At 64.6% G+C, this 43,056-nt stretch carries 36 protein-coding genes and 2 pseudogenes; 10 read left to right on the top strand and 28 right to left on the bottom strand.

Features of this window, described 5'->3' with window-relative positions; genetic code table 11:
- Positions 1–48: 48 nt before the first annotated feature.
- The 11 genes from hisB to rho all read right to left on the bottom strand — a co-directional run bounded on the left by hisB (position 49) and on the right by rho (position 10,272).
- Positions 49–636 (bottom strand): imidazoleglycerol-phosphate dehydratase HisB, encoded by a 588-nt coding sequence (hisB, locus tag M6689_RS05755; protein ID WP_298268941.1) that lies wholly within the window; start codon positions 634–636, stop codon positions 49–51.
- Positions 637–650: 14 nt separating this feature from the next.
- Positions 651–1,703, bottom strand: coding sequence for a histidinol-phosphate transaminase (hisC, locus tag M6689_RS05750; RefSeq protein WP_298268939.1), 1,053 nt, complete (start codon positions 1,701–1,703; stop codon positions 651–653).
- On the bottom strand, positions 1,700–3,010 hold the full coding sequence (gene hisD / locus M6689_RS05745; protein WP_298268938.1) for a histidinol dehydrogenase: 1,311 nt from the start codon (positions 3,008–3,010) through the stop codon (positions 1,700–1,702). The genes hisC and hisD overlap by 4 nt, the downstream gene beginning before the upstream one ends.
- Positions 3,007–3,645 (bottom strand): ATP phosphoribosyltransferase, encoded by a 639-nt coding sequence (gene hisG / locus M6689_RS05740; protein ID WP_298268936.1) that lies wholly within the window; start codon positions 3,643–3,645, stop codon positions 3,007–3,009. Before hisG ends, hisD begins: the two co-directional genes overlap by 4 nt.
- Positions 3,642–4,898: a UDP-N-acetylglucosamine 1-carboxyvinyltransferase gene (gene murA / locus M6689_RS05735; RefSeq protein WP_298268934.1), complete on the bottom strand. Its 1,257-nt coding sequence runs from the start codon at positions 4,896–4,898 to the stop codon at positions 3,642–3,644. Before murA ends, hisG begins: the two co-directional genes overlap by 4 nt.
- 73 nt (positions 4,899–4,971) lie before the next feature.
- A complete protein-coding gene (gene prmC, locus M6689_RS05730) occupies positions 4,972–5,817 on the bottom strand; it encodes a peptide chain release factor N(5)-glutamine methyltransferase (protein ID WP_298268931.1) in 846 nt (281 codons plus the stop codon).
- Complete coding sequence (gene prfA / locus M6689_RS05725; RefSeq protein WP_298268928.1) at positions 5,814–6,881, bottom strand: peptide chain release factor 1; 1,068 nt, start codon at positions 6,879–6,881, stop codon at positions 5,814–5,816. Before prfA ends, prmC begins: the two co-directional genes overlap by 4 nt.
- Positions 6,882–6,966: 85 nt before the next feature.
- Entirely contained in the window at positions 6,967–7,827 is an 861-nt protein-coding gene (locus M6689_RS05720; RefSeq protein WP_366949728.1) for a DUF1385 domain-containing protein, read from the bottom strand.
- An 86-nt stretch (positions 7,828–7,913) separates the two neighbouring features.
- Positions 7,914–8,609 (bottom strand): FAD-dependent thymidylate synthase, encoded by a 696-nt coding sequence (gene thyX / locus M6689_RS05715; protein WP_298268923.1) that lies wholly within the window; start codon positions 8,607–8,609, stop codon positions 7,914–7,916.
- 106 nt (positions 8,610–8,715) lie between these two features.
- Positions 8,716–8,913 carry a 50S ribosomal protein L31 gene (rpmE, locus tag M6689_RS05710; protein WP_298268920.1) on the bottom strand — a complete coding sequence of 66 codons (198 nt, stop codon included), beginning with the start codon at positions 8,911–8,913 and terminating at the stop codon, positions 8,716–8,718.
- 111 nt (positions 8,914–9,024) lie between these two features.
- Positions 9,025–10,272, bottom strand: a complete 1,248-nt coding sequence (gene rho / locus M6689_RS05705) for a transcription termination factor Rho (protein WP_298268917.1) — start codon at positions 10,270–10,272, stop codon at positions 9,025–9,027.
- A gap of 494 nt (positions 10,273–10,766) precedes the next feature.
- Between rho and M6689_RS05700 the strand changes: the two genes are divergently transcribed.
- Entirely contained in the window at positions 10,767–11,564 is a 798-nt protein-coding gene (locus M6689_RS05700; RefSeq protein ID WP_298268914.1) for an IclR family transcriptional regulator, read from the top strand.
- 16 nt (positions 11,565–11,580) lie between these two features.
- On the opposite strand, the gene M6689_RS05695 is transcribed toward M6689_RS05700, so the two are convergent.
- From M6689_RS05695 to M6689_RS05665, 7 genes and pseudogenes are all read right to left on the bottom strand, one after another.
- Entirely contained in the window at positions 11,581–13,626 is a 2,046-nt protein-coding gene (locus M6689_RS05695) for a PocR ligand-binding domain-containing protein (RefSeq protein WP_298268912.1), read from the bottom strand.
- A gap of 166 nt (positions 13,627–13,792) precedes the next feature.
- Positions 13,793–14,077 (bottom strand): hypothetical protein, encoded by a 285-nt coding sequence (locus M6689_RS05690; protein WP_298268909.1) that lies wholly within the window; start codon positions 14,075–14,077, stop codon positions 13,793–13,795.
- Positions 14,078–14,170: 93 nt separating this feature from the next.
- Positions 14,171–16,462, bottom strand: a complete 2,292-nt coding sequence (locus M6689_RS05685; RefSeq protein ID WP_298268907.1) for a DNA translocase FtsK — start codon at positions 16,460–16,462, stop codon at positions 14,171–14,173.
- A 70-nt stretch (positions 16,463–16,532) separates the two neighbouring features.
- Positions 16,533–18,212, bottom strand: a pseudogene (locus M6689_RS05680) (ribonuclease J).
- Positions 18,213–18,220: 8 nt separating this feature from the next.
- The gene (locus M6689_RS05675; RefSeq protein ID WP_298268905.1) at positions 18,221–18,637 is read right to left on the bottom strand and encodes a hypothetical protein; all 417 of its coding nucleotides are present in this window, start codon (positions 18,635–18,637) and stop codon (positions 18,221–18,223) included.
- Positions 18,638–18,640: 3 nt separating this feature from the next.
- Complete coding sequence (locus M6689_RS05670) at positions 18,641–18,820, bottom strand: hypothetical protein (RefSeq protein ID WP_298268902.1); 180 nt, start codon at positions 18,818–18,820, stop codon at positions 18,641–18,643.
- Position 18,821: 1 nt separating this feature from the next.
- Positions 18,822–19,526 (bottom strand): 1-acyl-sn-glycerol-3-phosphate acyltransferase, encoded by a 705-nt coding sequence (locus tag M6689_RS05665; protein WP_298268899.1) that lies wholly within the window; start codon positions 19,524–19,526, stop codon positions 18,822–18,824.
- A 142-nt stretch (positions 19,527–19,668) separates the two neighbouring features.
- Between M6689_RS05665 and M6689_RS05660 the strand changes: the two genes are divergently transcribed.
- Together M6689_RS05660 and M6689_RS05655 are read left to right on the top strand one after the other, a co-directional pair.
- Entirely contained in the window at positions 19,669–20,109 is a 441-nt protein-coding gene (locus tag M6689_RS05660) for a single-stranded DNA-binding protein (RefSeq protein WP_298268897.1), read from the top strand.
- 186 nt (positions 20,110–20,295) lie between these two features.
- Positions 20,296–20,553 carry a GSU3128 family (seleno)protein gene (locus M6689_RS05655; RefSeq protein ID WP_298268894.1) on the top strand — a complete coding sequence of 86 codons (258 nt, stop codon included), beginning with the start codon at positions 20,296–20,298 and terminating at the stop codon, positions 20,551–20,553.
- Between the two features lie 314 nt (positions 20,554–20,867).
- Here the strand turns inward: M6689_RS05655 and M6689_RS05650 are convergent, their stop codons facing one another.
- The 4 genes from M6689_RS05650 to M6689_RS05635 all read right to left on the bottom strand — a co-directional run bounded on the left by M6689_RS05650 (position 20,868) and on the right by M6689_RS05635 (position 28,278).
- Positions 20,868–21,530: a DUF1318 domain-containing protein gene (locus M6689_RS05650; protein ID WP_298268891.1), complete on the bottom strand. Its 663-nt coding sequence runs from the start codon at positions 21,528–21,530 to the stop codon at positions 20,868–20,870.
- Between the two features lie 61 nt (positions 21,531–21,591).
- Positions 21,592–25,068: a hypothetical protein gene (locus M6689_RS05645; protein ID WP_298268888.1), complete on the bottom strand. Its 3,477-nt coding sequence runs from the start codon at positions 25,066–25,068 to the stop codon at positions 21,592–21,594.
- Between the two features lie 253 nt (positions 25,069–25,321).
- Entirely contained in the window at positions 25,322–25,606 is a 285-nt protein-coding gene (locus M6689_RS05640) for an HU family DNA-binding protein (protein WP_298268885.1), read from the bottom strand.
- A 200-nt stretch (positions 25,607–25,806) separates the two neighbouring features.
- Complete coding sequence (locus M6689_RS05635; protein ID WP_298268882.1) at positions 25,807–28,278, bottom strand: penicillin-binding protein 1A; 2,472 nt, start codon at positions 28,276–28,278, stop codon at positions 25,807–25,809.
- 145 nt (positions 28,279–28,423) lie between these two features.
- Here M6689_RS05635 and M6689_RS05630 point away from each other — a divergent pair, with 145 nt between their 5' ends.
- Positions 28,424–29,464, top strand: a complete 1,041-nt coding sequence (locus M6689_RS05630; protein WP_298268879.1) for a DUF3187 family protein — start codon at positions 28,424–28,426, stop codon at positions 29,462–29,464.
- Positions 29,465–29,563: 99 nt separating this feature from the next.
- Here M6689_RS05630 and lspA read toward each other — a convergent pair whose 3' ends face one another.
- Together lspA and ileS are read right to left on the bottom strand one after the other, a co-directional pair.
- Positions 29,564–30,052 carry a signal peptidase II gene (lspA, locus tag M6689_RS05625; RefSeq protein ID WP_298268877.1) on the bottom strand — a complete coding sequence of 163 codons (489 nt, stop codon included), beginning with the start codon at positions 30,050–30,052 and terminating at the stop codon, positions 29,564–29,566.
- A gap of 4 nt (positions 30,053–30,056) precedes the next feature.
- A complete protein-coding gene (ileS, locus tag M6689_RS05620; protein ID WP_298268875.1) occupies positions 30,057–32,828 on the bottom strand; it encodes an isoleucine--tRNA ligase in 2,772 nt (923 codons plus the stop codon).
- 260 nt (positions 32,829–33,088) lie between these two features.
- Between ileS and M6689_RS05615 the strand changes: the two genes are divergently transcribed.
- Positions 33,089–34,552: an ATP-binding protein gene (locus M6689_RS05615; RefSeq protein WP_298268873.1), complete on the top strand. Its 1,464-nt coding sequence runs from the start codon at positions 33,089–33,091 to the stop codon at positions 34,550–34,552.
- A gap of 12 nt (positions 34,553–34,564) precedes the next feature.
- Here the strand turns inward: M6689_RS05615 and M6689_RS05610 are convergent, their stop codons facing one another.
- The 4 genes from M6689_RS05610 to aroF form a co-directional block, all read right to left on the bottom strand.
- Positions 34,565–35,407 (bottom strand): ChaN family lipoprotein, encoded by an 843-nt coding sequence (locus M6689_RS05610; protein WP_298268871.1) that lies wholly within the window; start codon positions 35,405–35,407, stop codon positions 34,565–34,567.
- Positions 35,404–37,485 carry a M1 family aminopeptidase gene (locus M6689_RS05605; protein WP_298268868.1) on the bottom strand — a complete coding sequence of 694 codons (2,082 nt, stop codon included), beginning with the start codon at positions 37,483–37,485 and terminating at the stop codon, positions 35,404–35,406. The genes M6689_RS05610 and M6689_RS05605 overlap by 4 nt, the downstream gene beginning before the upstream one ends.
- A gap of 70 nt (positions 37,486–37,555) precedes the next feature.
- Positions 37,556–38,044, bottom strand: a complete 489-nt coding sequence (locus M6689_RS05600) for a hypothetical protein (RefSeq protein ID WP_298268865.1) — start codon at positions 38,042–38,044, stop codon at positions 37,556–37,558.
- A 71-nt stretch (positions 38,045–38,115) separates the two neighbouring features.
- Positions 38,116–39,135 carry a 3-deoxy-7-phosphoheptulonate synthase gene (aroF, locus tag M6689_RS05595; RefSeq protein ID WP_298268863.1) on the bottom strand — a complete coding sequence of 340 codons (1,020 nt, stop codon included), beginning with the start codon at positions 39,133–39,135 and terminating at the stop codon, positions 38,116–38,118.
- 429 nt (positions 39,136–39,564) lie between these two features.
- On the opposite strand from aroF, the gene M6689_RS05590 reads away from it, so the two are divergent.
- From M6689_RS05590 to M6689_RS05570, 5 genes and pseudogenes are all read left to right on the top strand, one after another.
- Positions 39,565–39,825, top strand: a complete 261-nt coding sequence (locus M6689_RS05590; protein ID WP_298268860.1) for a hypothetical protein — start codon at positions 39,565–39,567, stop codon at positions 39,823–39,825.
- A 10-nt stretch (positions 39,826–39,835) separates the two neighbouring features.
- Entirely contained in the window at positions 39,836–40,831 is a 996-nt protein-coding gene (locus M6689_RS05585) for a sulfite exporter TauE/SafE family protein (protein ID WP_298268858.1), read from the top strand.
- A gap of 14 nt (positions 40,832–40,845) precedes the next feature.
- Positions 40,846–41,751: a universal stress protein gene (locus M6689_RS05580; protein WP_298268856.1), complete on the top strand. Its 906-nt coding sequence runs from the start codon at positions 40,846–40,848 to the stop codon at positions 41,749–41,751.
- A 65-nt stretch (positions 41,752–41,816) separates the two neighbouring features.
- The gene (locus M6689_RS05575; RefSeq protein WP_298268854.1) at positions 41,817–42,287 is read left to right on the top strand and encodes an NUDIX domain-containing protein; all 471 of its coding nucleotides are present in this window, start codon (positions 41,817–41,819) and stop codon (positions 42,285–42,287) included.
- A gap of 695 nt (positions 42,288–42,982) precedes the next feature.
- Positions 42,983–43,056: pseudogene (locus tag M6689_RS05570) on the top strand (IS3 family transposase); the annotation flags it as partial.

Raw genomic sequence — 43,056 nt, 5'->3', positions numbered from 1 at the left:
TGGACCGCCCCTTTCTCGTTCTCCCGAGGAAAAACCGAACAAGCCCGCCTACAAAAGCCCCTTGGTGGACATGACCCCCTCCACCCGGGGGTCGAGCTGGGTTGCCGCATCCATGGCGCGGGCAAAGGCCTTGAAGCAGGCCTCGATGATGTGGTGCACGTTGCAGCCGTACATCACGTTGATGTGCAGGTTCAGGCCGCAATGGTTGGTAAACGCCTGGAAGAACTCCCGCGCCAGTTCCACATCAAACTCGCCGATCTTCACCTTGGGCAGGTTGACGTTGTACACCAGGTACGGCCGGCCGGAGATGTCCACGCTGACGCTAGCCAGGGTTTCGTCCATGGGTACCGTGGCCTGGCCGTAGCGCCGGATGCCTTTCTTATCTCCCAGGGACTGTTTGAATGCCTCACCCAAGACGATCCCGATATCCTCCACCGTGTGGTGAAAATCGATATCGATGTCGCCTGCGGCCTCGACCTCCAGGTCAAACAGGCCATGGCGGGCGAACAGGTTGAGCATGTGGTCGAGAAACGGCACCGAGGTGCAGATCGTGGCTTGGCCTGTGCCGTCCACATCCAGCGAAAGCTTGATCCTGGTCTCCTTGGTAATGCGTTCAATCGTGGCGGTCCGTGACATGACGCCTCCTTTGATCAGCCAATTTCAGTTATTGCCGCCAAGGTCCGCTCCATCTCCCCCCGCGTACCGATGGAGATGCGCAGGCCATGGGCCAGCAGCGGGTCGGAAAGCAGACGCACCAGGATCTTGCGGGCATACAGGCCTTCGTAGACCCGCTTGCCGTGGCGGTCCGGCGGTGCGGCAAAGACGAAGTTCCCCTGGGAGGGGATGACGTTGTAGCCGATGCCGCGTAACTCGTGCGTGAACCACTCCCGTGTCTCGCATATGCGGCGGCAACAGTCGGCAAAATACGCCTGGTCCTTGAGCGCCGCAATGCAGGCGGCCTGGGCCAGCCGGTCCAGGTTGTAGTGGTCGCGGATCTTGTCCAGGGCCGCGATCACCTCCGGACGGGCAATGGCAAGGCCGAGACGCATGCCTGCCAGGGAATAACTCTTGGAAAGGGTGCGCGTCACCACCACGTTCTCATGCTTTCTCACCAGCTCCAACGCACTGGATTCGGCAAATTCGGCATAGGTCTCGTCCAGCACCAGCATGCCTGCGCAACGCCGTGCCAGTTCGTCGATGTAGTCGAGCGGGAAACTGGGGCCCAGCGGGGCATTGGGAGTCGTGAGGAAGAAAATCTTCCCTTCGTAGCGCTCGGGAAAACCGGCGATCCGGAAATCGTCGGTCAGTCCGAATGTACGTACCACGGCCCCCTGGACCTCAGCCAGGGTACCGTAGTAGGAGTATGAAGGGTTAACGTAGCCGACTTCCTCCCCTTCAGCGGCAAAGGCCCGGATCAGATTATTCAGAACCTCATCGGAGCCGTTAGCCATAATGATCCACGAGGGATCAAACCCGTAAAGCTCCCCGGCCACCTCGCGCAGCTTCTGGCTGGAGGCGCTGGGGTAAATACGCAGGCCGGCCCCGTCCGGCCCCAGTTCCTCAAGAATGGCCTTCACCACCTCCGGCGACGGCGGATACGGGTTCTCGTTAGTGTTCAGCTTGATCCAGGAGGCGATATCGGGCGGCTGGTAGCCGGGAACGTACCCCTTCATGGCGGCGATGTTCGGTCGAAGCGGAATCATTGCCGTACCTCTCCTTCCCCTTTCAGTCTCACGCTCACCGACCTGCCGTGGGCCTCCAGCCCCTCCAGCTCGGCGATCCGGACGATGTCGCCGCCGAGGCGGTTAAGCCCCCCCTCGCTGAAGTAGACGATGGAGGACTTCTTCACGAAATCATCCACCGACAGGGGGGAGAAGAAACGGGCCGTGCCGCCGGTGGGAAGGGTGTGGTTCGGACCGGCCAGGTAGTCGCCGGCCGCCTCGGGGGTGAAGTGGCCGAGGAAGATGGCTCCGGCGTTCCTGATCCGCGGCAGGATGTCAAAGGGGTTCGCCACGGCCAGTTCCAGGTGCTCGGGGGCGATCCGGTTCGAGAAGGCGATGGCATCGTCGAGGCTTCCGGCCACGATGACCGCGCCGTAGGTTTCCCACGACTTGCGGGCGATCTGCTCCCGGGAGAGCTCCGCCAGCTGCCGCTCCACCTCCGCGGCCACCCGCTCGCCAAAGCCTCGGTCGGTGGTGATGAGGATGGAGGAGGCTAGTTCGTCGTGCTCCGCCTGGGAGAGGAGGTCGGCGGCAATGTGGGCCGGGGTGCCGCTCCCGTCGTTGATGACGAGGATCTCGCTGGGGCCGGCGATCATGTCGATCCCCACAGCGCCAAAGACCAGCTTCTTGGCGGTGGCCACGTAGATGTTCCCCGGGCCCGTGATCTTGTCGACCTTGGGCACCGTTGCGGTCCCGTAGGCCAGGGCCGCCACCGCCTGGGCGCCCCCCATCCGGAAAATCCGATCGACGCCGGAGAGCCGCGCCGCCACCAGGACGTGGGGATTGATATCGCCGCCGGGGGTCGGGGCCACCATGACGATCTCACCGACGCCGGCAACCCGGGCCGGGACCGCGTTCATGATGACGCTGGATGGATAGCTCGCCTTGCCGCCGGGTACGTAGATCCCGACCCGCTCCAGCGGCGTCACCATCTGGCCGAGAAGGACGTCGGGCTCGTTGGTGGAGAGCCAGGTCTCCTGCTTCTGCTTCTCGTGGAAGCGGGCCACCCGCTCCACCGCCAGCTTCAGGGCCGCAATCTCCTCGTCCTTCACCCGGGCGAAGGCGTACTCGATCTCATCATCGGTCACCTGGAGGGCGGTAACGGAATCGGCCTCCAGCCGGTCGAAGCGGCGGGTGTAGTCGAGAAGCGCCTCGTCCCCCCGCCCCCGCACATCGGCGATGATATCGAGGACCACCTGCTCCACCTCGCGGCCGGTCTCTTCACCCCGGGCGAGGATGGCGGCGAATTCCGTATCGAAGTTCGCATCCCGTATGTCGAGGAATTTCATACGTGCTTCTCCAGCCCTTCGATGATCTCGGTGATCCGGGGGTGCTTGGTCTTCAGGCTCGCCCGGTTGACGATGAGGCGCGTGGTGATCTCGGCGATGGTCTCCACCTCCACGAGGCCGTTCTGCCGCAGGGTCTCGCCGGTGGAGACCAAGTCCACGATCCGCTCGGAGAGCCCCACCAGAGGGGCCAGCTCGATGGAGCCGTAGAGTTTGATGATCTCCACCTGCACCCCCTTCTTGGCGAAGTACTTCTCGGTCACGTTGGGGTACTTGGTGGCGATGCGGATGTTGCTCCAACTGGAAGGATCGTCGTCCCGGGCAAGCCCCACCGGCTCCGCCACCATCATCCGGCAGTAGCCGAACTTCAGATCCAGAGGCTCGTACAGGTCCTTCTCCTGCTCCATGAGGGTGTCCTTGCCGACGATACCGAGGTCGGCGCAGCCGTACTCCACGTAGGTGGGGACGTCGGTGGCCCGGACGATCATGTACCGCATCCGCTGCTCGTGGTTCTCGAAGATGAGCTTGCGGGTGTTGGAGAGAAGCTCGTCGCAGTTGATCCCGATCTTGCCGAAGAGGGCGACGGACTCCTTCAGGATGCGCCCCTTGGGGATGGCGATGGTGATGTAGTCGGTCATGACTCTTTCACTCTCTTGATGTCGGCGCCGAGGCCGGCCAGCTTCTTCTCGATGGAGTCGTACCCCCGGTCCAGGTGGTAGATGCGGGAGATCTCGGTGGTGTTGTCGGCGGCGAGCCCGGCGAGGATCAGCGAGGCCGAGGCCCGGAGGTCCGTGGCCATGACCGGCGCGCCGGAGAGCTTCTTCACTCCCTTCACCGTGGCGGTGTTCCCCTCAATCGTGATGTCGGCGCCGAAGCGCAGGAGCTCCGAGACGTGCATGAAGCGGTTCTCGAAGATGTTCTCGCTGATGACGCTCGCTCCATCGGCCACGCACATGAGGGCCATGAATTGTGCCTGCATGTCGGTGGGGAAACCGGGATAGGGGCGAGTCTTGATATTGATGGCCCTGGGGCGCCGGGGCCCCTTCACCCGCACCACATTGTCGCGGTTGGTGATCTCAACGCCGGCGTCCTGGAGCTTGAAGACGAGAGCGTCCAGATGCTCCAACTTCATGTTCCTGATCTTTATGTCGCCGCCGGTTATGGCCGCGGCCACCATGAAGGTGCCGGCCTCGATCCGGTCGGGCATGACGTCGTGGGTGACCGGCGCCAGTTCCTTCACCCCCGTGATCCGGATGGTGTCGGTGCCGGCCCCCTCGATCTTCGCCCCCATCCTGTTCAGGATGTCGGCCAGGTCGATGATCTCCGGCTCCCGGGCGGCGTTCTCCAGGACCGTCTCACCCTTGGCCAGGGCCGCCGCCATCATGAGCTGCTCGGTCCCCCCGACGGTGGCGATGTCGAAATTGATCCGCGCCCCCTTGAGCCGCTTCGCCTTGGCCTCCACGTAGCCGTGCTCCAGCCGGATGTCGGCCCCCAGGGCCGCGAGCCCCTTGAGATGCAGGTTGATGGGACGGGCGCCGATGGCGCAGCCGCCGGGGAGCGACACCCGTGCCCGGCCATGTCGCGCCAGAAGCGGCCCCAGGACGAGGACCGAGGCGCGCATGGTCTTCACCAGGTCGTAGGTCGCCTCTACGTTGTTCACGTGGGTCGTATCGATCCGGACGATGTTGCCGTTCCCCTCGACGACGGCGCCGAGGGACTCCAGGACCTTGATGGTGGTGTTGATGTCGCGCAGGAACGGAACGTTGCGGATTTCGTTTAGCCCCGGCGCGAGGATGGTGGAGATGAAGATGGGGAGGGCCGCGTTCTTGGAGCCGCTGACCGATACCTCTCCGGTCAGTTTCTTTCCCCCTTTGATGATCAGCTTGTCCAAAAGAATGCCTCTGAAATTGGTGTAGGGGCAAACCTTGTGTTTGCCCGATTTTGGGCGATCACAAGGATCGCCCCTACGGAATCCGTCCACCGACCACCCGGTCGATGCCGTTGGGGTCCCTGGCCGTAAAGCAGTCGCCGAAACCGGCCCGGCCGAACATCCCGAGCACCGCCTCCGCCTGGCCTATGCCGAGCTCGACGAGCAGCCACCCACCGGGGTTCAGGTGCTCCGGGGCGGCCGGGATGATGATCCGGTAGAAATCGAGGCCGTCGGCTCCGCCGTCGAGGGCGGCGCGGGGCTCGTATTCCCGCACCTCTGGCTGGAGTGTCTCCAGGTCGGCGGTGGGGATGTAGGGAGGATTGGAGACGATCAGGTCGAACCGCTGATCCCCGAAGGGCTCGAAGAGCGACCCCTCGAAGAGGGTCACCCGCACGCCGTGCCGCTCGACGTTTCGCTGGGCCAGGGCGAGGGCGGCGGGCGACTGTTCCACCCCCCAGACCCGGGCATCGGGGAGGTTCTTTGCCAGAGCCACGGCAATGCAGCCGCTCCCCGCGCCGATATCGAGGATGCTTCCGGCAGCCGGTGCCCGCTTCAGCGCCTCCTCCACCACGGCCTCGGTATCGTGGCGGGGAATCAGCACCGCCGGGGTCACCTCGAAATCGAGCCCGAAAAACTCCTGGCTTCCGAGGATGTACTGGAGCGGTTCACGCTTGGCCCGTCGCGCCACGAGTCCCCGGATCGCCCCGAGCTCGTTCTGGTTGAGGGGCTTGTCGAAGTTTACGTAGAGTCCCACCCGGTCCAGCCCCAAGGCGGCACCCAGGAGCCACTCGGTCTCCAGCCGCGCGTTCCCGACCCCTTTCTCCGCCAGGTACTCCCTGGTCCAGTCGAGCACCCTGCGGATGGTCCAGACCTCGCTCACGCCGCCTCGCTCTGCGCCTTCAGCGCCTCCATCTGGTAATGGGCGCGCAGGGCGTCCACGATCTCGGCGATGTCTCCCAGCATGATCGTCTCGAGCCGGTAGAGGGTGAGGCCGATACGGTGATCGGTCATCCGCCCCTGGGGAAAGTTGTAGGTTCGAATCCGCTCGCTCCGGTCGCCGCTTCCCACCTGCTGCTTCCGGTCGGCGGCGATGCGGGCGTTCTGCTCCTGCTGGAGGCCGTCGAGGATCCTGGTCTTGAGGACTTTCATCGCCTTCGCCCGGTTCTTGATCTGACTCCGCTCGTCCTGGCACTCCACCACGATCCCGGTGGGGAGGTGGGTAATCCGGACCGCCGACTCGGTCTTGTTGACGTGCTGCCCCCCCGCCCCGGAGGCACGGTAGACGTCGATCTTGAGATCAACAGGATTGATGTCCACCTCGATGTCATCGGCCTCGGGGAGGACCGCCACGGTGCAGGCGCTGGTATGGATCCGCCCCTGGGCCTCGGTCTCCGGCACCCGCTGCACCCGGTGGGTTCCCGATTCGTATTTTAGCTTAGAGTAGGCCCCCTGCCCCTCGATGGAGGCGATCACCTCCTTGAAGCCCCCCCGCTCGGACTCCGACGCGGAGATGACCTCCACCTTCCACCGGTTGCGCTCGGCAAAGCGGGAGTACATCCGGAAGAGATCCCCGGCGAAGAGGGCCGATTCGTCACCGCCGGTGCCGGCACGGATCTCGAGAATCACGTTCCGGTCGTCGTTGGGGTCCTTCGGCAGGAGGAGGATCTTGATCTCTCCCTCCAGCTCCTCGCGGCGCCGCTCCAGCTCCGGCAGTTCCGCCTCGGCCATCTCCTTCATCTCGGGGTCGGCCAGAAGTTCCCGGTTCCCCTCGATCTCGTCGAGAACCTTCCGGTAGGTGCGGTACGCCTCCACCAGGGGGGTGAGGTCGTTGTGCTCGCGGGAGAGCCGGCGAAACTCCGGCTGGTTCCCGATCACTGCCGGGTCCGCCAGGAGCGCTTCCAGCTCCTGGTGGCGTACTTCCAGTTCGGCTATCTTGTCAAACATTCTGCAAATCCTTGCACGTCGGCCCCGCGGATACGGGGAGGCGGACAGACCCCGCTTCTCCCACTCGTGGAGCGGATTTTATGAGTTATACGACCAACCGGTCGTCGCGGTAGCCGCCGTTCACGTCCAGCGCCTCTTCCATCGACCGGATCGCCACCTCCATCTGGCTTTCGTCCGGCTCCCGGGTGGTGAGCCGCTGCAGCGCCAGCCCCGGCGTGATGATCATACGCACGAGGGGGGACGTATCGTGTTTGGCGCTCCACTTGAGGAACTCGTAGGAAATCCCGGCGATGAGCGGCAGGAGCACCACCCGGGAACCGGCTTTCAGATAGAAGGGCCAGAGTTTCGGGATGAGCGAGAAAACCAGGATGCTCACCAGCATGACGATGAGGAGAAAGCTCGTGCCGCAACGGGGGTGGAGCCGGCTGTGCCGGGCCACGTTGGCCACCGCCAGATCTTCCCCCGCCTCGAAGGCGAAGATGGTCTTGTGCTCGGCACCGTGGTACTGGAACACCCGCTGGATATCCTTCATCCGGGAGATGGAGACGATGTACAGGAGAAAGACCGCCACCCGGATGATGCCGTCCACCAGGTTGAAGACGATGTTGGAGCTGCCGATGAGCGGAGTGAGAAGCTTGGTCAGGTAGAGGGGGAAGACGAAGAAAAGGAGGACGCCGAAGCCGAGCGCCACCGCCATGGTCCCCCCGAGGGCCCAGGACGAGAGTTCCTCCTTCTCCTCCTCTTCGGCCATCGCCTCGTTGGCGGAGAAATTGAGCGCCTTGAGCCCCATGACGAGGGAGGAGAAGAGCGCCACCGCACCGCGGACGATGGGAAGCTTGACGATCGGAAAGCGCTCGGAGAGGGGGGGAACCTCCTCCCGCTTCACCGAGATCTCGCCGGTGGGGCGCCGGACCGCGATCGCCATGGAGCGGGGAGCCCGCATCATCACCCCTTCGAGGACCGCCTGGCCGCCGACGTTGATCCGTTCCGCCAGAAAGAACAGCTGCACCAGTACCGAGCTGAACCACTTTATCACGATGACATCTCCTTGAATCTCTCCCTGACCGCGACGATCCTGCCGCAGGTCATGGTTCCTTCCGGACAGGGGCCGGAGAGACACCCCGGGCCGGCATCCCGGAAGATAGTGGGGGCGACCGCTTTCACGAGCCGCAGCATCTCCACCGCCATGGACCGGATCTCCCACTGGGCCCGCTCGCAGCAGCGAAGCTCGAAGAAGTGGAGGAGTTCGCGGCCGTTCATGGTGACGATGATCTTGGTCTCGGCCGCGTTGGGAAGAATGTAGCGGGCATCCTCCGCCGGGATCCCCGCCGCCACCAGCGCCGCGTAGGTTTCGTGAAGCGCCTGGAGCTGTTCCTCGAAGCGCGCGGCCAGTTCCGGCCGTTCCGCAATGGTCGGCGGCACCACGGCGGAAAATCGCTCGACATGGGTGACATAACGCTGGGACTGCTGGGAGTAGGAGGCGAGCCGGTGCCGGACGAGCTGATGGCTCGTGGCCCGCGAAATCCCCTCGATGCCGAAGGTGAAGGAGGCGTGCTCCAGCACCGACTGGTGCCCCAGCGACATGATCTTGTCGAGGAACGCGGCGATGTCCGATTTCGAGAGTTTTTCGCGCAGCGCCTCGATGCCGACGGGCGAGTAGCAGAGCCGGGCAGCGAGGGCAACGGCGGTTTCAGGGTCGGGGGTGTGCTGGAGAAGCGTAACCTTCATGCAATCCCTTGGTGAAGCGAGAAAGTGTGCGTCATCAGAAACAGATAAGGGGATTTCGCCATGGACAAAATCCCCTCCACTAATCCGAAAGGCCGAGGGCCCGATCTTACAGGCCGTATCTCTTCTTGAAGCGCTCGACGCGGCCGGCGGTGTCCAGGATCTTCTGCTTGCCGGTGAAGAACGGATGGCAGGCGGAGCAGACTTCGGTATTGATCTCGGAAGTGGTGGAGCGGCTCTGGAAGCTGTTGCCGCAGGCGCACTTGATCGTCACTTCGGTGTACTTGGGATGAATTCCCTCTTTCATATGTGTCCTCCTTGCAGGGGCTCCCTGCGGTAATATGCAGTCGCTGGAAAGTTTTATAATTAGCACCACCAGCTTATTTTTTCAAGAGTTTTTTCCGGCGCTCCCCACGGATTACTTGCTCATGGAATCGAGGAAATCCTGGTTCGATTTCGTCTCGGAGAGCTTGTCCAGGAGAAACTCCATGCTGTCCACCACATTCATCGGGTGGAGCACCTTGCGGAGAATCCAGATCCGGTTGAGGGAGCTCTTCTCTATGAGGAGTTCCTCTTTCCGGGTCCCGGACTTGTTGATGTCGATGGCCGGGAAGGTCCGCTTCTCCACGAGCTTGCGATCGAGGTGGACCTCCATGTTGCCGGTCCCTTTGAACTCCTCGAAGATAACCTCATCCATCTTGCTCCCGGTGTCGATCAGCGCCGTGGCGATGATGGTGAGGGAGCCCCCCTCCTCGATGTTGCGGGCGGCGCCGAAGAAGCGCTTCGGCTTGTGAAGGGCGTTGGAGTCGACCCCGCCGGAGAGGATCTTGCCGGAGGGGGGGATGACGGTGTTGTAGGCCCGGGCGAGCCGCGTGATGGAGTCCAGAAGGATCACCACGTCCCGCTTGTGCTCCACGAGCCGCTTCGCCTTCTCGATCACCATCTCGGCCACCTGCACGTGGCGGGTGGCGGGCTCGTCGAAGGTGGAGGAGACCACCTCCCCCTTCACCGAGCGCTGCATGTCAGTCACCTCTTCGGGACGCTCGTCGATCAGCAGCACGATCAGGTAAACCTCCGGATGGTTCTCAGCGATGGAGTTGGCGATGTTCTGGATGAGCATCGTCTTGCCGGTGCGGGGAGGGGCGACGATGAGCCCCCGCTGCCCCTTGCCGATGGGAGAGACCAGCTCCATGACCCGCATCGGCATGTTGTCGGGGGCGGTCTCCAGCCTGATCTTTTCGTCGGGATAGAGGGGGGTAAGGTTGTCGAAGAGGATCTTGTCCCTGGCCACTTCGGGGGGCTCGAAGTTGACCGTCTCAACCTTCAGGAGCGCAAAATAGCGCTCCCCTTCTTTCGGGGGCCGAATCTGGCCTGAGACGGTGTCGCCGGTATGCAGGTTGAAGCGGCGGATCTGGGAGGGGGAAACGTAGATGTCGTCGGGGCCCGGCAGGTAGTTGTAATCGGGCGCCCGAAGAAAACCGAATCCGTCGGGAAGGCATTCCAGGACCCCCTCGCCGAAAATCATCCCGTTCTTTTCGGTCTGGGCGTTGAGGATGGCGAAGATCAGATCCTGCTTGCGCAGGCTCGATGCCCCCTCGATGTTGAGCCCCTTGGCTATCGCCGTAAGCTCGTTGATCTTCTTCCCTTTCAGTTCTTGCAGGTTCATCGGTTCTCCTGGTCGGAGCGCTCGACGGCGACGGCAGCAGGAAGCTGCGGCCGGTTCGGGCGCACGGGGTATGGACATATTTATGCGGATACGCTAGCGTGAGGGGAATTGATACCCTGGGTTATGTGTCTGTAATGGATGACTGTTGCTGTGATGAGGTGTCGTGCAACTGAGCAGTTCGGCTGAAGCGCCGGAGGCAAAACTGGAGTCGAATTGAGGATATTTTGTTTATAAACCCCATCCCCTCGGCTTGTCAACATTAATTATCCTTTCCGGCAGCCGCCGGAAACCCTGCCATCCAGACGCCCCCTTCGACCGGTGAGGAGGAATTCTCCCGCGTCACGGGCGGATTTAGCAGTTGACACGTCGCGGCGCCTGGCACTATAGTCCCAGCAGTCAGACCACAAAGCCTGTCGGGGACTTTTTCACCTCGGGGCGACCCTTCTCGAAGAGCCCCGCCCGACAGCACATCACGCCCGACAGAGGCATCCACCGTGCAGAAAAAAGACAAGTCCGACTACATGATCCTCGCCGTTTCCCACGCCCTCGACCTCCTGGAGCAGTTCCACGGGGAAGATGCGTCCGAGCTGGGCGTCACCGAACTGGCCCGGCGGCTCAAGCTCCACAAGAACAACGTGTTCCGCCTTCTCGCCACCCTGGAGGCCCGCGGCTACGTTGAGCAGAACCGCATAACCGGCAACTACCGCCTCGGCCTCAAGACCCTTGAGATCAGCCAGACCATGATCAGACAGATGGCGCTCCTGCCGTACTCCAAACCGGCGCTGGAGGAACTCGTCCGCGAATGCGACGAAACCGCCTATGTTGCCGTTCTCAAAGAACATCTGAGCACATATCTTTACGGCGTAGAGAGCCATGCCACGGTGCGGGTCGTCTCCCGCCTCGGTTCGCGACTTCCCGCCTACTGCACCGCCGCTGGCAAGGTCCAGCTCGCGTTTCTGCCCCCCGAGGAGCTGGAACGGTACCTGGCCCGCGCCGAGCTCGCCCGGTTCACCCCCCACACCCTCACCGACCGGCAACAGCTCTGCGACCACCTCCGCGAGGTGGCCACCCGGGGGTACGCCGTCGACAATGAGGAACTGGAGATCGGGGTCCGCGGGGTGGCGGCACCGATCTTCGACTACCGCACCGCCGTCGTTGGCGCCGTGATCATTTCAGGCCCGTCGATCCGCTTCTCGGACGAACGGATCCGGAATACCCTTGCCCCCCTCGCCCAGAAGACGGCCCAAGCGATATCGGTCAAGCTCGGCCACGTAGCCCCCACCCCCGAATAGGGAAACGGTACCCCGCTCATCCCCTTCCCCCAGGGAGAGTGAAAAAGAAGGCGGCCCCTCTCCCGGGCTCCGCTTCGGCCCAGATCCTGCCGCCGTGCCGCTGGACGACCCGCCGGACGGTGGCCAGGCCGATGCCCGTCCCCTCGAACTCTTCATTCCGGTGGAGCCGGCGAAACGGCTGAAAAAGCTCTCCCGCCTCCCGCATGTCGAACCCCGCCCCGTTGTCCCGCACACAAAAGACCCGTTCTCCGTTTCGCGTGGTCGCCGAAATCCCGACTGTGGCGCCACTGGTCTTTCGGGTGTATTTCCAGGCATTGCCGATCAGGTTCTCCAGTGCGATGCGCAGCATCTGCGGATCACCCTTCACCACGAGGCCGGGTGACGATTCGAACTCGACCGACCGCTCCGGCTCGACCATCCGGAGCCCCAGGATTATCTCCCCCGCCAGCACGCCGAGATCGACCTCTTTGTTGCGCATCTCGCTCTGGGTAACGCGGGAAAGAACGAGCATCGCCTCCACGAGCTCGATTATCCGCTCCGTGGCATCGTAAATGGTGTCCGCCAGGAGGAGTCGGGTTTCCCGGCGGCACTCGCCGCCGTTGTTTTCCCTGAGCAGCTGGGCCGAAAGGCTGATCTGCCCCACGAGGGAGCGCAGATCGTGGGAGAGCGAATAGCTGAACGCCTCAAGCTCCCCGTTGGCAACCTCCAGTTCGGCCGCCCGGGCCGCCAGATGCGAATTGAGGATCTCGATCCGCTCCGCCACCCGCTTGCGGTCGGTAATGTCCACCACCATGTTGATCAGGCAGGGGACGCCGTCGAGCTCCAGCATCTCCGCCGAGTAGAGACCGGTAAAGGTCCGCCCCGACCGGTCCCGGAACGTCACCTCCTGCTCCCGGACCGCCCCCTCCGCACGGATGAGCCCCACTATCCACTCCCTCTCCGCCGGACTCTGCCAGATGTTCAGCTCCAGGGAAGTCCGCCCCACCACATCGCTGCGCCGATAGCCGAAGGTCCGCTTGAAGGCCTCGTTGACCTCGATGAACCGCCCCTCCGCCAGCGTCGTGATCCCGAGCATCACCAGCGATGTCCGAAAGGCCTTGGAAAATTTCTCTTCCGACGCCGCGAGAGCCTTTTCGGCCCGCCGCCGTTCGGTGATATCCAGAAACGTGACCACCGCCCCCACCAGGGTTTCCTCCCGTCGCACGGGATAAGCCCAGTACTCCACCGGGAAGGGAGAGCCGTCGGCCCGCCAGAACACCTCGTCGGCGTAGTGGATGCATTCGCCTTCCCGAAACGCCCGCACCACGGCGCACTCTTCCAAAGTGTACGGCGTGCCGTCCGCCCGGGTGTGGCAGAGCACCTCGTGCATCTGCCGCCCGAGCAGCTCCCCCTCGTCACTGTAGCCGAGCACCTGCAGGCAGGCCGGATTGCAGAAGACGCACCGCCCTTCCCGGTCGAGCCCGTAGATCGCCTCGGCGGTGGAGCTCAAGATCAGCCGCAGCTGCGACTCCTGCTCCCGCAGCGCCAACTCGGCCTCCCGCTGACGCAGGGTAGCGAGCCCCATATCGACGACAAAGCTGACGAAACTCTCGCAGTAGCGCATGATCCGGTCGACCTGGTCCCGGCTGAAGACCGGGATCGAGGCAAGGGCCGCCAGGTAATCCGTTTCGTTGAACCCGAATTCGCCGGCCTGCCGCCGGAAGAACTCGATGTCGGGGCTCTCCCCCTCGAAGAAGAACTGACCGAGAAACAGGGTCGCCACGTGCTCTCCGGCTATGATTATCGGGACGCCGACATCCCACAGGCCGTTCAGGCACTTGTAAGGGACGTAGGCTCCCTCGGTCAGGTGGGAATTGATGTAGGCGTTGCTCTGGCGACACCGCTCACGGGTAGTGCGGTTGACGCGGTGATACTTCGTACAGATTTCCTGCCAGCCGGTGGCGACCAGGATCCGCCCCTCGGCATCGACGATGCCGACCGGAACGCCGGTCATGGCCTGAAACTGCTCCATCAGACCCTGAAGCCGGGGAACGTCGATCAGCTCCGAAAAGTGATACATCATGAATAAAACCCCTTCCCGGCACTTGAAGGCGCGCGCCCCGCGGCGCGTCGTCTCGACCGGAACAGCGAACGGAAGCAGCGTTTTTTAATTCAAGTATACAAATTCTGCGGCAAAAGCCAAGGGAGCCATTCGCTAAAAACGAGGGGTAATGGCGAAGGGATGCGGGTCAGTTGGTGTTGTGGTACAGCAGGACATCAAGCAGGCGTTCGTACTCTTCGAGCTTGTTCTGGAGCTTCTTAAGTTCCGCGGGGGTATAGACCTCGGTCCCACGGGCGATCTCGTGTTTGAGCTTCGCGATCAGCTCGACGATGTCGTCCTTGCGGTCGGGGCAGTTCTCGTCGTTGAGGAGACAGAGGTCCTTCCCTTTCGGGAGAGGCTGATCGGCGGCAAAGGCCGGCAGCGTTGCCGCAGTAATGAGGAGGGCGGCGAGGATGGAGATGATGGTCTTCATGGGTCAACCTTCCCGGTGCAAAGATTATGTTGGTTCCATGATATCACAAATCAGCCCGGAGACGCCCGCCGCCGGCCGTTCCCGGGCCGACGGCTAAATCTTGTTGATGAAAACCTCCCGCGGCTTGCTGGTCCCGTCGGAGGGGCCGACGATCCCCTCCTGCTCCATCCGCTCGATGATGCGGGCGGCGCGGTTGTAGCCGATCCGCAGCCGCCGCTGGACCATGGAGATGGAGGCCTGGCGCGTCTCGGCCACCAGGGCCACCGCGTCGTCGTACCGCTCGTCGATCAGGTCCTCGTCGTCCCCGCCGCCAGCGCCGCTGTCTTCTTTCATCTCCAGGATCGACTTGTCGTAGACCGGCTTCCCCTGCTTCTTGAGGAAATCCACCACCCGCTGCACCTCTGCGTCGGAGACGAAGGCGCCGTGGACCCGCTGCATCTTGGCGGTGCCGGGGGGGAGGAAGAGCATGTCGCCGGCACCCAGGAGCGACTCGGCGCCGTTGGTGTCGAGGATGGTCCGGGAGTCGATCTTGGAGGAGACCTGGAAGGAAATCCGGGCCGGGAAGTTCGCCTTGATAAGGCCGGTGATGACATCCACCGACGGCCGCTGGGTGGCGAGGATCAGATGGATGCCGGCGGCCCGGGCCATCTGGGCCAGCCGCGCGATGGACTCCTCGATCTCCCGGCCGGCAACCATCATGAGGTCGGCCAGCTCGTCCACAATGACGACGATATACGGCAGGTGCCCGTGCTCCAGCTCCTCCTGCTTGGCCAGAAACTCCTGAATCGCCTCCTCGTCGTCCGCGGGCTCGTCCACCACCTCGTCCAGCACCACGGTCCCCTGGGCCTTGAGCTCTTCGGCCTCCTTTTCCTCTTTTTCGAGACACTGGTTGTAGGAGCCGATGTTCCGCACCCCCTTGTCGGCCATGAGGCGGTAGCGGCGCCCCATCTCCTCCACGGCCCACTTGAGGGCGAGGGAGGCCTTCTTGGGGTTGGTGACCACGGGGAGGAGGAGGTGGGGAATCCCCTCGTAGATGGAGAGCTCCAGCATCTTCGGGTCCACCATGATCACCCGCACGTCCCTGGGGGTGGCGGTGTAGAGGAGCGACAGGATCATGGTGTTGATGGAGACCGACTTCCCCGAGCCGGTGGCGCCGGCCACGAGCAGATGGGGCATCTTGGCGAGATCGGCCACCACCGGGGCGCCGGCGATGTCCTTCCCCAGGGCCAGGGGGAGCTTCATCTTGCTGCCATGGAACTCCTCGCCGTTGAAGATCTCCTTGAGAAAGACCGTCTCCCGCTCCCGGTTCGGGATCTCGATCCCCACCACCCCCTTGCCGGGGATGGGGGCCACGATCCGGATCGACATGGACTGGAGTGCCATGGAGAGGTCATCGGAAAGGGAGGCGATCCGGCTCACCTTGATGCCGGGGCCGGGGGCGAACTCGTACATGGTGATGACCGGGCCGGGGCAGATCTCCACCACCTCGCCGTCGATGCCGAAGTCCTTGAACTTCTTCTCCAGGAGCCGGGCGTTCATGGTGAGGATGTCCCGGTCGAGGCGCTTCTCGGTGGCCGGGGGGGCATCGAGGAGCGACAGCGGCGGGGTGCGGTGATCCCCCTCGCTCTTGATGAAATCGAAGGCCTCCTGAAGGGGGGCGCTCTTCGCCTCCTCCTTTTTCTTCTCCTTCTTGCGGACCGGCTCCGGCGCCGGGATAGCCACGTGGACCGGCCTGATCTCCGGCGCCTTTTTCTTCTCGGGCTTCTCCCCCGCATCCAGGAGCTGGCGGTTAAGCGCCTGCCGCTCCCTGCGGCGCGCCCAGCGCTCCTTCAGGTTCGTGAACCACCAGTCGGCGAAGAGGACGAAGGAGAAGCGCGACAGCACCATGGCCGAGGCGGCCAGGAGCGGGAGAATGATCAGGATCGCACCGGTGATGCCGAAGTAGGTCTTGAGAAACGATGCCGTCTTGTAGCCGACGGCGCCGCCGGTCAGGACCGGCTGACCGAGGAAGACGGTCTTTTCCAGGTTGAAGGCGAAGAGGGCGGCAAGGGAGACCAGGAGCGTCGCGAACGCGATCCCCTTGTACGACTTCCAGCGCAGCTCCTTGAAGCGGAGGAGCTTGTAGGAGAGGTAGAGGAGGCCGACGGGAAGGGCGTAGGAGGCGAGCCCGAAGAGCTGCAGCAGCAGATCCGACAGGTCGGCGCCGAGCCGGCCGCCGAAATTGTGGAGCTTCCCCTCGGAGGAGTAAGTGTTGAACGACTGGTCCCCCGCGCTGAACGAGACCAGGGCAATGAGAATGAAGAGCCCCACCGCCCCCAGGGCCATCCCCTGGATCTCCTTCTTCAGCTTTTCTTTCCTGTCGATCTGGCTGTCTGTTTCTGTCATGGGTATTTCGTAGGGGCGATCCTTGTGATCGCCCGATCTTTCGGGATCAGGGCGAATACCAGATTCGCCCCTACATCTCAAGGATCAGCGGCAGGATCACCGGCCGCCGTTCGATCGTCTTGTTGAAGAAGCGCCGCAGAATGCGCCGCACCTCCTGCTTCACCTCACCCCAGTCGGCCCGGGCCTCGGTGGTCATGCCGGCCAGGGTGTCGAGGACAATCTTCTTCGTCTCGTCGAGATACTCCTGGCTTTCGTCCTCGAAGACGAAGCCGCGGGAGACGATGTCGGGGCCGTAGATCACCTCGCCGGAATGCTGGCTGATGGCGATGATCACCACCACCATCCCGTCCTCCGAGAGATGCCGGCGGTCCTTGAGGACCACCTCCCCCACGTCGCCGATCCCCTTGCCGTCGATGAAGACCCGTCCCGTGTCCACCCGGTCGGCGATTGCTCCCCGCTCGTCGCGAAACGAGATCACGTCACCGTTGACGGCGAGAAGACAGCGCTCCGCCGGCACCCCCACCATCTGGGCCAGCCGCCCGTGCTTCACGAGATGGCGGTACTCGCCGTGGACCGGGATGAAGAAGCGGGGCTTCACCAGGTTGAGCATGAGCTTCAGCTCCTCCTGGGAGGCGTGCCCCGAGACGTGCACCTCGGAGACCTTCTCGTGGTAGACCTCGGCCCCCCGGCGGTAGAGGTGGTTGATGAGGTCGGAGATGGTCTTCTCATTTCCCGGGATGAAGCGGGAGGAGAGGATCACCGTATCCCCGGGCTCCAGCCTGATCTGCTTGTGGTCGTCCATGGCGATCCGGGCCAGGGCACTCATCGGCTCCCCCTGGGAGCCGGTGGTGATCATGCAGACCTCCTCCTTCGGGAGGCGGGGAAGCTCCTTGAGGTCGATGAGGATCCCCTCGGGGATCCGCAGATACCCCAGCTGCCGCGCGATCCCCACGTTGGCCACCATGGAGCGGCCGTTCAGAAGCACCTTGCGGCCGCAGCGGGCCGCGGCGTCCACCGCCTGCTGGACCCGCTGGATGTTGCTGGAGAAGGCGGCGACGATGATCCGTCCCGGGCAGCGGGGAAAGATCTCGTTGAACGCCTCTCCCACCACCCGTTCCGAGAGGGTGAACCCTTCCCGCTCCACGTTGGTGGAATCGGCCATGAGCGCCAGGACCCCCTCGCTCCCGTACCGGGCGAAGGTGGCGAGATCGGTCAGCTAGCCATCCACGGGGGTGTGGTCGATCTTGAAGTCCCCCGTATGGATCACCACCCCCTCGGGGGTGCGGATCGCCAGGGCGCAGCCGTCGACGATGGAGTGGGAGACCCGGATGAACTCCACCTCAAAGCACCCCGCGGCGACCTTCTCCCGCGGCTTCACCACCTCCAGGTCCACCAGTCCGTCGAGATCGAACTCCTTCAGCTTTTCTCTGACGAAGCCGAGGGTGAGGGCCGTGCCGTAGAGGGGGGGTGAGAGCTCCTGCAGGACGAAGGGGAGGGCGCCGATGTGGTCCTCGTGGCCGTGGGTGAGAAAGATCCCCCGCACCTTTTCGGCCCGCTCCCGCAGATAGGCGATGTCGGGGATCACCAGATCGATGCCGAGCATGTGGGGCTCGGGGAACATGAGGCCGAAGTCAACGACGATGATATCGTCGCCGTACTCGAAGAGCGCCATGTTGAGCCCGATCTCTCCCAGCCCCCCGAGGGGGATGATCCTGAGACCGGCCGGAGTGCTGACGATATCCTGATCCATAATCGATTTCACCTGGCGGGGAGCGCCGCGTACCCCTGTCGCTGGAGAAGCTCGGCGATCTTCCGGTCGCAACGGGCGATCCACTCCTCCCCCGGCTGCAGGAGCCACTTGGCCGCGTAGAAAGAGCTCCGCAGCGCCCGGTAAGCGATCAGTGCCCGCTCCGTGTCACCCGCCCGTTCGAAGAGCTCCCCGATCTCCCACAGCCGCCGGGCTGCCGCCTCCACCGTGGCACTGCCGGGGGTGTACATGTGGATCGACGCCTCGTAGCCGGCAATGGCCGCCATGTAATCCTGCTTCGCCAGGGCCGCCTCGCCCCGCTGGAACTGAGTCCGCTGGCGCCACCAGGTGTTTCCGCCGATGAGGACGAGGGAGATGACGGCAATGACCGCCACGTTGACGACGATGGTTTTGGTCCGTTCGATCATCTGTTATCCGAAAAACCCGGGAACGAATGCCAGGAGCACGCCGACAAGGGTCGACGTCAGGCCGAGGAGAAAAATAAGCGCTGCGGCGATATCCCACGGCCGCGCCAGGCGATGGGCGGCCGGAAGCCCCCAGGCCACGGCGGCCCCCCCCCCCAGAATGAGAGCAATGGAGAGCACCGTCACGCTACCCCTCCAGCCCCGCCTCGATGGCGCTCCGCACCCGCTCCATGAGGGGAGCCCCCTTGAGAGCGCCGTCGCCGGAGGTGGGGATCGGCGCACCGAACCGGACAACAATCCCGGCCCCGCGCACAAGCTTCACGGTATTCCGCGGATTTACCCGCAGGCTCCCGTTGATGGTGAACGGAACAATCGGCACCCCGGCCCGCTCGGCGAGGACGAATCCCCCCTTCTTGAACGGGAGGAGGGAGCCGTCGGCGGTGCGGGTCCCCTCGGGAAAGACGATGACGCTCGCCCCGGCCTTGATCCGCTTCGCCGCCGCATCGAGGCTGCGCAGGGCCTTGCGGCCGTCGCTCCGGTCGATGGGGATGTAGCCGGCGCGCCGCATGGCGGGACCGAACAGGGGGATGCGGAAGAGCTCCTCCTTCGCCAGCCACGAAAAGCGGCGCGGAATCGCGCGGGAGAGGACGAGGATATCGAAGTTTCCCTGGTGGTTCCCCATGAAGATGACCGGCTCGCCGGCTGGCACGTTCTCCGAGCCGACGACCTCCAGGCGCACACCAGCCATCATGAGGCCGACGCGGCTCCAGAAAAGGGCGCAGCGATGGGCAAAGGCCCCGCTGGAATCCACGAGGCTGCCGACCACGGCCAAAAGGCTGCAGATGCCGGTGAGCGGCACAAAAAACACCAAATAAATCAAGCCATTAAGCATCCAGAACTCCGGTTACAAATCCGATTTACCTTACTGTTTTTTCCCTGGCTAGTCAAACCAAATATCGCTTGCCAGAAGGGCCTGAATCCTCTAAACTGCAACGGTTTTCGGTATACTACATCACCCCGGAAAAGGAGGCCCCATGGCCAGCCTCAATAAAGTCATGCTGATCGGCAACCTCGGCAAAGACCCCGAAGTCCGCTACACCCCCGCCGGCACCGCGGTGGCCAGTTTCTCCCTTGCCACAAGCGAACGGTTCAAGAACAAGAACGGCGAGTGGGAGGAAAAGACCGAGTGGCACAACGTGGTCCTCTGGGGACGTCAGGCCGAAGTGGCCGGCGAGTACCTCTCCAAGGGAAAGACCGTCTACATCGAGGGGCGGCTCCAGACCCGCAAGTGGCAGGACAAGGACGGCCGCGACCGGTGGACCACCGAGGTCGTCGGCGAGAAGATGCAGATGCTCGGCGCCCGCGGCGAGGGGGGAGGCCGCCCCGCCGGCCGTGGCGGTCAGGAGAACGGCTTCGGCGGTGCCCCCGGCTTCGACGAGCCGGCCTTCAACCCGGACGACGATATTCCGTTCTAAATTTTTTTTCGGGAAAAATCCAGCCTGCAGCACCGGGAGGCAACCACACGGTTGCCTCTCTGCGTTTCAGTGGTGAGAGCGGATCCCGGATACAAAAAACGCTTGCAAATCACCCTTTCCCGCCCCATAGTTTTCGGACCGGGACCCGCGACCGCCGGGCGTTCCCGGGGAAAGGAGAGGCTGCCGATGAAGATCAGGAAGAAGATTCTCGATTTCGAGTATGAAGAGGTGCTCGACCCCCGGACCCGGGAGTTGATCCGGGTCGGCTGCGCCGCGGCGGTGGGGTGCCCCACCTGACTGAAGAAGCACTTCGCGGGCGCGAAGGAAGCCGGCGCTACGGACGCCGAACTGAAGGAAGCCCTCGCCTACGGCATCATCGCGCCGTCGGGGCGGGCCAAGAATTTCGTGATGAATCTTGCCGGGGAGCTGGAGCTCGGCGACTGACCGGGAGGCGTGGGGACGCCGGCGGGACCTGCACGCGGTGGTCATCTAAACGTGAAAACGGCAGTTGCCGGAAGATCTGCTCCGCTCAGACGGCGTATTTCGTTGCTGCTCTTGGCGAAACGGAGCATAAACAGCCGATCCTGTCCGAAGCCGCAGGCTGAGTTGATCGGCTGTTGCGAGTGAGCCTTAGAGCAGCAGAAATAGGCCGTCTGAGCGGAGCAGGGCTTCCGGCAACTGCCGAATATAGGCTAAACGTGAAAAGGCGGGGATCTCTCCCCGCCTTTTCCGTCCAAAACCTGCCGCAGTCTGTGTCGCTACTTCTGCACCCAGCGGCCGTTCTGCAGCTGCACCCACCATCCCGGCTTCGCCTCCTCGCGCTTGATCTCCGCGTAGGTCGCCGCCGCCTTGGGGAGCACCTGGTTGATGGCCGCCCTGCTCTCCTTCTGCTTGTTGAGCTTGAGGATCGCCTTCGCCATGCCGGTGACGACGACCTTGCGGCTTGCATTCTCCGCCTTGATAAGGGCCTCGTCCGGGGGGGCCACCTTCCCCTTGTCCCGCGCCTCGATGAGCCCCTGGCTGTTCACCCCGATCGCCCCGGCGTCGAAGAGGGCGCGCAGCCGCGGCAACCGGGAGCTCATTTCGTCGTAGGCCTTGAGGACGTCGGGCATGCTGGAGAGCTCCACCGCCAGGTCGTCGGCGTAATTTTCGGCGGCCCAGGCCTCCGAAACCAGCGACACTCGCGGGAGTTGCTCGAAAAGCCTGCTCTGGGGCCTGGCCTCCTCACCCTTCGGTTCCTCGGCCGGCTTCGGCTCTGCGGCCGGCTTCTCCTCCCCCTTTTTCAGGAGCATCTCGTCGAGGGACTTGTAGGCCTCCTTCACCGCCTTTTCGGGAAAGTAGACGTTAACCGTAATGATGGCGCAGGCGGCGAGCAACCCGCACAGGCCGGTGGCACTCCATTTCAGGACACTTCGCGTCATGGTCTCCTCCTCGGGTATCTGTTCTCCAGCACTATACCACATCGGCCGGGCAATGGAAGTTTTACTCCTGCCACTGGAACTCGGTCTGGGGCGTGGGGGCCTCCGCAGGCTTCTCGCCGGCCCGCACCGCCTTCCCCCGGGCCGCCGCCTCCCTGATGGCGCCGAAGAGGTGATCCAGGGCGATCCGGTTCTGAAGCGGCGCCACCGACACGCTCAGATCCCGTATCCCCAGGAAATTGGTGTGGGAGATATCGAGGGTGGTGAAGGTTAGGTATCCCTTCTCCAGGTAGGCGCTCACCTCCCCCGTGTCATAGGGGCGGTCGTCGCGGAAAAAGAAGCCGCGAAGCTTCTTGCCGGCCAGCCGCTGGAGGAACTCCTTGGAGAGGAGCATCTTCTCCCCCCTGGACTCCCGGGCCCAGAGGTCGGTGAAGCCGACGAGCCCCTCCTCCCTCTTTCCCTCACCGTAGAGGCTCACGACGCCGTCGATACGCCCCGAGGCGTAGCCACGGATCTTCGGAATGGCGTTGCAGAGGCGGCGAAGGCTCAGGTCGTTCACCAGGATATCGGCACCGTAGGAGAGTCCCCCCTGTACCGCCACGAACCCCTTGCCCAAGAGCGCCCCCCCGTACAGCGACGAGCGGAGCGCCGCGAGCTCCGTGACGCCACGGGCGGCCCGCAGGTGGAGGACCGTCTCCCCCAGCTCCAGGGGACCGAACCGGACGGCACCGATGGTGAGCACCTCACCCCCGGCCGGGGTTTTCCGCAGCGACTCCAGAAGCTGGGGATAGTTCTCCTTCGTGAAGCGGTGCGCCTCGGGGGGGCGGCGCGGCACACCGCCGGGACCAAGGAGAAGGGAAAACGGGACCGTCCCCCCCACACCGCTTATGGTGAGCTTCTGGGACGCCACATCGAGGGAGACGCCGTCGAGCAGGACGGCACCTTCGGCGAGGGCGGACTTTCCCTTGAGCGCCAGGGTGGCGCGGGCCGTCACCGCTCCGCCGACCGTAGCCTCCTGGAGGAGACGGGGGAGGGCGTTGGCCAGGGGATCGACGATGCCGGCAACGGGAGTGCGGGAGAGAGAGAGAGAAAGCTCCCCCTGCCGCCGGGGGGACCAGGCGTGGTCCACCTCTCCCCGGATCCGGAGCGCAACCCCCGGCCCCGGCAGGATGGCGGCATCCCGGATGGTCGCCTTTTCCCCGGTGATGGCGGCGAAAAGTCTTGCGCCACCCCCGTGGAGGATGCTCTTACCACCTTCCCTGGCCAGCGCGACTTCCCGGGCCTCTCCCTCCACGCGACAGGTAACGCCGGTGCCCGGGACGAATGTTCCCTCGGCGGCGATGGTCACCCATCCGCCGGAGGGGACAACGGCCGGCCGGCGGGGGAAAAGGGGGGGAAGCGTCGCCAGGTCCCCATCGCGAAGAGTGACGGTAAAGGTTACCCCCCTGGCGGTGGCACGGGGATCGAACGCAAGGCGGCCGCCCAGGGCTCCGCCGGCGACGGTCCCGCCAAGCTCGACCGTTGCCGCCTCGCGCCCGAGAGCGAACCGGACCGAAGGCGCCCCGAGGGGGGCACCGCGCAGCATCGCCCCGCCGGTGGTCACGACACCGTTTCCTTCCAGCCACCTCACCGGTGGCGTCCTCCGGAAATCTCCGTGAAACGCGGCCGCCAAGCCGGCAACCTCTCCCCACGCCCCCCGGATCCTCCCCCCCGCCAGGGTGATGGAGACGGGATAGCGCCCTGCGGCGGGGCTCCCCTCGGCGGCACCGACCGTCAGCGACAGGGGCCCCGGCTCCATCGTTGTCCCGGCAAAGCGGAAGAGGGCATCTTTCAGCGTGACGGTCCGGTCGGTCAGGCGCCAGCCGAACCTGGCCTCCGCGGCACGGCCGTCGATGAGCACGCCGTCGAACCGGCACTCCCCGGCGGCGTTGCCCCTCCCCCCCCTCCGCTCGAAGGCGGTCCGCAGCACTCCCTTTCGCAGCGAAACCTTCCGCCCCTTGATCTCCCCCGTGACGGCATCCCCGCTCAGGGAGAATTCCCCCCCCATCTCCCCTGTCCCGCGCCCCGCCACGTGGAGCGCAAGGGCGGCGGCCCCCCCCGTCAGCCGGATGCCGAGAGGGGCGAGCCGGGGAGCAAGCACCGTCAGTGGAGTGGGGGGAGTCGAGAGGGAGAGGGAAAGGGGGGGCGAATCGGCAGGACGGAAGGACGCACCTCCGTTGACCGCAATCCCGGACACCCGCGCCGTAAGCGGGGCGGCCTCTACCCGGCGCAGGGCGAACCGCTCCGTCATGGCAAGCGTGAAGGGGAGGTCGAGGCGTTCCAGGGGAAAGGTCCCCCCCTGGGAGGGAAGGGTGAGCTTTCCGTGCACCACAAATCCGCCGTCGCCCCGTCCGAGGGTGGCAGTTCCGGCGAGTCCCCGGAAAAAGGTCCTCCCCCCGCGGGAGGCCGACCCGTCGCGGAGCCGGACCCCGCCACTCAGGAGCGTGATCCACCGCGCGTTTCCTGCAAGACGGAACCGTCCCCCGCCGAGGGTGCCGCCGACGGCGGTGTCGCGCCGCATCGCCGCTGGCAGAAGCCGGGAGAGCCGTCCGAGATCGAGATCATCCACCTCCAGCTCGGCGGCAAACCGCCGCTCGGCGCGCAGACGGCTTACCTCCCCCTTCGCCCGCAGCCGGAAGGTGTCGGCCAGATCCACCCGGACCGACTCGGCCCACGCCTTGTCCCGCGCCGGCTCGTAACCAACCGCCAGAGTGATCCTGCCGGTCAGGGGGGAGAGCCGCCCGGCGCCGGTGTCGATGAGCACCCCGCGGGCCTCGGCGCGCCCCTCGGTACGGAGGAGACCGCCGGCATATCTCACCGTCAGCTGCAGGCTTCCCGTCCCTCCCCCGATGGAGAAAGCCCGCGTCCCGAGCATCTTTCCGTAGGGCGCCAGTGAGACGCTCGGGGCCGTGAGGGTCAGGTCGAGGCCGGGGGTGGGACCGGGACGGATATTCCCTGCCAGCCGGAACCGGCTTCCCCCCATATCGGAAAAGGCCAGCTCCAGGCGCGAATCGGCGCTCCCCCGGGTCGAAAGGTCCCGCAGCCGGAGGGCAATCCCCTCTGCGGCGTATCGTTCCGCCGTCACCGCACCGCCACGGACCACGAGCTCCCCGATCCGGAGCTCCGGCGCCGGCTTTCGCCCCGGCTTCCTTATTACGAGGTGGGCGACGTTCCACTTCCCCTCGCGGTTCCGTGCAAGCGACACCCGTACCCCGTCGAGCTCGACGCGCCGGAAATCCCGCTCCCCGCGGAGAAGTGCCAGCCAGCGGGGGATGATGGTGACCGCCTCGGCCGTCGCCAGGGGGGCGGCCGGAAACCCTGGAGGGTTACCGATGCGCAAGCCGCGGATCACCACCCCCCCCAGACGGGGTTCAATGGAGGATACTGACACCGGAACATGGAGGAGACGGGTGAGGAAACGGGAGAGCTGGCCGGCGGCCGATGGCGAGGGGAGATACCGGAACAGGAAGGTGCTCCCGCCGAGAACCAGGAACGCACCCATAGCCAGCCACCACACCGTGCGGCGGCGGATACGTGGGGATGATGTCGGTGCGGGGACCGGGGTTTGTGACATCGGCCTGGTTCTCCCGGAAACGAATCCTTCTGCAAGGAGACTTTAACCGGACAGGGGGATGTTGGCAAGGGGGCGGAAACGGTGGCACGCGGGGCGCCGGAAAACGAAAGAAGCCCCGTCCGGACGGGGCTTCTTTCACTGCAAAAACCGTGTTCCGCCAGAAGACAGCGGCAGAAGGAAGCTACTTCTTCTTGCCGGCAACGGCGTCCTTGAGAGCCTTGCCCGGACGGAACTTGGGAACCTTGGCGGCAGCGATCTTGATCTCTTTGCCGGTCTGGGGATTACGGCCGGTACGGGCCTTGCGGGTGGATACCTCGAAGCTGCCGAAGCCGACGAGGGTCACCTTGTCCCCCTTTTTGAGCGCGTCGCTAACAGCACCGATGAACGCACCAACAGCCTTGTCGGCTGCGGCCTTGGTCAGATTGGCGGATTTCGCAACGGCATCCACAAGTTCTGCTTTGGTCATGGTAAACCCTCCTTTATTAGGTAATTCTGGCGAATACTATAGACAGAAATTTCCACTTTGCAAGGGATTATTTGCGGGAAACCAAATTTTTTCACCGCCGGAAACCGTTGTCCCACAAGGGTTTATCCTCCAGGGGGTGGGCAACCCCCCCGTCGGACGGCCATTCAGGCCCGATCGCACAGCGTAACATGCCGTAATGACTAGGGTTGCTGCAGCTCGGGGAGGTACTCCCCCGCCTCCCCGTCGTAGCTCTTCGGTTCGGTACCGGCGATGAAGCATTCGGCGATCGCTCCCTCGCTCCCCTCATGGGCAAGCTTTCCGGTGCGGGGGTTGATGATGGCGAAGGTGACATCCGGCGGCGCTGGGAAGTTCTGGGCCGGCAGCCCCGCCACGGCCCGCTGCATGAACTCGGTCCAGATGGGGGCCGCCGCCTGTCCCCCCGACCCTCCGGCCCCGAGGGAGCGCTCCTGGTCGTAGCCGACCCAGACCCCGGCCACGAGCTGGGGGATATAGCCGATGAACCAGGCATCCTTCATGTCGTTGGTGGTGCCGGTCTTGCCGGCCACGGGGCGGCCGAGGGCCCGGGCCCTTTGTCCGGTACCGCTCTGCACGACGCCTTCCAGCAGGTTGGTCATGATGAAGGAGGTTTCGGGGGAGATGACCGGCACCGCGGCGGGGCCACCGGCGCCACCTCCGGGGGGTGCTGGCTTGGCCTCCCCGTCGAGGGGGGGCGGCGCCGACGACTGGTTGGTGAAGACCGGCACGGTCGGCTCCTTCGTCTCCTCCAGGACTTTGCCGTCGCTGTCTTCGACCTTCGTGATGAAGTACGGCGTGGTCCGGTACCCACCCGAGGCGAATACGGCATAAACGGAGGTGAGCTCCAGGGGGGTGACGCTCGACGAACCGAGGGCGAGGGTCAGGTTGGCCGCCAGTGGCGAGGTGATCCCGAGTTTCTTGGCGTACTCGATGGCGTAGTCGACCCCGATCTGTTCCAGGATCTTCACGCTCACCACGTTGATGGAGTTGGTGAGGGCCTCGCGCATGGTGACCGGTCCCCGGTAGACGTTGTCATAGTTCTTGGGCTTCCACGCCTTCTCCCGGCCACTCTCGTACTCCACCTGCGAATCGTCGATGATGGTGGCGGCGGTGAGCCCCTTGTCGAGGGCGGCGGCGTAGATGAGCGGCTTGAAGGCGGAACCGGGGTTGCGGCGGGCCTGGACCGCCCGGTTGAACTGGCTCTTGCGGAAATCATACCCGCCAACCATCGCCCTCACGGCACCGCTGCGGGGGTCGATCGCCACCACCGCCGCCTGGGCCTCGGGCTCCTGGTCGAGGGCGAACACCGCCCCCTGTTTGTTGGCGTCGGGGCTCTGCACCGACACGAGGATCACGCTCCCGAGGGGGAGCGACTTCCCCTTCTCTTCCTGCTTCCCCCAGGCGTTCACTAGCCTCACCTTGCCGGCCCAGGCCATGTTCCGGCGGGAAAGGATCCCGGCCCGGTCCCCCACCCGCACCGTCACATCCCCCTTCGCCGGGTCCACGGCGGTGACGACCCCCTGGTAGGTGGTCCCCTGTTTGAGGGAGGCCGTATCGATCCCGTCCTCCACCTTCCGGCAGAGGTCGTCCACCTCCGTTTCGGCGAGGTACTTCAGCGCTCCGCGGAATCCCTGCCGCTTGTCGACGGCCTTCAGACCGTTCACCACCGCCTCGTAGGCCCCCTTCTGCATCTCGGCGTTCATCGTGGTGTAGATCTTCAGCCCTTCCTTGTAGAGCTTGTCCTCCCCGTACCTCTCTTCGAGCTGGATCCGGATCTGCTCCAGGAAGTAGGCCGACTGGTCGCCGTTCACCTTCTTCATCGACCTGATGACGATGGGGGTCGCCCGGGCGTGGTCGGCCTCGGCCTGGGTGATGTACCCCTCCTTCACCATCCGCTCCAGGACGTAGGCCTGCCGCTCCCGCGCCCGGTCCAGGTGCTTGATGGGGGAATAGCTGTTGGGGGCCTTGGGGAGCCCCGCCAGCATCGCCATCTCGGCCAGATTGAGCTGGTCCACGTTCTTGCCGAAGTAGGTTTCCGCCGCCACCTGGACGCCGTAGGAGCCGGCCCCGAGGTAGATCTGGTTCAGGTAGATGTAGAGGATCTCGTCCTTGGAGAGCTGCTCCTCCATCCGCTTGGCGAGGATCGCCTCCTTGAACTTGCGGGAGAATTTCTTCTCCGGCGTGAGGAGCATCGACTTCGCCACCTGCTGGGTGATGGTGGACGCCCCCTCCTTCTTCCGCATGGAGAGGAGGTTTTTCACCGCGGCCCGGGCAATGCCGGGATAGTCGAGCCCCTTGTGCTGGTAGAAGTTCGAGTCCTCCGCCGCCACGAACGCCTGGATCAGCTTGCGCGGGATCTTATCCACCGGCACCACAACCCGGCGCTCCAGGTAGAACTCCCCCACGAGACTGCCGTCGTCGCCGAAGACCTGGGAGACGATGGGGGGGTGGTAGTCAGCGAGGCGGTCGACCCGGGGCAGGGAGTGATAGAGGTAGAAGAGGTACCCGGAAAGGGCCAGAAGTCCCGCCAGGGCGATAACGGCAAGGGAAACAACAACAATTTTTAATGGACTTTTCCCCTGCCGCCGGTTTATGTTCCGGGAGGGGGGGGTCTGACGGCCGCCGGTGAGCGTCATGAAAGGATCTCCGAACCTGCTGAACTTCGCGTGGTTAGCAACAAAGAGGAAGCTTAGCGCAGATGAACGGCACAGTTCAAGATGTTTATCGACGGGGAACGGGACCGCTGGCGGCCACCATCCCCGCAGAAGGAGGTGCAGCGCGGTGAGAGTGAACAGGTGGGGACATCGGGCGAGAAATCTCTGCCTCGGGGGGGGAGCGGTGGCCCTTTGGGTCGTGGTCGCGCTGACACCCCCGGCGCAGGGGGCGGAGATCACCCCCTTCAGGACCGTCAACCTGAGCCCCGTCGTCCAGATCTTCGGGCTGCCGGCCATCGGGACCGCGACGGTGCTGCCGAAAGGGGGAGGCGAGGCGAGCCTCGTCTTCGACGCCGCCAACAACTTCGCCATCGACGAGACCCCGCGGGAGCAAATCGTGCTGGACGGCGAGACCTACCGGCTCGCCCTCGGACTGCGCTACGGCATTGCCCGGGGGATCGAGGGGGGGATCGAGGTCCCCTTCGTCTTTCACAGCGGCGGCGAACTCGACGGCTTCGTCGAGTGGTTCCACGACTCCTTCGGTTTCGGCACCGGCGGCCGGGACCAGGCCCCGGAGGGGCGCCTCCTCTATGCCTACACCCGGGACGGCGTACAGCAGTTCCGGGTCGACCACCCCAACGGCGGCATCGGCGACATCCGCCTGACCGGCGGCATCCGGCTCTACGACGACGAGAGCGCCGCGCCGCGGGCGCTGGCCCTGCGGGCCGCCCTGAAGCTTCCCACCGGCAACAGCGCAAAGCTGCGCGGAAGCGGCAGCGTCGACGGCTCCCTCTGGCTCACGGGAAGCGACGACTACCGGCTCGGGGGGTGGGGGCACGCGACCCTCTTCGCCGCCGCCGGCGCAACGGTGATGAGCAAGGGGGATGTGCTGGAGGGGCAGCAGAAAAACGTGGCGGCATTCGGCTCCCTCGGTGCCGGCTGGAGCCCCTTCGACTGGCTCGTCCTGAAGGTCCAGACGAACTGGCACTCGGCCCTCTACCGGGGGAGCTCGCTGCGGGAGCTCGACGCCGACACCCTGCAGATCATCGGCGGGGGGACCATCGCCTTCACCAGGAGCACCGCCCTCGACCTGGGGGTTTCGGAAGACCTGAACGTCAAGACCTCCCCCGACGTGGCGTTCCACTTGGCCCTAACCCAGCGGTTCTGAGCCGACCGTTTCCGCCTCAGCGAAAAAAAGCGGGCCCCTGCGTTCGGATAGAACGCGAGGGGCCCGTTCTCTTTTGCGGCTCCGATGGCGGCGACGCGCCTACTTCACATCCTTTTTCCGCCGCTCGTCCCGCAGGGCATCCAGGGCAAGGAGCGCCACCCCGACGCAGATGGCGGAATCGGCCACGTTGAAGGCGGGCCAGTGGTGCCCCTTCCAGTAGACGTCCAGAAAGTCGATCACCTCGCCGAGGCGGAGCCGGTCGATGAGGTTGCCGATGGCCCCGGCAAAGATCAGGGCGAAGGAGGCCGCGGCGAGCCGCTGGTCGTCCCGGAGCCGGCGGAAGGTGAAGGCAATCGCCGCGATGGCCACCAGCGACACGGCGATGAAGAAGGGGAGGCGGTAGCTGAAGTTGGCGAGAAAGCTGAACGCCGCCCCCTTGTTCCGCATGTAGGTGATGTTGAAGAGGCCGTCGATGACCGGAATCGACTGGTAGAGCTCCATGGTCCGGTCGATGAGGATCTTGGTGGCCTGGTCGGCGACGAGGACGACGGCCGTCACGCCAAGGAGGATGCGGTAGTTCGGTCTCATCGCCCTACTTCACCGCCGCCACGCACTTCGGGCAGAGGGTCGGGTGGTCACTGTCGGCGCCGATCTCCTCGTCATAGTGCCAGCAGCGCTCGCACTTCTCTCCCGGAGCGGCGGCCACCCCGATCTTAAGCCCCTTCACCCCTTCAGCCTCGGTGAACCCGCCGGCCGGCTCCGCCACCAGCTCCACCCTGGAGACGATGAAGACGGTGGCCAGCTCACCGGCGTACTCCTTCAGGAACGCCAGGAGCTGCGGCTCCGCCGCAAGCGTCACCGCCGCGTCGAGGGAGTGGCCGATCACTTTCTGCACCCGGGCCTGCTCCAGGGCCTTGGAGACCTCTCCCCGCACCCTGATGATCTGCTCCCACCGCTCCACCAGCGCCTCGTTCTTCCACTCGGGGTGGAGTTCGGGGAAGCCGGCCAGGTGCACGCTCGCCTCGGCCCGCTTCGGCATGTACCGCCAGACCTCGTCGGTGGTGAAGGATAGGACCGGCGCCATGAGCTTCACGAGGGATTCGAGCACAAGGTACATGACGGTCTGGGCGCTGCGGCGCTCCGGGGCGTCCTTGCGGCTAGTGTAGCGCTCCTTGATGATATCGAGGTAGAAGGCGCTCATCTCCACGGTACAGAAGCCGTTCACGGCGTGGTAGAGGATGTGGAACTCGTACTCGTCGTAGGCGGCAAACACCTTCTCCTTGAGCACTTCCAGCTGGTGCAGGGCCCAGCGGTCCAGCTCCGTCATCCCCTCGAAGGGGACCCTGTCGGTGGCCGGGTCAAAGTCGTAGAGGTTCCCCAGGAGGTAGCGGCAGGTGTTGCGGATGCGGCGGTAGGCCTCGGCAAGCCGCGTCAGGATCTCCTGGGAGATCCGGACGTCGTCCCGGTAGTCCTGGGCCGCCACCCAGAGGCGGAGGATCTCGGCGCCGTACTTCTTGATCACCTCTTCGGGGGAGACCACGTTCCCCACCGACTTGCTCATCTTCCGGCCGGCGCCGTCGACGACGAAGCCGTGGGTGAGGACCTCCTTGTACGGCGCGGTGCCGCGGGTGCCGACGGAGGCGAGGAGCGAGGAGTGGAACCACCCGCGGTGCTGGTCGCTCCCCTCAAGATACATGCTGGCCGGCGAGCCGAGCTCCGGGCGGTTTTCGAGGACCGCAGCGTGGGAGACCCCGGAGTCGAACCAGACGTCCAGGATATCCATCTCCTTCTCGAAGGAGTGCTTCCCGCACTTGGGGCAGACGGTGCCGGGAGGAAGGAGCTCGGCGGCCGCCCTCTCGTACCAGAGGTCGGCCCCCCCTTCCATGAAGAGGTCGGCCACATGGTGCATGGTCTTGCCGTCGGCGAGGATTTCGCCGCACTCGGTGCAGTAGAAGGCGGTGATCGGGACCCCCCAGGAGCGCTGGCGGGAGATGCACCAGTCGGGGCGGTTCTCGATCATGCCGTGGATCCGCTCGCGTCCCCACTTCGGCACCCAGGAGACCCGGTCGATTTCCTCCAGCGCCTTCCGCCGCAGGTCGTTCTTCTCCATGGAGATGAACCACTGCTCCGTGGCCCGGAAGATGATCGGCTTCTTGCAGCGCCAGCAGTGGGGATAGGAGTGCTCCACCGTCCCCTGCCCCACGAGCGCCCCCACCTCCTGCAGCTTCTCGATGACGCTGGCGTTGGCGTCGAAGACGAACTGGCCGCCGAAGAACTCCAGGCTCTGGATGTAGCGCCCCCGGTTGTCCACCGGGTTGTAGATGTCGAGCCCCTCCTTGAGGCCCAGCTCGTAGTCCTCCTGGCCGTGACCCGGCGCGGTGTGGACGCAGCCGGTACCGGCGTCGAGCGTTACGTGCTCCCCCAGGAGGACGACGGAGTCCCGGTCGTAGAAGGGGTGCCGGCACCGCTTCCGGTAGAGGATGTCGGCCCGGAAGGTGGCGACGACGCTCCCCTCAAGGCCTGTGGCGGCCATGAAGGCGTCTTTGAGCCCCTCGGCCACCACGAGAACCTCGCCCCCTGTCTCCAGGGCCGCGTACTCCAGCTCCGGGTGGAGGGCTACGGCCAGGTTGGCGGGGATGGTCCAGGGGGTGGTGGTCCAGATGACCAGCGACACCTTCTTCCCGGCCAAGGGGGGGACCGAGGCAGAGATGTCGTCCTGGAGGAGGAACTTCACGTAGATGGAGGGGGAGGTCTTGTCGGCGTACTCCACCTCGGCTTCCGCCAGGGCGGTGACGCAGGAGGAGCACCAGTGGACCGGCTTCTTCCCCTTGTAGAGGCCGCCGTTGTCGGCGAAGCGGGCCAGCTCCCGGGCGGTGATCCCCTCGTAGTCGGCGGTCATGGTGAGATAGGGGCGGTCCCAGTCGCCGAGGACGCCGAGGCGCTCGAACTCCTCCCGCTGGATCTTCACGAACTTCTCGGCGTACTCCCGGCACTGCTTGCGCATCTGGAGCTTGGTGGTCTCATGCTTCTTCGACCCCAGGTTCTTCTCCACCTGGAGCTCGATCGGGAGGCCGTGGCAGTCCCACCCCGGGACGTAGGGGGCGCCGAACCCCTGCATCCGCTTGCTCTTGAGGATGATGTCCTTGAGGATCTTGTTGAGGGCATGGCCGATGTGGATGTGGCCGTTGGCGTAAGGGGGACCGTCGTGGAGGACGTAGCGCGGCTTGCCCTCTCCCGCCGCGGCAAGGGCGCCGTAAAGGTCGGCTTTCCGCCACCCTTCCAGGATCTCCAGCTCCTTCTGGGGAAGGTTGGCCTTCATCGGAAAATCGGTGACCGGCAGGTTGAGGGTGTTTTTGTATTCCATGAACGTCCTCCGCAACGGATGGGGATCGGCCGCGCAGGCGGGAGGCGGCGCGGGCCGGGGAAACGCTTAACGCTACTGACATTCCGCTGAAAAGTCAAGGTCAAAGGGGATGCGGAAGGGGTGTTGCCAACCCGTTGCCAACGTTTGACCGGCGCGGTGAATGACGATACAATCGTCTTTGGCAGACGCCGCTTTAGCCGCGTCCCGCAGGCCGTCGCCCAACCATTTCCCCCCCTCTCCGGGGAGACAGGATCCACCCCATGAACCAGCAGATTCGACTCCTGATACTCGAAGACTCGGAGGACGACCTTCTCCTCATGCTCCACGAGCTTCGCCGCGGCGGCATCGCCCCGGAATACGAGCGTGTCGACAGCGCCGCAGGGATGCGCGCCGCCCTTGACCGCCAGAACTGGGACGCCATCATCTCCGACTACAACATCCCGGGATTCGGCGCCCTGGCGGCCCTCGACCTCGTCAGGGAGCGCAACCTCGACATCCCGTTCATCATCGTCTCCGGCAAGATCGGTGAGGACACCGCCGTTGCCGCCATGAAGGCCGGCGCCCACGACTACCTGATGAAGGAAAACCTCTCCCGGCTCGTCCCGGCCATCGAGCGCGAGCTCCGCGAAGCGGACGGACGGCGGCGGCGCCACCAGGCCGAAGAGGCGATCCGGACCCAGTTCGTCCAGATCAGCACCATCTTCGACTCCCTCAACGCCCTGGTCTACGTGGTCGACCTCGCGGACTTCCGGCTCCTCTACCTGAACCGTTACGGCATGCAGCTCTTCGGCGAGGAGTGGGAGGGGCGCCCCTGCTACGAGATAATCCAGGGGGGGAAGACGGTGCCGTGCGATTTCTGCACCAACGAAAAGCTCCTGCTGGACGGTCGGCCGCTCCCCCCCTACATCTGGGAGTACCAGAACGCCGTCAGCGGCCGCTGGTACCAGTGCATCGACAAGGCGATCCGCTGGACCGACGGGCGGCTCGTCCGGATGGAGATCGCCATCGACATCACCGAGCGCAAAGAGATGGAGCGGATGAAGGACGAGATGATCTCCGCCGTGAGCCACGAGATGCACACCCCGCTTACCGCCATGATGGGATTCACAGAGTTTCTCCTGGAAAACGAGGTGGACCGCGAACAGCAGAAGAACTGCCTCCGGACCATCTACAAGGAGACCGAACGGCTCAGCGAGCTGATCAGCAACTTCCTCCAGCTGCAGCGCCTCAGGGCGAGCATGGTCAAGTTCCGGATCAGGCCGGTGCCGGTGGGGCTTCTTCTGGCCGACGCCGCGGCGCTCTACGCGGCGGCATCGAAGAACCACCGGGTGGTGGTGGAGTGCCCGCCGGATATCGGCGAGGTCCGGGGAAACGAGGAGCAGCTCTACCAGGTCCTCTCCAACCTCATCTCCAACGCCATCAAGTACTCGCCAGACGGAGGGGATGTGGTCCTCGGCGCCCGGGCGGGGGAGGAAAACATCACCATCTGGGTGAAGGACCAGGGGATCGGGATCCCCCCCGAGTTCCAGGAAAGGATCTTCGAGCGCTTCTTCCGGGTCGACAACACCGACCGCCGCAAGATGGGGGGGGCCGGGCTGGGACTCACCCTCGTCCGCGAGATCGTCGCCGCCCACGGCGGGAGGGTCTGGGTGGAGAGCAAGCAGGGGGGAGGAAGCACGTTCTACGTGTCGCTTCCGGTCATGCGCCAGAGCGAGGCGGCGTGAGAGGCGGCGGGATCAGTGGGAGATCCAGAGGTAGTCGGCGTCGGCGAGGGTAATCGTGTCAAGGGGCATGGCCGGGTCGGGGAGAACGATCACCCCCTTGAGCGCCGGCTCCTCCTTTTCCACCTCGGTCGGCATCCCGCCGCGCATGGCGTGCCCTCCCCCCGTGATCACCACCACCGTCCTCCGGGGGTTCTTCTGCAGAAACGCCACCAGGTGATACGCCATCGCCTTGTTCCAGAGCATCTGGGCCTCGCAGAAATTCCTGAAGCTGCGCTGGCCGGCGTCGTGGTTGGCGTAGGAGCGCCGGATCATCGCCAGGTAGGCGTCGCTGACGTCGCAGGCGATGGAGGGAGGGAGCGCGCGCCGCTCTTCGGGGGTGAGGGAGTCGAACCCCGTCGTCGCCACCTTCCGGGCAATCTTCCGGAGGACGTTGAGACCGACGAGCGGAATCCGGTGGTCCCGGGCGAAGAGGAGAATGTCACCGTAGAGGGACCACGGCAGTGTCCAGCTCCTGAGGTAAAACTTCTGGAACTGCGTGAGGCCGACCCGCCCTTCCACCCAGCGGTCGAGCTCCCGCTGGTCCGCCGCCGTGAACATCTCCATCCCGATGGCAAGGGGGACTCCCGCCCCGTGGAGGTCCCGGATGATCCGGAGCTGGAGGAGATGATGCGCCGGCTCGTCGTGGTTCTCTCCCACGTAGACGACCCGGGCCTTTTTCAGATCCGTCATCATCTCGCCGAAGGTGACTTCCCGGCGGTCTTTCACCCGCACGATCAGGTCATGACCGACACAGCTTTGGGCCACGAAGATCCCTGCCAGCAGCACCGAAACTCCTATCGCCGTCCCCCGTCTCACCGTCTCACTCCCTGCGGGATCACCACTCCTTCTCCCCCCGCCGGTGGAGGGGTGCCCTTCACCCGGTTCTCCCCGCCGCTGAAGACGAGGAGGCCGTAGCGACCGTAATGGGTTATCTTCAGGGCCGCCTTATCCGCCGCCGATGCCGACAGCGGCAGCAGGAGGGCCGCCACCCTGCCCGGGGAGCCGGGGCGCACCCCCATCGCCAGCAGGAGGTCTTCCTCCCCGCCGTATCGTTTCCCCCCCACCGCAAAGCCGTCCGCCGCAACCGAAACCCCCTCGGGGAGCTCCGGCAGAAGCTCCCGGTGCGCCGGCATACCGCAGACGAGGAGGTCCCGCCCGGCGAGGGCCGCGGGGTCCGCATTCTCTTCCGGCAGCAGCTTCGCCCCCTCCTGCCCCAGGGAGCGGAGCAGGAGCGACAGGGTCCCGCCGCCAGCGGCGCAGCGCCGCGTCACCACAACCGTCAACTCCCGGCTCCCCTTGATCCGGTTGACCGTGGCGGGAAGCTCCGCCGGCGCCAGGAGCCGAAAAACGTCGACCTCGGGGTCGAGTATGACCCGCGCCGGCCGCCAAACCGTGGCGACAGCAAACGGGGTCCGCCCGCCGGCAAGCCGCAGCGCCGTATCGGACCGGTTCGCCTTCCCCTCCACCCGGACCGTGACGGTTAGCGGATACGCTCCCCTTTCCTCCGTCACCTTCCCCCGCACCTGCCAGCGCCTCCCCTGCCGCCTTGCCGCAACCTCGGCAAGGGCCAGGCGCGGCCCCCCCGGCAGGTCGAGCCATGGCTTCACGAAGGAAGAGAGCTCCTCCCCCGCCGCCGTGGAGAAGGCCTGGACGAGATCGTCCCAGGAGACGGCCGTGAAGCACCGTTTCCGGAAGAGCTCCCGCAGGGCGCCGAAAAACGCCCGGTCGCCGATCCGCATCCGGATCATGTGGAAGAGCATGGCGGCCTTGCCGTAGCCGATGGCGCGGGAGGCGGGGTCGGTCCGCCCGACGAAGAGCCGGAGCGGAAAATCCTCTACCGGCCCCACGAGGGAGGCGTAGTCGGCAAGTATCCGGAAGCGGTAATCGCGCCCCGCCGCGGCCGACTTCCGCTCCTCCTGCAGGTAGTCGGCGAGATAGGTCACGAGCCCCTCGCACCAGTTCCCCTCCCGGTAATCGACCAGCACTCCGTTGCCCCACCAGGAGTGGGCGATCTCGTGGGGAAGGCTCGTGGTGACGATGAAGGGGAGGCGAATCACCGTTGCGCCGATCAGGGTGTAGGAGGGAAAGCCGTAGCCGGTAGGGAAGAAATTCTCCACCACGGCGAACTTCTCGAAGGGGTAGGGGCCGAACTGCGCAGCGTAGAAGCGGAGGTAGCCGGCGGCCGCCTCCAGATAGCGGGGGGCGAGGTGCGCATCCTCCGGATGGAAGTAGGCGTAGAGGGGAATGCCGGCCGCGTCCCGCTCCTCGATCACGTAGGGACCGGCCGAAAGCGATACCCCCCCTGTCGGGTGGGCCTCCTCCCAGACGGAGCGGGTGATCCTCCCTTCTGTCTTTCGCATCACGCGCCTGCCGGCGGTGATCGCCTCGATCCCGGCAGGGGCGCTGACGGCTATGGTTCGCCGGGTGGGGCCGGCGGCCGGGGCGGGGTACCAGCCGGCATCGCTTCCGAGGTAGCTCCCCCGCGAGGTGATGGCCCCCTTCACCCCGTAGGAGGGGTCTTCGGTCACGGCGGGGCGCTCGGGGGCCGGATCGTTGAAGACGCAGCGGTACCGTACGGTCACCCGGAGCGCCGCCCCTTCTTCCGTCCGCGGCAGATCAACCTGCATCCGTCCGTCTCCGCGGCGAAACGGGGCACCCCTTCCGGCCGCCGCCACCGTCTCGATCTCCGCCGCCGGGTTCAGGGAGAGGGTAAGGGTGCCGACCGCGCCGGGGGCGAGCTCCAGGACGCTCTCCCCCTCCAGGAGATGGCGCTCGGGGAGGAGGCGGACCCGGATCTCCTGGCGGACGACCCGCGCCTCGATCGGCATCGCGCAAGCCACAGGGGAGAGACCGAGAAAGAGGATGAAAACGGTGAGATGAAGAAAGGACTTCATGGGGTACAACTATACCACCGAATCATCGGGGCGACAGAAAGAGGAGGGAAAGGAAGAGGGAAGAGCGCGGCTACCGGCCGCCGCGCTCCGTGTAGGTCTTACGGGAATGTCGATGCCGTTTCTTCTTCGCCCCGGCGAGGGCGAGGAGGTCGGCTTGGGCGACCCGCCATCCACCCTCCTCCCGGACGAGGCGGACGGAGCGGGTGGAGTACTCGGTCTCCCCCGGCCCCTCCAGCCCGAAGCGGGCCCGGATGGTGACGGCATCGCCGCTGCCGGCGGTGACCCGCACCTCCTGCATCTTCTCCCAGCAGCAGGCCGGGCGCCGGGAGGCGTTGGCAAGCTTGCGCGCAAACGCCTCCCGGCTCTCCCGTCCCGAGACCGAGGTCCGGTCATAGACCCCTTCGTAGTTCCCCGCGCGCCAGAGGTCGAGGATCCCGTCCAGGCTCTGGCGCGCCTCGGCCGCCACCGCCGGGTCCGCCGGCTCCCCCCTGCGGGCTTGCGCCGGCAGGGCGAGGGCGGCGAGAAGCAGGGTCGACAGCACAATCAGCAACGATTTCATGGTTTCCTCCCGGAACGGTTAAGTCCCGCTCATAATAGGGAAGCAAACCCGAAAGGGCAAGCGGTTTCCAGTCACACCCGCCGCTCCACCGCCCCGGCCACCAGCCTGAGCCGTGCCATGAGGGCATCGAACTTCTTCGGCTTCAGGGACTGGGGGCCGTCGGAGGAGGCCCGCTCCGGATCGGGATGGACCTCGATCATGAGGCCGTCGGCCCCGCCGGCCACGGCGGCGAGCGCCATGGGGGCCACGTAGTGGTAGTTGCCGGTGCCGTGGGACGGGTCGGCCACCACCGGGAGATGGGTCATCTGCTTGAGGACCGGGATCGCCGAGAGATCGAGGGTGTTGCGGGTGGCGGTCTCGAAGGTGCGGATGCCGCGCTCGCAGAGGATCACCTGCTGGTTCCCCTCACTCATGACGTACTCGGCGCTCATGAGAAACTCCTGGATCGTCATCGACATCCCGCGTTTCAGGAGCACCGGCCGGCTGAGCTGCCCCACCTTCTTGAGGAGCGCGAAGTTCTGGGCGTTACGGGCGCCGATCTGGAGGATGTCGGCGTACTCCGCCACGAGCTCCGCCGTCTCCGGGTTCACCACCTCGGTCACGATGGGGAGCCCCGTCACCTCCCGGGCCTTGGCCAGGAGCTTCAGCCCCTCCTCCTCCAGCCCCTGGAACGAGTAGGGGGAGGTCCGCGGCTTGAACGCCCCGCCGCGGAGCACCTGGGCCCCGGCCGCCTTCACCGCCTTCGCCGTCTCGATGATCTGTTCCTCACCTTCCACCGAGCAGGGGCCGGCCATGACAATGATCTCCGGGCCGCCGATCGCCACCGTGTCGCTGATCCGGATGACGCTCGGCTCCCCTTTCACCTCTCTGGAGGCAAGCTTGTACGGCTTCAGGATCGGCACCACGCTTTCCACCCCGTGCATCGACTCGATCGACTGCAGCACCAGTTTCCCCCGCTCGTCCCCCACGGCGCCGATCACGTCCCGCGTCGTGCCGTGGATCACGTGGGATTTGTAACCGAGTTCCCTGATCCGCTTGAGCACCTCGTCCCGATCCTTCTTCGCCGCTCCCGACTTCATTACGATGATCATCCTTTCCTCCCTGGTTTTCCCGGAAACGCGACAGGCCGGAGGATTTCTCCCCCGGCCTGTCGTGCTTGCTGCTCCTGAAACGAAAAAGCCGGGGGTAGTTTCCTGTCCACCCTCGGCTTCCGGTTTAGTGTATGGTCTGTTCAGCTTCCCCTACGATAAACCTCAACCCCGGGCAGACGGCCTAAAATAAAAGCCGTACCAGAAGTAAAAGCTAAAGTAGGAAACGAAGCCTTTGTTGAACATGGGGGCTATAGTTGCCCAGCGAGCCGGAGATTGTCAAGCATTAACTTGCGAACCGAGAGAACAACTCCGGCATCTGGACCCTCGACATCGGCAATGGAGGCCACAAACGAGGCTCAGCGCCTCGGTTCTCCGGGCATTCCTGTAGTATACTCTGAAAAAACGGAACCTGCGAAACGGAGAAATCGGGTGAGAAACCGAGTAGAGAGACTCTCACAAAAGATCGCATCGCTCAGGTGGTTCCTGGTGGAACTGGTGGTGTATGCCATCTTCGTGGTGGGGTACTTCTTTCTGGTCTTGCACCTTCTGGGGGACTGGCTGAAGCAGGTTTTCGACGAGAACAAAAACTTCTACGCGCTCGTGGCGCTGGCGTTGATCATCGTGCAGGGGGTTACCCTGGAGGTGGTGACCAGCGCGCTGTTGCGCATGATTCGCCGCAAGGTGAGGTGAGGGCAACGCCATGGACTTCCCGATCTCCGGCACCCATATCCATCCCCTCTACCTGATGGGAATCGGCTTTGTCGTCGGGATTCTGGGCGGTTTCTTCGGCGTCGGGGGAAGTTTCCTGGCCGGTCCGGCGCTCTTTGCGGCGGGGGTGCCGATGAATTTTGTGGTCGGCACCGATCTGGCGCACATCGTCGGCAAATCCATCGTGGCGGCCAAGAAACACCGGGTGCTCGGCAACGTGGACATCAAGCTCGGCATGATCATGGTCAGCGGCACCATCGCCGGCGTGGAAACCGGCGCCCAGCTCATTCAGTACCTGAAACGCCAGGCCAACGTGGATGCCGTGGTGGGGATCGGCTTCATCTGCGTGCTCGTCTCGATCTCCGCGTTCATCGGCTGGGAGAGCTGGCAGACGCTGAAGATGGAAAAAAAACGCGACACCAGGAAGTCGTCCACAGGCTTAACCAGGCCACAGCCGGTCCCGTCCCGGTTCCGCCGTTATCTGAAATCGAGCCGTGACGCAGCGGTACGGGTCAAGAGGGACGAGTCGATCATCGCGCATATCCCGCAACGGATCCACCACCTCCAGTTGCCGCCGATGGTCCGCCTCCCCAACTCGGGTATCGCGCGGATCTCGCTCTGGACGATTCTGGGCGTGGCGTTTGTAGGTGGGGTGTTCAGCGGCTTTCTCGGCGGCGGTGCGGGGTACATCCGAATGCCGTCGATGGTCTATCTGCTCGGGGTCCCCACCCACGTGGCGGTGGGGACGGATCTGTTCGAGATCGTCATCTCCGCCAGCTACGGAACACTCACCCATGCGGTCAAAGGGAACGTGGACATTCTGCTGGCGCTGGTCATGCATACCGGCGCGGCCATCGGCGCCCAGATCGGCGCTACCCTGACCGAATACTTCCACGGCACGCGCATCAGGCTGGCGTTTGTCCCTCTGCCGCTCATCGGCGCAGGGGTGGTGATTTACAGTTTGGTGACGGGACACCATTTCAAGTAACGGGTGGCAAGGCGATGAAGATTCTGTTTTGCAGCGATGGTTCGAGCCAGGCGGAAAAGGCGGTCCGCTTCGGCGCGCCGTTCGCCGCCGCCTGCGGGGCGGAAACCTCGATCCTCGGCATTGCGGAAAAACCGGGGCACGAAGATCCACTCCTTGAGGCCCTCAGGCGGGCACGGGAGATTCTCAGAGAACACAGCCTCAACGCCGAATTGATCACCAAGGCGGGCCGTCCCGTGCACGAAATCGTCAAACGGACCCGGGAGAGCACCTATGACCTGGTGGTGATCGGCGCCGAGCGCAAAGGGACGCACGGCCCTGTGTGGATGTCTGCGCTGGCCTATGAGATCATCGAGTCCGTCGAGCCGCCGGTGCTCGTGGTCATTGGAGATCGCCCCTCCCTGCGGCGCATCCTCTTCTGCACCGGCGACGGGATGCAGTCCGACACGGCCGTGGAGTTCGCCGGCGAGATCGCCCGGTGCGGGAAGGCGGTGGTGGACCTGTTTCACGTCATGGCAGAACCGCCGGCGATGTTTGCCGATCTGATCGAACTGGAGGAGGACACCGACCGCGTGCTGACGTCGAACTCGCTCCTCGGTCTGAGGTTGCGCCATCAGAAGGAGGTGCTGGAGAAGCCGGGGGTCTTCGGTGAGTTCCGGCTGCGCCATGGGCTGGTGGTGCCGGAGCTATTGAAGGAGTTGCGGCGGACCGAGTACGATCTGGTGGTGTGCGGTTCATCGCCGGCCGAAGGGATGCTGCACACATACGTTATGGGCGATGTCACGCGCGAGATCGTCAATCGCGCCGGACTTCCCGTGCTGGTAATGCGGCCCGGGCCAAGACAGATCATGCGCCACTTCAGGGATCTCGTCTCCCACCTGTTTCGGCGTCCCAGGGAAACTTCCGAAGCCACGGGCGACTGATCCGGAAAAAGCCCTTCACCTCTGGGGCAACAGGCGCCGTGGGGTGCGCGCAGAAGGAGCCCGAAATGAGAAAAAGGAGTGCGGGGCTGCTCATGTACCGCTTTCGCGGCCGGCAGATGGAGGTCCTTCTCGTTCATCCGGGAGGACCCTTCTGGGAGAAAAAGGATACGGGCGCCTGGTCGATACCGAAGGGGGAGTACTCGGAGGGAGAGGACCCCTTTGAAACGGCGAAGCGCGAGTTTTTCGAGGAAACCGGCTTCGAGGCGAAGGGGGAATTCATAGGGCTCACCCCACTCCGGCAGGCGAGCGGAAAAGTGGTCACTGCCTGGGCGTTCCAGGGAGAGTGTGATCCCGGCAAAGCGAGAAGCAACTCCTTTACCATGGAATGGCCCCCCGGGTCGGGGAAACAGAGAGAGTTTCCGGAGGTCGACCGGGCGGCATGGTTCAGTGTGGATGAGGCCAGGAAGAAGATCCTGAAGGGGCAGGTCGGCTTCATCGATGAGCTGGGCACACTGCTGATGCACCTGGATCCGTGAGGCCGGGGAGCCCGAAGAGAGCCTTTCGCATCTCGACGGGATCCGCTCCCCCCAAACCCTTTGACACTTCCCCTCTCCTTCCGGTACCTTGGCCCCATGAGCAGTTCCTCGCCAGCCATGGCCAACCGGCTTTCTTTGCCCTGAGTTTTCTCGCTCGACCCTCAAACAATCTGGGGAGTGTCCCTAATTTCCTTCTAATTTCCTTCAACAGGATTGTTGAGATCGAGCATCTGGACCAGGAAGACAAGAATACCATTCTGCGCGTTATCGACAGCCTGCTGCGGGATGCCAAGGCCAAGAGAGCTTATGCAATGCAGGCGTAAACCCTCCCGCCAGCCTTGGCAGGCCATCCGATAATCCGCACTATGTAATCATCCGAAGCAAAAAAGCCGTGCCGGGAAACTCCACCCCGTCACGGCTTTTGCTTTTCGGAATCTTACATAATGCTGTCTGATTATGGGACGAACCGCCAAGCCCCCCGACCGCCCGCCCCTGGAAAGGCAAACCCGGTTAAAGAAAAAACGCCGTAAAGCCCCGCCTAATCCGGGCTTACGGCGTTTTATTGTGGCTAGTTATTATCAAATTCCATAGGAAGAACTTCATAATCAACCCCTTGAATTAAGCTAGGGGTATGGCGGCCCCGGTTTTCTTGGACACGAAAATGAGGTAAATGTACGCGTTCAAGGAGGTCGTCAATGGCAAAGGATGTAAATGTCTCCGGTGCAGCGGAAGGAGAGCGTAGCTCGACTGGAGCGGCACCGGAAATCAA

The sequence above is a fragment of the Geobacter sp. genome, from assembly GCF_027327745.1.
Taxonomy (GTDB): Bacteria; Desulfobacterota; Desulfuromonadia; order Geobacterales; family Geobacteraceae; genus Geobacter.
The sequence above is the reverse complement of the archived record's forward strand: the minus strand, read 5'-3'. Positions and strand labels throughout refer to the sequence as shown.

Bases quoted from the DNA above. Each gene is read 5' to 3' on its own strand.
- hisB (WP_298268941.1), bottom strand. From the start codon at position 636: ATGTCACGGACCGCCACGATTGAACGCATTACCAAGGAGACCAGGATC.
- hisC (WP_298268939.1), bottom strand. From the start codon at position 1,703: ATGATTCCGCTTCGACCGAACATCGCCGCCATGAAGGGGTACGTTCCC.
- hisD (WP_298268938.1), bottom strand. From the start codon at position 3,010: ATGAAATTCCTCGACATACGGGATGCGAACTTCGATACGGAATTCGCC.
- hisG (WP_298268936.1), bottom strand. From the start codon at position 3,645: ATGACCGACTACATCACCATCGCCATCCCCAAGGGGCGCATCCTGAAG.
- prfA (WP_298268928.1), bottom strand. From the start codon at position 6,881: ATGTTTGACAAGATAGCCGAACTGGAAGTACGCCACCAGGAGCTGGAA.
- M6689_RS05720 (WP_366949728.1), bottom strand. From the start codon at position 7,827: ATGATGCGGGCTCCCCGCTCCATGGCGATCGCGGTCCGGCGCCCCACC.
- thyX (WP_298268923.1), bottom strand. From the start codon at position 8,609: ATGAAGGTTACGCTTCTCCAGCACACCCCCGACCCTGAAACCGCCGTT.
- rpmE (WP_298268920.1), bottom strand. From the start codon at position 8,913: ATGAAAGAGGGAATTCATCCCAAGTACACCGAAGTGACGATCAAGTGC.
- rho (WP_298268917.1), bottom strand. From the start codon at position 10,272: ATGAACCTGCAAGAACTGAAAGGGAAGAAGATCAACGAGCTTACGGCG.
- M6689_RS05695 (WP_298268912.1), bottom strand. From the start codon at position 13,626: ATGATGTATCACTTTTCGGAGCTGATCGACGTTCCCCGGCTTCAGGGT.
- M6689_RS05690 (WP_298268909.1), bottom strand. From the start codon at position 14,077: ATGAAGACCATCATCTCCATCCTCGCCGCCCTCCTCATTACTGCGGCA.
- M6689_RS05685 (WP_298268907.1), bottom strand. From the start codon at position 16,462: ATGACAGAAACAGACAGCCAGATCGACAGGAAAGAAAAGCTGAAGAAG.
- M6689_RS05675 (WP_298268905.1), bottom strand. From the start codon at position 18,637: ATGATCGAACGGACCAAAACCATCGTCGTCAACGTGGCGGTCATTGCC.
- M6689_RS05665 (WP_298268899.1), bottom strand. From the start codon at position 19,526: ATGCTTAATGGCTTGATTTATTTGGTGTTTTTTGTGCCGCTCACCGGC.
- M6689_RS05660 (WP_298268897.1), top strand. From the start codon at position 19,669: ATGGCCAGCCTCAATAAAGTCATGCTGATCGGCAACCTCGGCAAAGAC.
- M6689_RS05650 (WP_298268891.1), bottom strand. From the start codon at position 21,530: ATGACGCGAAGTGTCCTGAAATGGAGTGCCACCGGCCTGTGCGGGTTG.
- M6689_RS05645 (WP_298268888.1), bottom strand. From the start codon at position 25,068: ATGGGTGCGTTCCTGGTTCTCGGCGGGAGCACCTTCCTGTTCCGGTAT.
- M6689_RS05640 (WP_298268885.1), bottom strand. From the start codon at position 25,606: ATGACCAAAGCAGAACTTGTGGATGCCGTTGCGAAATCCGCCAATCTG.
- M6689_RS05635 (WP_298268882.1), bottom strand. From the start codon at position 28,278: ATGACGCTCACCGGCGGCCGTCAGACCCCCCCCTCCCGGAACATAAAC.
- lspA (WP_298268877.1), bottom strand. From the start codon at position 30,052: ATGAGACCGAACTACCGCATCCTCCTTGGCGTGACGGCCGTCGTCCTC.
- ileS (WP_298268875.1), bottom strand. From the start codon at position 32,828: ATGGAATACAAAAACACCCTCAACCTGCCGGTCACCGATTTTCCGATG.
- M6689_RS05615 (WP_298268873.1), top strand. From the start codon at position 33,089: ATGAACCAGCAGATTCGACTCCTGATACTCGAAGACTCGGAGGACGAC.
- M6689_RS05605 (WP_298268868.1), bottom strand. From the start codon at position 37,485: ATGAAGTCCTTTCTTCATCTCACCGTTTTCATCCTCTTTCTCGGTCTC.
- M6689_RS05600 (WP_298268865.1), bottom strand. From the start codon at position 38,044: ATGAAATCGTTGCTGATTGTGCTGTCGACCCTGCTTCTCGCCGCCCTC.
- aroF (WP_298268863.1), bottom strand. From the start codon at position 39,135: ATGATCATCGTAATGAAGTCGGGAGCGGCGAAGAAGGATCGGGACGAG.
- M6689_RS05585 (WP_298268858.1), top strand. From the start codon at position 39,836: ATGGACTTCCCGATCTCCGGCACCCATATCCATCCCCTCTACCTGATG.
- M6689_RS05580 (WP_298268856.1), top strand. From the start codon at position 40,846: ATGAAGATTCTGTTTTGCAGCGATGGTTCGAGCCAGGCGGAAAAGGCG.
- M6689_RS05575 (WP_298268854.1), top strand. From the start codon at position 41,817: ATGAGAAAAAGGAGTGCGGGGCTGCTCATGTACCGCTTTCGCGGCCGG.